Consider the following 56299-nt stretch of genomic DNA (forward strand, 5'->3'; position numbering starts at 1 on the left):
CTGCCGACCGTGCTCGCCAGCACGGTCATCGACGCCTCCAGCAACGCCAAGCTGCGAGCGGAGCTGCTCCCGCGCCCCGCTGCGGGCCCTCACCGCCGGCGCCGCCGCGCTGGTGCTGCTGGCCGGCACCCTCGTGTTCACCGTGGCCGCGCCGGACGGCGAGGCCCCGGCGGCGCCCGCCGCGGGGCAGGTGCGGGTGCTCAGCTACAACATCCACGACGCGGTCAACCAGTCCGGCCGCCTCGACCCGGAGGGCGTCGCCCGCGTCATCGAGGGGCAGCGCGCGCAGGTCGTCCTGCTGCAGGAGGCCGGGCGCGGGTCGCTGCTGTCCGGCACCACCGACGTCGCCGTGTGGCTGTCGCGGCGCCTCGGCATGAAGCTGATCTGGGGGCCCGCCGCCGACGGCCAGTTCGGCAACGCGATCCTGACGTCGCTGCCGGTGCGCAGCTCCGGGACGGGCCGGATGCCGAAGGGCGACTGGTCGCAGATCCGCGGCTACGTGTGGGCGCGGCTGGCCGTCGGCCCGACCACGGTGGACGTGTGGTCGACGCACCTGGAGGGCGGCGACGACCGGGGCGGCGAGCGGGCCCGGGAGATCGCGGCGCTGCTGCGGGCGTGGGGCGGCGCGCCCCGCACGATCATCGGCGGCGACTTCAACGCGGGCCCGGGCAGCCCGGAGCTGACCGCGATGACCGACGGCACCGACCTGCGCAACACCGCGATCGGCGGCGAGCAGTACCCGACCAGGTCCGACGGCACCAGCACCGACTGGGTCTTCGGGTCGGACGGCGTGCTCGTCACCGACTACGACGTGCCCGAGTCCGACGCCTCCGACCACTACCCGGTCGCGGTGACCGTCCGGATCGGCCGGTGAGCGGACGCGGGCGGCGCCTGCCCCTAGGGTCGGGACATGAGTGAAGCGAACCGGGGGGCGCGAGGGGGCGGCTGCCCGCGAGGTGACGGCGCATGAGCGCTGAGACGGTCGCGATCGAGCGGGCGGCCCCTGCGGACGCGGGGGAGATGATGACCGTGCAGCGGGCCGCCTACGTCACGGAGGCCCAGCTGTACGGCGACCCGTTCATCCCCCCGCTGGTGGAGTCGGCCGAGCAGCTGCGCAAGGTGCTGGCCGGGGACGCCGTGGTCCTGAAGGCGGTCATGGACGGCCGCCTCGTCGGCGCCGTCCGCGCCCAGTTCAGCGACCGCACGTGCCTGGTCGGGCGGCTCGTCGTGGCCCCCGACCTGCAGCGCCGCGGCCTCGGGCGGCGCCTGATGACGGAGCTGGAGGACGAGATCGCCGGGCGCGCCGACGCGTGCGTGCTGTTCACCGGCCACCTCAGCGAGGCGAACGTGCGCCTGTACCGGCGGCTCGGCTACTCCGAGACGCACCGGGAGCGCGTCGCCGCGCACCTCACCCTCGTCCACATGCGCAAGACACTCGTCCCCGCCGGGACCGCCTAGCCGCCGGAACCCCTCGCCCGCCGCGCCGCTAGGGTGAGTCCCGTGCTGAAAGTGGGACTCACCGGCGGGATCGGTTCGGGCAAGAGCGAGGTGTCGAGGCGGCTCCGCGGTCACGGCGCGGTCGTCATCGACGCCGACAGGATCGCCCGCGAGGTGGTCGAGCCGGGCACCCCGGGTCTCGCCGCCGTGGTGGCGGAGTTCGGCGAGGACGTGCTGCTCCCGGACGGCGCCCTCGACCGGGAGAAGGTCGGCCGCATCGTGTTCGCCGACCCGGACCGGCTCGCCGCCCTGAACGCGATCGTCCACCCGCTGGTGGGGGAGCGGATGCAGGAGCTGATGGACGCCGCCCCCGCGGACGCGGTCGTCGTCTACGACGTCCCCCTCCTGGCGGAGAACGGCCTGGCCGGCATGTACGACGAGGTCGTCGTCGTGGACGCGCCCGAGGAGGTCCAGCTCGACCGCCTCGTCGCCCGCCGCGGCATGACGGAGGAGGACGCCCGCGCCCGCATGGCCGCGCAGGCGTCCCGCGCCGACCGCCGCGCCGTCGCCACCCACGTCATCGACAACTCCGGCACCCTCGCCGACCTGAAGACCCAGGTCGACGCGCTCTGGGCCTCGCTCACCGGCCGCGCCGCCCCCTAGAACGGGGCGTCGAGGGGGAGGCGGCGGACCTCGGGGAGGTAGGCGTCGAGCTCGCCCGGCTCGAAGCGGCACAGGCCCACGGCGTACCAGAACTCGGCGGTGGCGTTGCCCTCCCACTTGTAGCGTCCGTCGGGGGCCAGGGCGGCCCAGCCCTCGGCCAGGCCGAGGAGGGTGGCGCGGCGCGCGGGGGCGGTGCGGTCGGTGACGTCCCACAGGATGACGGCGCCGTCGTCGCCCGCGGTGGCGAGCAGGGAGCCGTCCGGGCTGAACGCCGCGGACCAGACGCGGCGGGTGTGGCCGGTGAGGGTGTGCAGCAGCCGCCCGTCGGACGGGTCCCAGAGGCGCACGACGAGGTCGTCGCCCGCGCTGGCGAGCATCGCCCCGGACGGGTGGAACGCGGTCGTCCACAGGCGCCCGGTGTGCTCGGTGAGGGTGTGCAGGAGGTCGCCGGTGGACGGGTCCCAGAGGCGGACGGTGCCGTCGTTGCCGGCGCTGGCGAGCGTCTCCCCGGACGGTGAGAACGACACCTGGTACACGCGGTCGCCGTGGCCCCGCAGCGCGGCGGAGAGTTCGCCCGTGCTGGGGCTCCAGAGGCGGACGACGCCGTCGTCGCAGCCGGTGGCGACCAGGGCGCCGCCGGGCTGGAAGTCGATGGAGCGGACGCGGCCCCGGTGGTCGGCGAGGTTGACGATCTCGCGGCCGCTCGTCCAGTACCAGAGCCGGACGGAGTCGTCGTCGTTGGCGGTGGCGAGGACGTCCCCGGACGGCGCGAACGCCTGCGCCCAGACGTGGTCGGTCTCGACGTTCAGTTCGCGTTCGAACGTGCCCGTCCCGGCCTGCCACAGGTGGACGCCGCCGTCGTTGGTGGCGGTGGCGAGCTGCGAGTCGCGGGTGTTGAACGCCGCGGAGGTGAGGTTGTCGGCGACGCCGCGCAGCTCGCGGATCATCCGGCCGGTGCGCGGGTCCCAGAGCCGGACGAGGCCGTCGTTGCCGCTGGCGGCGAGCATGCCGCCGTCGGGGCTGAACGCCACGCCGGTGACGCGGCGGCCGTGGCCGCGCAGCACGACGCGGCACTGGCCGGTCTCGGCGTCCCACAGCCGCGCCGTGCCGTCGTTGCTGCTGGTGGCGAGCTGGGAGCCGTCCGGGCGGAACGCGAACGGCCACACGGCGCCGCGGTGCCCGGCCAGTTCGAGGCGCTGCCGGCCGGTGAGCGGGTCCCACAGGCGGACGGAGCCGGCGCTGTCGGCGGTGGCGAGGCGACCGCCGTCCGGGCTGAAGCCGGCCTGGTAGATCCCTCCGCCGTGGCCGGTGAGGGCGCCGCGCTGCCGTCCGTCCTCCCAGATGCGGACGGACCCGTCGGTGTCGCCGGTGACCAGGAGGGCCCCGTCCGGGTGGAACGCGATGGCGTAGACGCGGCCGGTGTGGCCGAGGAGCTCCTGGCGGATCTCGCCGGTGCGGATGTCCCAGAGCCGGACGACGCCCGCCTCGTCCCCGGCGGCGAGCAGGGAGCCGTCAGGGTGGAACACGGCGCGGAACACCGCGCCGTGGTGGCCGGCCAGCTCCCGGCGCAGCGCGCCGGTGGCGAGGTCCCAGACGCGCAGCGTGCCGCCCGCGTCACCGGTGACCATGAGCGAGCCTGCGGGGTCGAACACGGCGGTGTAGACGGGGGCGGTGTGCCCGGGCAGCTCGTGCAGGAGCCGGCCGGACACGGTGTCCCACACTCTGAGGGTCCCGTCGGCGGCGCCGGCGGCGACGAGGTCGCCGCCCGCGGGGGAGCGTCCCCCGACGACCAGGGGCCACACGCCGTCGGGGTGGACGGCGAAGGTGTGCGCGGTGTGGCCGGTGGCGAGGTCCCACAGGCGGACGGAGCCGTCGGCGGACCCGCTCGCCAGGAGGCCGCCCGCGCCGTCGAAGGCGACCGCGTAGGCGCGGTCGGTGTGGCCCTGGAGGTTGCGCAGCGGCGTGCCCGTGACGGCGTCGCAGACGAGGACGCCGCCGTCCTCGCTGCCGATGGCCAGGACGGAGCCCGCGGGGCTGTAGGCGAGCGGCTGGGGGAGGCGGCTGGTCTGGAAGTGGAAGCCGTAGGGGACGCCCACCGCGGCCGGCGCGACCTGGATGTCGATCGGGCGGCCCGGCGCGATCGCCGCCTCGCGCAGTTCGGGGGCGGCCGCGACGCGGTCGGGGAGCGCGGCGTCGACGAGGGCGGCGCGGGTCCAGCGGCTGCCCTCGACGGCGACGTCCCGCAGGTCGGCGCGGGCGAGGCGGGCCCGGGACAGGTCGGCGCCGCGCAGGTCGGCGCCGGTCAGGGTGGCCTCGTCCAGGCGCGCCCCGGCGAGCGAGGCGTCGCGCAGGACGGCGCGCGAGAGGTTCGCGCCCACGAGCTGGGCGTCGGTGAGGTCGGCGCCGGTGAGGTCGACCTCCTGGAGGTCGCGGTAGGACAGGTCCTCGCCCTGCAGGCGGGCGCCGCGCAGGTCGGTGTGGGCGGGGGTGCGCAGCCGCGTCGTGATGCGGATCGCGTTGGCGCGGGCGATGTCGTCGGCCTCGGGGTCGGCGAGCACCCGGGCCGTCCATTCCTGGCAGGCGCGGGTGTCGGCGAGGTCGCAGAGGAAGTCGACGGCGAGCTGGGTCAGGGCGCGGCGGCCGAGGGCGGCCGGTTCCTCGCCCTTGGCGAACTCGTCCGCGATGTGCCGGGCGACGAGCCACTCCATGACGGACGTGTGGATGAAGCCGAACAGGCCTTCGGGGGTGCGCACGAGCAGGCTTCCGGCGCCGACGGCGTGGGTCACCTGGTGCGGCGACATCCGTCCCCCGGCGAGGCCGGTGAGGGCGTCGGCGACGTCGGCCAGTTCGGCGAGCCGCAGGAACTGCTCGTTGCCCTCCCACAGCCGCAGCGCGAGCGTCCCCACGGCCTGCCACATGTCGTCGACCTCCAGCCCGGACGGGCCGCCCGCGCCGCCGACCCGCTCGGCCTCGTACGCGAGCCAGGACGACAGGATCTCCTGGTAGAGGTCGGCGGGGCTGACGGCGCGGCGCGCCTGCGCGACCGCGCGCAGCCGCTCCTCGGGCAGGTCGGCGATGAACGACAGCATCCGCGGGTTGGACGTCAGCGCCAGCAGCTCCTCGATCCCGGCCAGCAGGGTCAGCCGGTCCTCGGCGGCGTCCTCGTCGCCGTACCGGTTCACCAGGTACGAGCGGACCTGCGGGGGCGTGAACTCCTCCAGGGAGAGGACGCGGCGGTGCGGCAGGACGCCGACCTTCTCGCCGAGGGCGGTGAGCACCTGCGCCTGGGACTTGAAGTGCTGCGTCCGGCTCGCCACGACGATCTTCGCCTTGTCCTGGGCGGCCTGCAGCAGCGTGTCGAGGTGGTCGGCGGCCCGGTCGTAGGTCATCCGCGTCACCAGCTCGTCGAACCCGTCGAAGAGCAGGACGATGCGGCCCTGGCGGAGCATGTAGTGGAACGCCTTGAGGTCGATCAGCTCCTCGCCGTGGTTGGCCAGGTGCGCGGCGACCAGGCCGTCCACGGAGTGCGCCTTGTCGAGCGCCCGCAGCTCGATGAGGATCGGGACGACGTGCGGCAGCTCCTCCGGGATGCGGCGGGCCAGCTCTCGCAGGGCGAAGGTCTTGCCGCGGCCGAAGTCGCCGAGCAGCAGCAGGAACCGCCCGTGGTCGGCGGCCAGCAGCCGCAGCATCTCGCCGACCACGTCGTCGTGGACGTCCGCGCCCGACCGGCGCCCGTCGCCGGGGCCGCTTTCCGGGAGGAACCGGTCGAGTTCCCGGTAGCGCTGGGGGACGTACAGGGCCGGCGGGTAGAGCCCGCCGGCGGACAGCCGCCCCGTCTGGGCCGCGACGTACTCCGACAGGTCGACCAGGCCCTGGAACTCGGTGAGGCTGCGCACCCGGATGCCGCGGCGCAGCGCGTCGTCGCGCAGGGACCGGGCCGGGGCCGGCCCCAGGTACACCAGTTCCGAGCCGTGGTCGGTGCCGTCGGCGTGCACGTGCCGGACGAACGCGTCCACGTCCGCCTCGGTCACCTGCCCCACGTGGGCGCCGATGCGGTACTGGCGGACGAAGCCGTCTTCCAGGTGGGTGAGCAGGAGGTGCGGCGGGTCGGAGCGGCCGTCCTCGCGCGCGGGCGGGACGACGCGCCGGATGGTGGCGCGCTCGAAGCGCGTCTCGCACGCCTCCGTCAGGCGGTCGAGCAGGCGCCCCGTGGGATCGGGGACGGGGTCGGCGGTGCCGTCGCCGCCGGGTCCGAGTTCGGGGGAGGGAGGTGCGGGAGGGGTCTGCGCGAGGGGCGGCGGGAACGTTCCGCCCACGGCCGTCCAGGACCGTTCGAGGCGTTCCGGGCCGCGCCTGGCGGCGTCCTCGGGGATCCAGCGCTCCAGCCCGTCACCGCGCACGACGACGAGCTGGTGCCGGCCGGGGCCCAGCGCCGGGACGCACGGGACGTCGCCGGTGGCCAGCACGGGGACGGCGCCGTACTCCGACTCGGTCCCCTGGAAGAACAGGTTGATGTGGGCGGCGAGGAGCGTCTCCACCGTCTCGGGATCGCGCAGCGCGCCCGGCTCGCCCGTGATGGGCGTGTGCTCGACGGCGCCGAGGCGCAGCCAGCCCTCGTCCTCGAAGTGCCGCAGCCGCTGGTTGAACCAGGCGGCCTGCGCCTGGCCGACGCGCCCGTAGCGGTCCTCCTCGCGGTGGGACTGCGGCAGCGTCGAGTTGAGCCCCGCCACCACGACCTTCAGGTCGGGGACGGGGAACAGCGTCCACGGCTGGGCGCTGTCGAAGATGAGCGCGTCGATGCCCTGGTAGAACTCCTTGAACAGGCCCGCGTAGTGCCGCCACTTGGGCCAGTACGGCGGCTGCGGCTCGATGTCGTCGGCCTCGCAGCTGGAGAAGTACGCCTGGCAGGCCGCGCGGGTGACGTCGTGGGTGCCGGGCACCACCACGACGCGCTGCGCCTCCAGCCCCAGCAGCGCGCGCAGGCTCGTCAGGAACGACAGCGCCTCGGCGAACTCCTTGCGGCTTCCCGAGTGGGTGAGGTTCCCGGTGACGACGAGCAGGTCGGGCCGCGGCACTCCGGCGTCGGCCAGCCGCGTCACGTCGCTCCAGATCCGGTCCTGCAGCTCCACCGCGGTGGTCGGCTCGCCGGGCTCGGCCAGCGTCCGGCCGAAGCGGGGACCGGAGACGTGCAGGACGGTCAGGTGCTCGCGCGGCTCGTGCCCGGTGTCGGCCGTGGGGAACGCGGGCGCGGCGACGGGCGCCCGCCGGGCGGGCCGCTCTCCGGCAGGCCCGGGCCGGCCGCCCCCGCCTCCGGGTCCGTCAGTCTCCTCCAGACGGCCTATCAGCGGTTCCCGGCCACCGGGAAGCGGCCCGGGACGGTTCTGCCCGGCTCCGGGGAAGCCAGGGCCGTCGAGGGGGCGCGCGTGGCCGGCGAGGGCCTGCTGGATCCGGCGCGTCAGCAGCCGCCGCGCCTCGTCCGGGTCGTCCACCCCCACCAGGTCCACGTAGGTGATCGTGGAGAGCAGGCCGTCGATCGGGCAGTCCTCGATGCGGACCGTGACCAGCTTGCGCGCCGGGTCGTCCGGGTCGGCCCGCAGCGCCGCCATCCACTCCATCCGCCCGTACCGCGAGCGCAGGTAGTTGCGCGACAGCACCGCCACCACGACCTTGGCCTCCGACAGGCCCCGGTCCATGTAGTCGATGAAGTTGGTCCCGGGCACGAAGTCCCACGCCTGCATCATCGTGCGGTGCCCGGCGGCCTCCAGCTGCCAGGCGATCCACGACGCCCACCGTTCGTCGGCCGGCGAGTAGCTGATGAAGAAGTCGGTCGGGCGCTCCTGGGGGTGGCCGGGGGTCGTCATGGCGCCAGTATCGCGCGGAGCACGGCCGGAACGCAGTCATCCGGCCGCCTGTGGAATCATGACGCGCGTGCCGCCCCCTCCGACCGAGGCCCTCCGCCGCGCCGCGGGCTCCCTGGGCGTCCTCGACTGGATCCGCATCGCCGTCCTGGGGCTCGGTCTTGTGTTCGTCTCCACCGGCTTGCTGCCCGCCGACACGGCCCGCTCCAGCGTCGGACGGATCGCGCCCCTGCTGCTCTTCCTGTTCAGCGTCATCATCCTGGCGGAGCTGACCAAGGAGGCAGGGGTCTTCGACGCCATCGCGCAGCGGATGGCCCAGGCCGGCCGCGGCAACTACGCCGCGCTGTTCCTGCTGTGCGTGGCGTTCGCGTCGCTCACCACCGTCTTCCTCAACCTGGACACGACCGCGGTACTGCTGACCCCCGTCATGCTGGCCCTTGCGGCGCGCGCGCGGATCGCGACCCTCCCGCTGGCCATGACGACGGTGTGGCTGGCCAACACCGCGAGCCTGCTCCTCCCGGTGTCCAACCTGACCAACCTGCTCGCCGCCGACCGCGTGGCGCTGGAGACCCGGGCGTTCGCCGCGCGCATGTGGGCGCCGCAGCTGGCGGTCCTGGCCGTGACCATGGTCCTGCTGTGGGTCTTCTACTGGCGGCGGCGGATGCGCGGGGAGGAGACCTACGACCCGCCCGCTCCGGCGCCCGTCCAGGACCGGGTGCTGTTCTCCGCCACCGGCGCCGCGTGCCTGCTGTTCATCGGGGCGATCCTCGCCGGCGTGCACACCGGGATCCAGCTCGGCGTCGCCGCGACCGCCGCCGCCGTCGTGGCCGTGGTCGCCTTCGCCGTGCGCGACCGGTCGGCGCTGCGCCCCGCTCTCATCCCCTGGCAGCTCATGGTGTTCGTCACCGGGCTGTTCCTCGTCGTCCCCACTCTGGAGCGTTTCGGGCTGGACGACGCCATGCGCGCACTGATCGGCGAGGACGGCGGAACGGCCGGGGCGGTCCGGGCGGCGTTCTCGGGGGCGGGGCTGTCGAACGTCCTCAACAACCTCCCCGCCTACGTGGCAGGGGAATCGGCCGTGCCCGCCCCGAACAAGGACCAGCTGCTGTCCCTGCTCGTCGGGACGAACGTGGGGCCCGTCATCACGCCCTGGGGGTCGCTGGCCACGCTGCTGTGGTTCGAGTGGTGCCGGCGCTGGGACGTGCGCGTGCCGATGCGCACGTTCGTCCTGGCGGGAACGGTCCTGGCCGTGACGGGCTCGGCCGCCGCCGTCGGAGTCCTCCTGCTGACCGGCTGAGCACGCCCGGGGGAGGGCTCACCGGGCGAGGGAGGCGCGCCCGCCCTGCGGGTCGATCTTCGCCGTGGTCTCCAGGAGCCGGTCGAGCAGTTCGGGACGCGCCGCCACGAAGCCCAGCTCGGACGCCGGGCGGTCGATGCCCAGCTCGTACGGGGCGCCGTCCAGGCGGCGCAGCTCGGCGCCCGCCTCGGCCGCCACCAGCATCCCGGCGGGCAGGTCCACGATCTCGGGCAGGTACCCGACGATGCCGTCGATGTCGCCGCGCGCCAGCATCGTCCACGCCACCAGCGGCGCCCACAGTTGCAGCATGCGCGCGCACCGCAGCTCCAGGGCCGAGCGCATGGCGAACGCCACCGGATCGCCCGCGCCGACCTGGTGGCCCTGCGTCCAGGCCAGCAGCGGGTTCCTCTCCCGCCCCGGCCGGGGGCGGTCGGCCAGCGTCAGGGGCCGCCCCTCCGGGCCCAGGGCGCCCCGCCCGCGCACCGCCGACCACGTCCGGCCGCTCACCGGGTCGTGCACGACGCCCAGGACCGGCTCGGCGCGCGCGCACAACGCGAGCCCGACCGCGTACACCGGCATGCCGATCGCCACGTTGTTGGTGCCGTCCAGCGGGTCGACGAGCCAGACCATCTCCTCGCCGGGCGCGCCGTCGAGGATCCCGGACTCCTCGGCGATGATCCTGTGCCCCGGGTACGCGGCCCGCAGCCGCCCGACGATCAGATCCTCGGCGGCGGTGTCCAGTTCGGTCACCACGTCCCCGCCCGCGCCCTTCGGCCGCACGCCGAGAGGGCCGTCCACACGGGCGCTGAGCAGCGCGCCCGCCGCCTCCGCCGCCTCCACCGCGACGCGGCGGGCCTCGGAGAGATCGACCGGAAGGGCCGCTGACGGGGTCGTGGGTCTCATCGGGCCTCTCCAGTGGGATCCGGCGTCCGGCTACCGGCGCGGTGAGCAGTGGGCTGCGGCGATCCTGCGGGCCGAGCGCCGCAGGGCCCGCAGGGTGTCGGCGTGGGCGGAAAGCGAGCGGCGCACCTTGTGGCTGGGAACGTCCAGAGGGCCGAGCGACAGGTCGCCCCCGCCCGGCGTCAGCCGGCCGAGGGCGACCGTGGCGGCGTCCAGCCCGTCCTCTATGAGCGTGCTGTGGAAGACACCGGCGGGCAGGGTGTACGACTCCCCGGTCCGGTGCGTGCTGGACCTGGCGGGGGCGCAGTGGACGGCCCTCCCGGTCGCCCTCAGCTCGTCCAGGTCGCCCTGGCTCACGACCTCGAAGACCTGCTGCGTCCCCGTTGCGGAAGCCTCGCTGACGTCCATCCGCACGTTCCGGACCGTCCCGTACAGGACGAAGCTGAGCAGGTCCCAGCTGTGGCAGTGGACCGGCGACGTGGTGGACGGCGCCGGACGCACCTCCGGCGTCCAGATGTGCAGGCACACCCCGAAGTCGCCGCTGCGCTCCAGGGGAAGGCACAGGAAGCCCAGGGGATGCCGCACCGCGGGAACGGAGGAGCGGCCCGCCGCGGCGTCCTCCAGGGCTCCGCCGAGGATCCGCCCCGCCCACGCGGGCAGCGTCCGCGCCGCGGTACCGGCGTGGATCTCCTCGCGGATCTCCTCGTACTTCACTCCGGCGGCCTCACCTTTCGCCGACACCCTCCGCACCGGCCGTCCCCCCGGCCCGGGCGGGGTCACTCGTAGGGGTCCTTGGCCCGCAGGGCCTTTCGTATGATCTCGATGACGTCGCGGTCGGTATAGCCCTGCGCGAGGTCGATTCCGATGACCTCGAAGAGCTTGCGCGCTTCCTCCACGGTCGGCTCGTCGTCCAGGGGCGCCAGCCTGGCCTGCTCGACCGGGACGCGCCGCGCCTGGTCGAGGCTGGTCTGCAGTTCCGCGCTCACCCAGCTGTAGTAGAACTTGGCGCTGTCGACGACCAGGGCCTCGCCGCGCGGGTCGTCGCGGGTGACCACCACACGCGAGGACGCGAGGTCGTAGCGCAGGGTCGTCATCGTCTGCGCGAGGCCGATGTCGATGTCGAGCATCGCGAACCGCTGCTTGTGCCAGCACGCCGCCAGGATCGTGGCGTACGCCTCCTTGCGGGTGCGCTCCAGCGTCCACGGCTCGCCCGTGGCGTCCGGTCCGTCCGACACCGAGCGGCGGTGGCGCGCGTACGCCTCGCACACCTCCACGTTCGTGGGGTCGAGGATCTCCAGGCGGAACAGCAGCGTCCGCCGTTCCCGGCGGGCGGCGGCCACGCACTCGGGCAGCGTGCGCGCGCGGATGTAGGTGCCCGTCCCGCCCTTGAAGAACCACCGGTCGGTGTCGCGGCGGGCCTCCGCCAGGACCTGCGCCACCTGCGCCCCGCTGATGACCCGCACGACCGTGGTCTCGTCCAGCGCGCGCTTGGTGTCGGCCAGGACGCCCTCGAACTCCTCGATGTGGGTCAGCTTGGCGTCGAGCTCGCCGAGCGTGGCCGACGAGGCGCGCAGCGTGTCGCGCACCTCCGCCTCGACCGGGATCCTCCGCCCGCGGTCGCGCAGCACCGACGTCGCCAGCAGGCCGATCACCGCGAGGATCCCGCTGTTGGTGATTTCGGTCTCGTTCGGCAGGTTCACCCCGAGGCCGAGCACCGCCACGACGATCGCCAGGACCAGCGCGATCACTGCGTCGGCGTTCTTCCCGAACCAGTCGGCGAATCGGGCCATTGTGCGGTTTCCCCGTCCTTGTCGGCGCCGGGGCGTCGGGGACGCTGAAGGGTCGTCCCCCCCGAACGGCACGACCGGCGCGGTCATCGTAACCACAGCGCCCATTCGCTTTGAAAGCCCTGCAGGTAAGGGCTTCGCTCGCGTGCGAGACAGGCGCCCTTCCGATCGCTATAGGCTCGTCGCCATGCGCGTACGGGGATGGTGGTCGGGGGCATGGCCCACCCGGCGTTCCCGTGCGTTCGACATCGCGATCGCCGTGTCGTTCGCGGTGCTCGACGGCGTCTTCCTGTGGTTCGCCGACCAGAAGTTCTGGCTGCCCCCGCCCGTCGTGTCCGCCTGCAGCGTCGTGCTCGGCCTGGCCCTGATCGTGCGGCGCTCCCACCCGGTCGGGCTGGCCGTGTTCGCGGTGGTCTACGGCACCGTCACGGGCGCCGGAGCGTTCAGCACCCTGATCGTCCTGTACTCGCTCGCCGCCTACACCGCGTCCCGCCGCACGGTGGTGGCGATCGCGCTCGGCGGCTACGTCGCCAGCCTGGTCTTCCCGGCCCCGACCGCGGCGACGGAGTCCTTCCTCGCCCAGTCGATCTTCGGGATCGCGTTCGTCGGGGTCCCCGTCCTGCTGGGCCTCTACATGGGCGCGCGCAAGCAGCTCCTGGCCTCGCTCCAGGAACGCGCGGCGAGGCTCGAACGCGAGCAGCACCTGCTCGCGGAGCGCGCGCGGGGGGAGGAACGCACCCGCATCGCGCGCGAGATGCACGACGTGGTCGCCAACCGCATCAGCGTGATGGTCGTCCACGCGGGCGCGCTGAAGGCGATCGCCGTCCGCGACCCGGCGCGGGCCGCCGAGACCGCCTCGGTCATCGGCGACATGGGGCGCCAGGCGCTGGAGGAGCTCCGCCACGTCGTCGGAGTGCTCCGGCAGGGGGAGGAGGCCCTCCCGCAGCAGGTGGTGACGCTGGCGCACCTCCGCGAGCTGGTCGGCCAGTCCGGCGCCGCGGGCCTGCGCGTGGACCTGACGATCCGCGGCGAGGAGCGCCCCATGCCCGCCGCCGTCGGCCGGACGGTCTACCGGCTCGTGCAGGAGGCCCTCACCAACGTCCACAAGCACGCCGGCGCCGCCGCCACCCGCGTGGAGCTCGGCCTCCTCCCGGAGGCGGTCGAGGTGGAGATCGCCAACGAACCGCCCACGGCCGGGCCCGAGCACCGGCTGCCCTCCGGCGGGAACGGCCTGGTGGGGCTGCGCGAGCGCGTCACCGCCCTCGGCGGCAGCTTCGACGCCGGCCCCCGCGCCGGCGGCTACGCCGTCCGGGCCCGGCTCCCGCTGCCCGCCTCCTGAGCCGGGGCCGCGGCCCCCGCGCGCGGCCGCGGAATGTCGGAGCCCCTGCATACAGTTGGGAGAGCAGGGAGATGGCCGAATCCAGGGGGAGTGTCGATGCGCCCAGTCACGGACCTGCGGCGCCGCGTGGCGCCGTTCGAGGTCGTCACCGAGATGACGCCGTCGGGCGACCAGCCGCAGGCGATCGCCGAGCTCGCCGCCCGCGTCTCGGCCGGTGAGAAGGACAACGTGCTGCTCGGCGCGACCGGCACCGGCAAGACCGCCACGATCGCGTGGCTGGTGGAGAAGCTGCAACGGCCCGTCCTCGTCATGCAGCCGAACAAGACCCTCGCCGCCCAGTTCGCCAACGAGCTGCGCGAGATGCTGCCGAACAACGCCGTCGAGTACTTCGTGTCGTACTACGACTACTACCAGCCCGAGGCGTACATCCCGCAGACCGACACCTACATCGAGAAGGACTCCTCGATCAACGACGAGGTCGACCGGCTGCGGCACTCGGCGACCAACTCGCTGCTCACCCGCCGCGACACCGTCGTCGTCGCGTCCGTGTCCTGCATCTACGGCCTGGGCACGCCGCAGGAGTACGTCGACCGGATGGTCCGGCTGAAGGTCGGCCAGGAGATCGACCGCGACGACCTGCTCCGGCAGCTCGTCGGCATGCAGTACACCCGCAACGACCTCGCCTTCACCCGCGGCACCTTCCGCGTCCGCGGCGACACCGTCGAGATCATCCCGCAGTACGAGGAGCTCGCCGTCAGGATCGAGATGTTCGGCGACGAGATCGAGAAGCTCGCCACCCTGCACCCGCTCACCGGCGAGCTGATCACCGAGGACGAGGAGCTGTACGTCTTCCCCGCCTCCCACTACGTCGCGGGCCCCGAGCGCATGGAGCGGGCCATCGGCCAGATCGAGGCCGAGCTGGAGGAGACCCTCGCCGTGATGGAGCGGCAGGGCAAGATGCTGGAGGCGCAGCGCCTGCGCATGCGCACCACCTACGACATCGAGATGATGCGGCAGGTCGGCACCTGCTCCGGCATCGAGAACTACTCCCGGCACATCGACGGCCGCGGCCCCGGCACCGCCCCGAACACCCTCCTCGACTACTTCCCCGAAGACTTCCTCCTCGTCGTCGACGAGTCCCACCAGACGGTCCCGCAGATCGGCGCCATGTACGAGGGCGACGCGTCCCGCAAGCGGATGCTGGTCGAGCACGGGTTCCGGCTGCCGTCCGCCATGGACAACCGCCCGCTGAAGTGGGAGGAGTTCCTCGGCCGGATCGGCCAGACCGTCTACCTGTCGGCGACGCCCGGCCCCTACGAGATGAACCGCGTCAAGGGCGACGTCGTCGAGCAGGTCATCCGCCCCACCGGCCTGATCGACCCGGAGATCGTCGTCAAGCCCACCAAGGGCCAGATCGACGACCTCATCCACGAGATCCGCGAGCGCACCGAGCGCGACGAGCGCGTCCTCGTCACCACCCTCACCAAGAAGATGGCCGAGGACCTCACCGACTACCTCCTCGAACTCGGCATCCAGGTCCGCTACCTGCACAGCGAGGTCGACACCCTGCGCCGCATCGAGCTGCTGCGCGAGCTGCGCGCCGGCGACTTCGACGTCCTCGTCGGCATCAACCTCCTCCGCGAGGGCCTCGACCTGCCCGAGGTCTCCCTCGTGGCGATCCTCGACGCCGACAAGGAGGGCTTCCTGCGCTCGGAGACGTCGCTCATCCAGACGATCGGCCGCGCGGCCCGCAACGTGTCGGGCCAGGTCCACATGTACGCCGACACCGTCACCCCGTCCATGGAGCGGGCGATCGACGAGACCACCCGGCGCCGCGCCAAGCAGCGCGCCTACAACGAGGAGCACGGCATCGAGCCGCAGGCGCTGCGCAAGCGCATCGCCGACATCCTCGACTCCCTCGCCCGCGAGGACGCCGACACCGAGACCCTGATCGGCGGTGCCGGCCGCCAGCAGAGCCGCGGCAAGGCGCCCGTCCCCGGCCTCGCGTCCCGCACCAGGGAGGCCGGCCGCCACGCCGCCGACCTGGTCGGCGAGCGCCCCCGCGAGGAGCTGGAGGGCCTCATCGAGCAGATGACCGACCAGATGCACCAGGCCGCCACCGACCTGCAGTTCGAACTGGCCGCTCGCCTCCGCGACGAGATCAAGGAACTCAAGCGCGAACTCCGCGACATGAAGGAGGCCGGCGTCAAGTAGCCCCCGGCCGACGACGCCCCGCCGGCAACACCGGCCCACCGACCCCGCGAACCCCAGCCCAGACCGGACGCGCCCACCGGCCCGCCGGGAGCGATCGGCGGGAATGGCCGCTTCAGGGGCGGGTGGGTGACGGGAAGGCGAGGACGAGGCGGTCTTCGACCGGGCGGTAGCCGAGGCGGTGGTAGACGCTGTTGCTGGTCGGGTTGGCGAGGTCGGTGAACAGCACGACCTCCTCGGCGCCGGCGTCCTGGGCGGCGCGGGTGACGGCGGCGGTCACCGCGGCCCCGTAGCCGCGGCGGCGGTGCTCGGCGGGGGTGTAGACGGGCGCCACGCGCGCCGTTCCCGCGATCGCCGGCGTCCGTCCCGCCAGGGCCACCGGGCGTCCGCCCGCCTCCCACAGCACGATGCCGCCCTCCGCGAGCCGCCCGTCGATCATCGCCGTGTTCGGGTCGCCGTGGGCGCCGGCGTCACGGCGGAACGCCGCGTACCAGTCGCGCACCAGATCCTGGTCGCCGACGTCCGCGACGCGCGCGGCGCCTTCCGGCGGCGGGTCCGGCATGTCGAGACCCGCCAGCCGGTGGAGCCGCTCGTGCCGCGCGACGCGGGCCGGGCTTCCGGTCCGGCGGGTCCACGCGTCCGCGAAGTTCTCGGCGGTCTCCTGCGTCCCGTTGACGCCGGGGACCGCCGGCTCGCGTCCGGCCAGAACCTCGGCCAGCTCCGACGCCGCAGGCCCCGGCATCGCGCTCAGCAGGACCGGATACGGCCCCGTCCACACGCAGGTGCCCGCGACGTCGTCACCCGCCGTCCACCAGCCGAACAGCGCCTTCGGGTACAGGCCGGGCCCCAAGGTCCGGATCGCCTTGGTCACCGTCAGCGGCACAGTGTTCGCCACAGGATCGGCGCACAAGAATCCCTCCGCGCGCGCCAGGAACTCTTCGACATCGCCGGTCAGCTTCCACGCCATGCCTCAGCATGCCCCCGGCCACGTCCCGGACGCAGCCCAATTTCAGTGCCCTCAGGTCGTGGCCGGTGGTTCGCTTGGGTAAGGGCGCCCAGCTGACCCGTAACAGCCTGCAAAGGGCCGCGGCGCATCGCTGTGTCACTTCCGGCGCGCACTGGGTGTCCTGCCAGGGACGCGCTCTATGCCCAAAAGCCCGAGGCCGCCACGGGCTAGCTGTCCCAGCGGTGTGGGGAGCTGGCCGGGGCGGCCCTGTTCTGGTGTTGGCTGTTCAGCGCGTGGTCAGGGCGGCGGGGGAGGGGCGCTGTCTGCGGCGGAGGCAGTAGGCGATGGTCGCGGCTGCCAGGAGGGGACCCCAGGCCACGAGAGGGCCGTAGGAGGCGGCGAAGAGGACGAGCCTCCAGCCTTCGAGCCGCACCGCGGTCCCGTCCGGGGCGGTGAAGTCGTTGAAGCCGGGCAGGGCGACGAGCGTTCCCACGGTGAGGAGGGCGGCGCCCGCGCCCGCCGGGACGGCGGCGGCCAGGACCGGCACCCTGCGCCCGCCGAGCCCGGGGACCCGGCGCGGGACGACCTCGCCCCACCGGGAGACGAGGCCGACGGCGAGGAAGGCCAGCGCCTCGCTGAGGACGCTGAGGAAGATCGTGTATCCCCACATCGGGAGCCAGGCGGGGACGTCGCCCCGCGCGTCGCTCGCGTCCCCGCGGAGCGGCCCGATCGGAGCGCCGAAGCCCAGCGCGATCCGCCAGACGCAGGACGGCAGGACCACCAGGCTCGCGGCGTAGGCGGAGACGACCGCCCACCGCGGCGCGTCCTCGACGGTATGGCCGTGCATCCGGCGGACCACCGCCGTTGCGTTCCTCAGCATGTTCGCCCTTCCGGTCGTGCGGTTGCCTGCACGGACAGTGAAGGGCCTGCGCCCGGTGCGGGGCCTCCCTCGTGCGCGTGATCCGGCTCCCCTCCGGGAGGGAGCCGCCACCCTGCCGGCGGAGGGGGGCCGGGGGCCGCCGGTGCGGGTTTCCAGGGCGGTGCGGCGGGACGTGATCGGTAGCGTGTCGGGAATGGCGGACACGGCGGGCGATCGGATGCTGGGGTGCCTGTTCGGAGGGGCGGTCGGTGAGGCGCTCGGACGTCCCGTGGAGGGGATGTCGCTCGCCGAGATCCGCGCGGCCTGCGGACCGGCGGGCGTGACCGGGCTTCCCCGGCGCGCGGAGATCGGGGAGGCGACGCAGCTGAGCCTGCTCACCGCGCAGGCGGGCGTCCAGGCGTCCATCCGGGCCCGGGCGAGGGGGATCGGCGGCGCGTACTTCGGGCTGGCGCAGGCGAACTACCTCGCGTGGCTCCGCGCCCAGGGCGAGCGGATCCCGGAGCAGGACTCGCCGGTGAGCGGTCCGGCGCTGCGCGACCCGGCGGTGACGGCCGGACGCGGCGCCGGCCGCACCACCCTCGCCGCGCTGCGCAGGGCGGCGGAGCGCGGCAAGCCGGGGTGGCCGCTCGGCACGGTGGACGAGCCCGTCAACGACTCCAAGGGCTCCGCCGGGACGGTCCGGGCCGCGCCGTGCGGTTTCGGGCATCCCGATCCGGGGGCCGTCTTCGCCCGGGGGCAGGGCACGGCGGCGCTCACCCACGGCCACCCGTCCGGCCGCCTCCCCGCGGGCACGCTCGCCGTGGCGGTGTCGGCGCTCGTCCACGGCGCCGCCCTCGCCGACGCGCTGAGGGTCGCCATGGCGGAGCTCCGCAAGCACGCCGGGCACGAAGAGACGTCGGCGGCGCTGGAGAAGGCGCTGGCGCTGCCGCTCAGCGGCCCGGCGCCCGAGCGGCTGGAGAGCCTCGGCGGCGGGTTCACCGGTCCGGAGGCCCTCGCCATCGCGGTCCACGCCGCGCTCGCCGCCGAGGCCGCGGGCGGGTACCCGCTGGAGATCGTCCCGCGCGGGATGCTGCTCGCCGTCAACCACTCCGGCGACAGCGACTCCACGGGGGCCGTCTGCGGGAACCTCCTCGGCGCCCGGTACGGTTCGCGGGCCGTCCCCGAGCACTGGCGCGCGGGCGTCGAGGCCGCCGGGACCATCGCCGTCCTCGCCGAGGGCAGCGCCGTCGAGTTCGGCCCGAGCCCGCCCGCCGACTCCTACGGCGAGCCGCCGATGGACTGGCACATGCGCTTCTACGCCTGACCAGGGGCCGGATAATCGGGAGGACGGGGTCCGGGGGAGCGCCTACGATCGCGGCATGGGGCATGAGGTCAGGACGGCGCGGGCCGAGGACCTGCCGGGGCTGGCGGAGATCGAGAACTCGGGGGACGCGATGTTCCGCGAGATCGGGATCGTGTTCCCGCCGGGCCCGACCGTGGTCGAGCAGGTGATCGGGAAGGGCGCGGAGATCGTGGTGGCGGGGGACCCGCCGGTCGGGTTCGCCGCCGTCGAGGAGGTCGACGGGGCCGCGCACCTGGAGCAGATCTCGGTGCGCGGAGACCTGGTGGGGCGCGGGATCGGCGTTCTGCTCCTGGAGGAGGTCAAGGCGCGGGCCGCCGCGGCCGGGGCGCCCGGAGTCAGCCTGCTCACGTTCCGGGACGTCCCGTGGAACGGCCCCTGGTACGCCCGGCACGGGTTCGCGGAACTGCCGCGGGAGCGGTGGGGGCCGGGGATCGCGGCCTACTGGGACGCCGAGGTCGAGGCCGGCCTGCACGAGCTGGGCCCCCGGCTGGTCATGTGGGCGCCGCTCGGGCGTCCCAGTTAAAGATCTACAATGTAAAGGCGGGAACCTGGGGCGCCCGGCGGACGTCTGGCCCATGGACGTCCGGTGCGTGCACGGAGGAGAGCGATGATCAGCCCGGTCGCGTGGGTGCGGGGCCGTCTCGGCGAGCGGGGGGCCGCGCTCGCGCTCCTGGCGCTGCTGCTGGCGCTGGCGGTCGTCCCTCTGGTGGCGATGCCGGCGGCGCGGTGCGAGGTGTTCGGGGCCGGGTGCCACGCTCCGGACCCCGAGCGGCGCGCCGACCCCGTCGTCGCGGGCACCCGGACGATCACCCCGGCCGAGGTGGCGACGCGGGGCGCCTACGTCGCGCTGGGGGACTCGTACTCGGCGGGCGTCGGGGCGGAGGCGACCGTGGGCGACCAGAATCCGCTCGACCGGTGCCACCGGACGTCCAAGGCGTACTTCCACGAGGTCTCACGGGCGTTCCGTTTCGCGAAGGGCGCCGCGTTCTGGGCGTGCTCCGGCGCGACCACCGAGGACGTGCTGGACGGACGGGGCGGCGAACCCCCGCAGATCGGCCGCATCGGACGGGACACCAGCCTGGTCACCCTCAGCATCGGCGGCAACGACGTCGGGTTCTCGCGGGTGCTCGCCGGCTGCGTGGTGAAGCTGCCGTGGGGGCGGGGCTGCTCCGCGCAGGGCGAGGAGATCGCCCGGCGGATGGCCGAGCTCCGGCGGAGCCTGCCCGCCCTGCTGGCCGAGATCACCGCGCGGGCGCCGTACGCGCGGGTGGTCGTGATGTCCTACCCGAAGGCGTTCTCCGAGGTCAGCGGCGTGGACGGGGACAACATCACCGTGCCGGACCAGCGCTGGCTGAACGCGCGGGCCTACGAGCTGGGCGGGGTGATCCGGCAGTCGGTGACGGAGGCCGACGCGCGCAAGGTGGCCGGGCACCGGCACGGCAGCGTCGAGTTCGTGGACGCCTACAGCGCGTTCGCCGGCCACGAGGTCGGCAGCCGCGACGCCTACATGAACGGCCTGACGCTGAACCTCGCGGCGCTCGAAGCGGAGCCGCGCAGCTACCACCCGACGGTCGCCGGGCAGCAGGCGCTCGCCCGGCTCTTCGTCGACCAGATCAAGAAGGGCCCGGGCCGCGCGCTCTCCTGAGGGCGCCGCCCGATCTCGCCGCGACCGGTGAGAGCCGTCCCCGAACAGGGCACGACTGTCCTGGGGGTTCTGCGATGGCCATCACGATCGCTCTCGCGGGGGACACGATGCTCGGACGCGGCGTGGCGGAGGAGATCGCCGCGTCCGGCCCGCACGGCCTGTTCTCCGAGGAGGTGCGCGAGGTCTTCCACGAGGCCGACCTCGCCCTGGTGAACCTGGAGTGCTGCGTGTCCGGGCGCGGGCGGCGGTGGGACGCGCCGGACAAGCCGTTCCACTTCCGCGCGCCGCCGGCCGCGGCCGAAACCCTCGCCGACCTCGGCGTCGACTGCGTGACGCTCGCCAACAACCACGCTCTGGACTACGGGCCGGACGCGCTGGCGGACACGCTCGACATCCTCCGGCGGACGGGCATCCGGACCGTCGGAGCCGGCGAGGACCTCCCGCGGGCGCGGGAGCCCGCCGTCCTGGAGGCGGGGGGAGTGCGGGTCGCGGTCGTCGGCGTCACCGACCATCCGGCCGATTTCGCCGCCGGACCGGACCGGCCGGGCGTCGCCCTCGCCGACCTGGAGGACGGCGTCCCCGGCTCCCTGCTGGAGGAGATCCGGCGGCTCCGCGGCGGCCACGACGCCGTCCTGGTCATGCCGCACTGGGGGCCGAACATGATCCCGGCGCCGCTGCCCTACGTCCGGCGCGCCGCGGGGAGGCTGGTGGACGCGGGCGCGACGCTCGTCGCCGGGAGTTCCGCGCACGTCTTCCACGCCGTGGCGTGGCCGGTCGTGTTCGACATGGGCGACTTCATCGACGACTACGCGGTGGACGCCCTGCTGCGCAACGACCTCGGCCTGCTGTTCCTGGTGACGCTGGACGCCGCCGGGCCGTCCCGGATCGAGGCGGTGCCGATCCGGCTGGACTTCTGCCGCACCCGCCTGGCCGCCGGCGCCGACCGCGCCTGGATCATCGACCGCTTCGCCAAGGCCTGCGCCGCCTTCGACACGCCGGTGACCGTCCGGGACGACCGGATCGTCGTCGAACGGCTGTAGGGGAGGGTCAGCGCAGCGCGGCCGCGACGACCCCGGTGACCGTCCTGCGCACGGCCTCGTCGTCCGGAGGCGCGGCGGTCCGGTCGGCGAACAGCAGGTGGGCGGCGCCGACCAGGGTGGGGGCGAGCAGGTCGACCTCGGCGTCCGCCGCGACGCGGCCGAGTTCGCGCTCGGCGGCGAGGTAGGAGGCGATCATCTCCACGGCCTCGGTGAGCACCGGCACGCCGGCCGGCCAGGTCCGCCGCAGCCGGGCGCGCAGCTCGTCCCGGAAGGTGATGAGGGGGAGGATCGCGACGGCGACCGACGTGAAGACGGCCCTCAGGGCGGCGGAGAGGTTGCCGACGACGGTGCCGGTCCCGGCGGCGTCGCGGAGGGCGGCGGCCTCGGCGTCCATCCGGTCCACGCGGTCCAGCACGAACTCGGCGAGGAAGGCGTCGAAGTCGGCGAAGTGCCGGTGCAGGACGCCCTTGGCGCAGTCCGCCTCGGCGGTGACGGCCCGGCTGGTCAGCGCGCTCGGCCCCTCCCGCAGCAGGACGCGTTCGGCGGCGTCGAACAGCTGCCCGCGCACGTCGCGCATGGCGACCCCTGTCGGCACGGCGGATCCCCCTTGACGAGTGGGCAAGCGCCCATTCATAGTGGGCGCATGCCCATTATAGCGACCGACCCGTCCCCCGAGCCGCATCGCGCCCGCGAGGTGGCGGAGTCCTTCGGCACGGACCCCGAACGCTACGACCGCGCCCGGCCCCGCTATCCCGACGCCCTCGTGGAGCGGATCGCCGCCGCCTGCCCCGGCCCCGACGTCCTCGACGTCGGCTGCGGCACGGGCATCGAGGCCCGCCAGTTCCAGGCGGCGGGCTGCACGGTGCTCGGCGTCGAGCCCGACGCGCGGATGGCCGCCTTCGCGCGGCGCGGCGGCCTGGAGGTCGAGGAGGCCACGTTCGAGTCCTGGGACCCCACGGGCCGGGACTTCGACGCCGTGATCGCCGGGACGGCCTGGCACTGGGTGGACCCGGTCGCCGGAGCGGCCAAGGCGGCGCGGGTGCTGCGCCCGCGCGGCCGGCTGGCGGCGTTCTGGCACGTGTTCCAGCTCCCGCCCGCCGTGGCGGACGCCTTCGCCGCCGTCTACCGGCGGGTCGTGCCCGACTCGCCGTTCACCGTCCACGCGGACAGGCCGGCCATGGAGATCTACCAGATGATGTTCGCCAAGGCCGCCGACGGGATCCGGGCCGCCGGAGGCTTCGGCGCGCCGGAGCAATGGCGGTTCGACTGGGAGCACACCTACACCCGCGACGAGTGGCTGGACCAGATGCCCACCCACGGCACGCTCACCAGGCTCCCGGAGGCCGACCGGGCGCGGGTGCTGGAGGGCGTCGGCGAGGCCGTCGACGCCATGGGGGGCTCCTTCGTCATGCCTTACGCCACCATGGCCGTCACCGCGGTGCGCGACCCCGGCGAGGGGTGACGGGCGGCCTCAGGTCTGCTTCACCGGGTGCACGCGGCGCCGGGTGTCGATCCCGGCGGCGTTGCGCGGGTCGCGGCCCGGCAGGTGAACCTCGTATCCGGTCGCGTCCGCGTGGTAGAGGCGCAGCGGGGCGTCGCCGCTGAGCTCGTCCGGCTGGAAGGCCACCGCGCCCGGACCGGCGTCGGGGAACGCCTCGGCGCAGCGCCGCGGCAGATCATCGTCCGGAACGACGGAGGCCACGGCGTCGACGTAGACGGCGCGGCCCTGCCCGATCTCCACGTTCGAGTCGAAGACGACGAGGGCGACCTCCGGGCGCGCGGCGATGTTGCCGGAGTGTCGCGCGTCCGGGGAGGACACCCAGTAGAACGTGCGGTAGCCGGCGTGCGTGAAGTACACCGGCGACAGGCGGGGCCGGTGATCGGCCTCGCTCGTCCCCAGGGTCATGTACCGGTTCTCGTCGATGACGGCTCGCGCCAACTCGTCCAAATCCTCTGGCAGGCTCATGGAGGAGAAGTCTCGCGGATGGGGCTGACGTCCGCGGACCGGAAGGACGCACATGAACGAGCCGATCGAGGAACCCGGCATCGTCGTCAGGGCCATGCGCCCGGGCGACGCCGGCCGCGTGCTGGCGATCTACCAGGAGGGCCTGGACACCGGCCAGGCCAGCTTCGAGACCACGGCCCCGACCTGGGCGCAGTTCGACGCCGCCAAGCTGGGGCGCCACCGTTACGTGGCCGCCGAGGCGGGCCCGTCGGGCGAGGTCCTCGGCTGGATCGCCGCCGTGCCCGTCTCCGACCGCTGCTGCTACAGCGGGGTGGTGGAGCACAGTGTCTACGTCAGCCTTCGTGCGCAGGGCCGGGGTGTGGGCTCCGCACTGCTGGCCGCCCTGATCGCCTCCACCGAGGAGGAGGGCATCTGGACGATCCAGTCGGGCGTCTTCCCCGAGAACACCTCCAGCCTGCGGCTCCACGCCAAGGCCGGGTTCCGCACGGTGGGCGTCCGCGAACGCCTGGGCCGCCTCAACGGCCGCTGGAGGGACGTCGTCCTCCTCGAACGCCGTAGCCCCCGCGTCCTGTAGCGCGGCTCAGCGGAGCGATCGATCGTCCGGACGGCCGAACCGTACCGGCACGCCCGGCGAGTACAGCACGCTGACCGGTTCCCCGAGCGGCCCCGGCAGGCCCGCCGCGGCCACGAGGTTCTCCTCGCAGCGCAGGAGCGACGCCCGGTGCAGCGGCCACCGCGGATGGACGTTCGGCAGGAACGCGACACGCCCGCGGACGGCGGTGTGCATGCCCCAGCGGGCGGTCAGGAAGTGCTCCAGCTCCGAAGGCTCCTCCACCCGTTCGCCGATCCGCACGGCGATCCGGCTGTAGGCGCCGCGCGGGCCCGGCCAGCGTCGTGAACTGGCGTAACCGATCACGTCGTCCCGGGCTCGGATGGCCATGCGCGCCCACTGGTACGGCAGCCGGACCCCGGCCCTCGCGATCAGCACGGGCAGCAGCCGCGCGGCGTCCAGCGACCGGAAGACCACACCGCGCCGCCCCTGTGCGTCCACCGAGTACAGCCGCACGTTCGTTTCCGGGAACGTCCCGAAGTACGGGACTCCGGGCAGCCTGAACCACCCGACCCGGTCCATCCTGAACGCGATGAGACCGACATAGGTGGCCCCGTGCAGTGTGTCCGGAGCGACGCCCTTCGGTAGCAGCGGCGCCACCCGTCGCGGCTCCACGGCCCAGTGGACGAACGCCAGGTCACGCCACCACTGCGTGATCCACGGCCTGGGGACCACGCCGGGCGGATCGGCCGCGATGGGCTGGGGAACGGGCACCCCGCCATCGTCGCACACGGTCGATCATGTACCTCGCGGTCCGTGCCGGTCCCCCGGAGAACGCCGTCGTCGGCGCCGGTATCCGCGCGGTAACCGGGGGACTCGGAAGTGCCGTCTTCTGATCCCACCGGCAGTGCCGGACGATGTGGCCGGTGGCAAGAGGGAACCGGCCGTCACCTGGGGAACCACCCCGTCCGGTTCCGTCGAAGGAGTGCCGGGCGACGATGTCCGATTCGAGCGAGCGAATGAACGGGCGCGCATGGGGCGTCCTGATGGTGCTGTGCGGCGCGATCTTCCTAGAGGGGATCGACGTCGCGATGCTGAACGTCGCGCTGCCGTCGATCCGCGCCGACCTGGGCCTGTCCACGGGGATGCTCGGCGGCGTGGTGAGCGCGTACGTGCTCGGCTACGGCGGTTTCATGCTGCTGGGCGGCCGGGCCGCCGACCTGCTGGGGCACCGGCGGATGTTCGTCCTGTGGCTGTCGGTCTTCCTGGTCTTCTCCGGCGTCGGCGGATTCGCCACCGGGGGCTGGATGCTGCTGGCCGCGCGTTTCCTCACGGGCGTCGCGGCCGCGTTCATGGCGCCCGCCGGGCTGGCGCTGGTCACCTCCACCTTCCCCGAGGGGCCGGCGCGCACCCGGGCACTGGGCGTCTACGCGGGGACGGCGGCGGGCGGGTTCTCGCTGGGGCTGGTGGCCGGGGGCATGCTCGCGTCCTTCGGCTGGAGGTGGGTGTTCTTCGCGCCGGTCATCATGGCGGCGCTGATCCTGGTGGCGGCGCCGGCCCTGCTCCCCGGCGCGGGCGCGGTGCGGAGCCCGGGCGGTTTCGACATCGCCGGGGCACTGACCGTCACGGGGGCGATGCTGCTGCTGGCGTACGGGGTGGTCCGGCTGGAGGACCTCGGCGCGGGAACGGGCCTGGACGCCCTGCGCACCGCCCTCGCCGTCCCGGTCGCGGCGGCGGTGCTGGGCGCGGTCGTGGTCGCGTTCGGCCTCCGCTCGCCCGCGACCCCGGATGACGCGACCCCGGACTGGAGCCCGCTCGCCGAGCCCGCCGAGACCGCCGCCTGATCGGGAAGGGAGACGCCAGTGGCCACGAAGGTGAAGTCGTTCACCGAGATCAGGGATCAGTTCGACGCCTACATCGGCGACATCGTGTACGCGACCATGACCACCGTCGACGCGAAGGGCCGGCCCCGCGCGCGTGTGCTCATCCCCGTCTGGGAGACCGGCGACGGCCGCCCGCTGGGTTGGCTCGCCACATACCGGACGCCCGTGAAGGCCGCGCATCTGGCCGGCAATCCGCACACCACGTTCTCCTACTGGACGCCGAGGCAGAACGCGGTCAGCATCGACGCCGTCGCCGCCTGGGACGACGACCTGGAGACCAAGCGCCGCGTCTGGGACCTCTACCGGCGGACGAGCCCGCGGGGCGCCGGGTACGACCTGGGCCGGTTCTGGCGCGGCGGGCCGGAGGACCCGGAACTGCACGTCCTGCGGCTGGAGCCCTGGCGCGTCCAGGTGATCAGGGGGACCGACCTCCGCAGCACCATCTGGTACGCCGAAGGGAAGCACTGAGCGGGCGCCGGGGCCGGGGCGTCGCCCTTGCCGGGCCGGACCGGCGGGCCCGGCCCGGTCATCTCGACGCCCTCAGGGCTGAGTGGCCGACTCCTCGCCGGTGATGCGGTTGAGGCGCTCCACCGCGTCGGCGAAGTCCTCGACCATGTCGTAGACGACCTGGCGGGCGGGCTTGACGGTGTTCATCAGGCCGACGCACTGGCCGACGAAGTAGTTCGCCAGGGCGCGGGCGCCCGGATTGCCGGACTCGGCCACCTTGGTGATCTGCCGCATGGCGCCCTCCGCCACGATCATCTGGATCGGCATGCCGAGCGGGCCGGGGCTGTCCGGGCCCTCCCACTCCTGCGTCCACGCGGACCGCAGCTGCCGTGCGGGCTTGCCGGTCCGCGATCGCGACCGGATCGTGTCGCGGGACGTGGCGGCGAGCAGCTTCTCCTTGACCGGCGGGGACGTCTCGGCCTCCTCGGTGGTGAGCCACACCGAGCCGCACCACACGCCGGACGCGCCGAGCGCCAGGGCCGCGGCCATCTGGCGTCCGGTGGCGATCCCGCCCGCGGCGAGGACGGGCACCGGCGCGACCGTGTCGACCACCTCGGGGACGAGCACCATCGTGGAGATCTCGCCGGTGTGCCCGCCGGCCTCCCCGCCCTGCGCGACGACGAGGTCGACGCCGGCGGCGACCTGGCGGCGGGCGTGCTCGGACGTGCCGACCAGCGCGGCGACGGGGATCCCGGCGGCCTTGGCCTTCTCCACCATCAGCGGCGGAGGGGTGCCGAGGGCGCTGGCGATGAGGCCGATCGGGTGGGCGAGCGACACGTCGATCAGCTCGGTGGCGCCCTCCTTGGTGACCTGCGCCCCGCCGCGCGCGTTGGACCGCTTCGCCTTCTCGATGTCGGGCAGCGGGACGTCGTACCTGGCGAACAGTCCGACGAGGAAGTTCCAGTGCTCGTCGGGGACGGCGGCGAGCAGGGCGTCCAGGCCGCCGCCGCCCTCCGCCGCCTTGTCGATCTTGCCGGGGACGAGCACGTCGACGCCGTAGGGGCGGCCGCCCACGTGGTCGTCGATCCAGCGCAGCTCCTCTTCGAGCCGGTCCGGGGTGTACGCGACGGCGCCGAGGACGCCGAACCCGCCGGCGTTGGTGACGGCGGCGACGACGTCGCGGCAGTGGCTGAAGGCGAACAGCGGGAACTCGATGCCGAACCGTGCGCAGACCTCGGTGTTCATGGCCCGACGCTAACGGACCGAACCGCGTTCGGTCCAGGGGCGGAACAGCACGTACGACTCGCCCTCGTCCGGATGCTCGAACGCCGCGCGCAGCGCGAGCCCCTCCCGCAGGTCCGCGCGCTCCACGCCGTCGAGGCGGGCGTGCAGCCACGGCCCCTCGGCCAGCTCGACCAGCGCCAGGAACACGGGTGGCTCCTTGGGCAGGACCGTCCAGGTCACCAGGGTCGCCGCGCCGCTCGCCTCGGCCCAGCCGAGGTCCTCCTCGCCGCATCCGGGGCAGCCGCTCGCGTCCGGCGCGAACCACCGGTCGCACGCCTCGCAGCGCCGGACGACGAGCCGGCCGGCGGCCGTGCCGTCGAAGAACGGGTCGGTCCGCCCGTCCCGCCGCAGAACGCCGACGTCCATGCCTAGGCCCCCTTCTCGTGCGGGCTGACGACCAGCGTGGAGTGGTGGTCGAGGATCCCGCCGTTCCCGCTGACGAGGATCACGTCGGTGGAGGGCGCCTGCCGCTCCCCGCCGTCCCCCCGCGCCTGGATCACGGCCTCCGACAGGGGCGTCATGCCCCACATGTAGTACGCCGACAGCTGCCCGCCGCCGGTGTTGGTCGGCAGCGGCCCGCCGGGCCCGAGCGCGCCGGACGCGGCGAACGCGCCGCCCTCGCCCTTGGCGCAGAACCCGTAGTCCTCCAGCGTCACCAGGACCGTGTAGGTGTAGCAGTCGTACAGCTCGCACACGTCCACGTCGGCGACGGTGACGCCGGCCATCTTCATCGCCGCCGCGCCGGACGCCGCGGCGCCCGTCGTCAGGCCGAAGTCGCTGCCGCGCTCCTTGCGGTGACCCGGGTGCCCCTGCCCCCAGCCCCACAGGTGCACGGGCGGGCGCGCCAGGTCGCGGGCCCGGTCGGCGCTCGTCACGATGACGGCGACGGCGCCGTTGGACACCAGGCAGCAGTCCAGCAGGTGCAGCGGCTCGGACACCCAGCGGGAGCGCTGGTGGTCCTCGATCGTGATCGGCTCGCGCATCTGGGCGAGCGGGTTGCCGGCGGCCCACCGCCGGGTCGCCACGGCGATCGCGCCGAGCTGCTCGCTCGTCGTGCCGTAGCGGGCCATGTGCCGCTGGGCGGCGAGGGCGTAGTGGGAGTTCACGCTGCGCAGACCGAGCGCCGCCGTCATCCCCCCGAACCCGTACCATTCCTTCCCGCGGCCGTCGCGGTTGTAGGCCGAGCCCGCCGACTGCTTCGGCTTCAGCGGCGCGTCCGCGAACACGCACGCGACCGTGGTCGCCGAACCGTTCAGCACCGCCATCGCCGCGTACGAGACCATCGCCCCGGCCGTCGCGCCGAAGGAGTTGACCAGGGCCAGCAGCCGCAGGTCGCGCAGGCCGAGCGTGTCGGCCAGCTCGATCCCGGGCGAGCCGCCCAGGCCGTGACTGACCAGCAGCCCGTCCAGGTCGCCGAGCGCCAGGCCCGCGTCGGCGGCGGCCAGCCGCACCGCGTCGGCGGCGAGCCGCCGCGGGCTGCGCCCGTAGACCCTGCCGAGCTCGGTCATGCCGAGCCCCACGATCGAAGTGCCCATCGCCTCGCTCTCCTCGTCCGTCGGCGCCACGGTACAGAATCGCGTTCGGTAGGGGAGCGGGCGGGGTGATCGCCGGCCCGGACGCCGCCCCGCGCGGGCGGCCCCGCAAAGGGAGTCGCCCGCGTCCCCGGGGCGACGGGGACGCGGGCGACGCGGGGGACGCGGTCACGGCCGGCGGGCCCGGACCGGTCAGGAGGCGAGGACGGCCTGCAGGAAGTCGCGGGTGCGCTGCTCGGACGGCTCGCCGAAGATCTGGTCCGGGGGCCCCTCCTCGACGATCTGGCCCTGGTCGAACATCAGCACCCGGTCGGAGATGTCCTTGGCGAAGGCCATCTCGTGGGTGACGCAGAGCAGGGTCAGGTCGCTCTGCCGCGCGATGTCGCGCAGCAGGTCCTGGACGCCGACCACGAGTTCGGGGTCGAGCGCCGAGGTGACCTCGTCCAGCAGCAGCACCCTCGGCTGCATGGCCAGCGCCCGCGCGATCGCCACCCGCTGCTGCTGGCCGCCCGACAGCTGGGTGGGGTGCGCGTTCTCCTTGTCCGCCAGGCCGACCAGGTCCAGCAGGCCGCGGGCCCGCTCGACCGCCTCGTCCTTGGACACCCCGAGCACGCGCACCGGCCCCTCGGTGAGGTTGCGCAGCACGTTCATGTTCGGGAACAGGTTGAACTGCTGGAACACCATGCCGACCTGCTTGCGCATCTCGTGCAGGTGCTTCTGGTTCGCCGGGACGCGCTTGCCGCCGCGGTCCATGTGCCACAGCGTCTCGTCGCCGATCCAGATCAGCCCGTCGTCGAGCTTCTCCAGCGTCATCAGCAGCCGCAGGATCGTGGTCTTGCCCGACCCGCTCGGCCCGATGAGCGTCACCCGCTCCCCGGGCGCCACGGTGAAGTCGAGCTCGCGGAGCACCACGTTGGAGCCGAACCGCTTCACCACCTTCTCGAAGCGGATGCCCGGCGCCTCGCCGCGCGGCAGCTCCGCGGCCGGCTCGGCCTTCGTGGCGGCGCCCTTCTCCGTGGACACGCCCGCGTCGGCGGCCGCCTCGCCGGGGACGGGATCGTGCGCCGTTGCGGCGCCTTCCGGGGCCGCGCGGTCCGCCGCGCCCCCGGGGTCGACTGCGTCGGTGTCAATTGGTGGCATAACGCCTCTCCAAGCGGCGGACGAGTATCGAGGATATGACGCTGACCACGACGAACAACAGGCCGACCATGGTGATCGGCTCCAGGAACTGCAGGGTCTTGGACCCGACCTGGTACGCGGAGAACAGCAGCTCCGCGACGTTGATCGCCAGCAGCATCGGCGAATCCTTGAACATCGCGATCAGATAGTTGCCGAGCGTCGGGATCACCCGCCGGATCGCCTGCGGCAGGACGACGTCCAGCCACACCCGCGAACGCGGCAGGTTCAGCGCGGTGCACGCCTCCCACTGCCCCTTCGGGACGTCGGCGATGCCGGCCCGGTACACCTCGGCCGTGTAGGTCGAGTAGTGGATCCCGAGCGTGATGGTGCCCGCGGTGAGCGACCCGATGGTCACGCCCCAGGCGGGCAGCACGAAGAACACGAAGTACAGCTGCGGGATCAGCGGCGTGGACCTGATGAACTCGGTGACCCACCGGATCACCTGGTTGAAGATCCGGCTGGGGGAGCGGCGCAGCAGCGTCCACACCAGCCCGAGGACCAGGGCGATCACGTAGCCCAGCAGCGTCGCGGTGAGCGTGTAGCGCAGCCCGTCCAGCAGGTCGGGCAGGATCTCGCCGGAATAGTGCCAGTCCCAGCTCATCAGCCGCTCACCCCCGCCCCGGGCGCGCCGGCCGCGATCGTCTTGAGGGACTGCTCAGGGGGCAGCCTGCGGCCCAGCATCCGGTCCACGCGCCGCTCGGCGTAGCGGACGAACAGCTGCAGGACCTGCGCGATCACGAAGTACAGGACGAGCACGACCGTGAAGGCCGCCACCGTCTGGCCGGTGCTGCCCTGGATGTTCTTGGAGACGCGGGTCAGGTCGACCAGACCCACCAGGGACACGATGGCGGTGCCCTTCATCAGCTCGATGATCAGGTTGCCGAACGGGGGCAGCATCAGCGCGAACGCCTGCGGCAGCAGCACGCGCCGCATGCGCTGGAACGGGGTGAAGTTCAGCGCGATCGTCGCCTCGTACTGCGCCTTCGGGACGGCGTTGATCGATCCGCGCACCACCTCGGCGCCGTAGGCGCCGACGTTCAGGCCGAGGGCCAGCACGGCCGCGAACATCGTGGAGAACCGGAGACCGATCAGGGGGAGGGCGTAGAAGAACCAGTACAGCAGCACCAGCGTGGCGTTGCCGCGGAAGAACTCCACGTACACGCGGTTCAGCCCGCGCGCCCACGCGTGCCGCGACGTGCCCGCCATCCCGAAGACGAGCGCGAGCACGAGCGCCAGCGCGCCGCCGAGGAGGGTGAGCCGGATGGTGACCCACGCCCCGTCCAGCCACTGTGGATAGCTGTCGAGGACCTCGGACACGGGTCAGCCCTGGCAGAACTTGGCGGCGGTGTCCTCCGGCCGGGGCATCTCCGCCTGGGTGAAGCCGAACGGCTGCAGGACCGGCAGCAGCTTGCCGCCCTGCTGGAGCTTGGCGAGCTCGCCGTTCCAGGCGTTCAGCAGGTCCGAGTCGGCCTTGCGGAACGCGAACGCCCCGGCGCCGAGCTGCTCCTTGCCGTCGATGACGGGGGTGAACGCGTCGGTGACCTCGAAGCCCTCGCCCTTGTGCTTGGTCAGCAGGTCGGCGAGCGAGATGCGGGTCAGCCAGATGCAGTCGATGCGCCCGGCCTTCAGGCCCTCGTAGGCGCTCGCCTGGTCGGCGAACGTCTTGATGTCGCCCTTCTTGACGCCGGTCTTCTCGGCGTACCCGGCCTCGACCGCACCGGTGAGCACGCCGACCTTGGCGCCCTTCTTGCCCGGGTCCTCGGCGGCCTTGAGGCCCTTCGGGTTGCCCTGCGGCACCATGAAGGCGCTCTTGGCGACGTACTCGGGGTTGGCGAACGCCGCGGAGGCGCACCGCTCCGGCGTGATGAACATGCCGGCGGCGATCGCGTCGAAGCGCTTGGCGTTGAGCCCGCCGATGAGCCCCCCGAAGTCGACCTGGACGCCCTTGATCTCGTCGATGCCGAGGTTCTTGAAGATGGCGCGCGCGAGCTCGGGGGCCTCGCCCGTCAGCTTCCCGGACTTGTCGGTGAAGCCGTAGGGGGCCTCGTTGGCGAACCCGACCGTGATCGTCCCGGAGTCCTTGGCCTTCTGCAGCGTCCCGCCGCCGGCCTTCTCCTTCGCCGGATCCGTCGTGGAGCAGCCCGCCGCGGCCAGCGGCGCCGCGGCGGACAGCAGGACGGCGGTGCGGAGGAAGTCGCGTCTCGAGGAAGTCATCGTCGAACTCCTGGTGATGGGTGCGCTCCGCGCCCGCAGGGAGGCCGGACGGCCCCCTTGCGGGCGCGGAGCGGGGTGGATCGGGTTATCGAGTTGTGCGGCTCAGGCGCCGGCGGTCCCCTCCGGAGCGGTGTCGCCTCCGACGGGAGTGAAGTCACGGGCGCCGATGAACGAGGGACGGGGCGCGGGGGCGGAGAACGGCTCGACGCACGTGTTCTCCACGCTGTTGAACACGATGAACACGTTGGAGCGCGGGAACGGGGTGATGTTCCCGTTCGAGCCGTGCATGCAGTTGCAGTCGAACATGGTCGCCGAGCCCGCGGGTCCGGTGAACAGTTCGATCCCGTGCTTGTCGGCCAGGATGGACAGGCTGGCGGGGTCGGGCGTACCGATCTCCTGTCCGCGCAGGGACTCCTTGTAGTGGTCGTCCGGGGTCTCCCCGACACACGCCACGAAGGTCTTGTGCGAGCCAGGCATGATCATTAGCCCGCCATTGTGCACGAAATTCTCGGTGAGCGCGATGGATATGCTCACCGCGCGCATCCGGGGCATGCCGTCCTCCGCGTGCCAGGTCTCGAAGTCCGAGTGCCAGTAGAAGTCCTTGCCCGTGAAACCTGGCTTGTAGTTGACCCGGCTCTGGTGCACGTAAACATCCGAGCCGAGGATCTGCCTCGCCCGGCCGACCACGCGGGGATCGCGGACGAGTCCGGCGAACACCTCGCTGATCTTGTGCACCTCGAAGATGGAGCGGACCTCGTCCGAGCCGCGCTCGGTCACCGTGCGCTCGTCGGCCAGGATCTGCGGGTCCGACGACAGCCGGCGCAGCTCGGCCCGGAAGTCCTCGACCTCCTCCGGCGCGAGCAGCTGGTCGACCGACAGGAACCCGTTGGCCTCGAAGGAGTCGAGGGTCGCACCGTCGATGGGCCCGTCCTCCGCCCTGCCGTACACGACCGGGTCCTGGCGGTACAGCAGCGCGGCCTCGGAGGCCTTCCGGGTCGGGTAGGCGTCGTCGATCGTCGGATGGGACTCGATGATGCTCATGCGTCCTCCTCGGTCAGCAGGGGGTAGACACCGTTCTCGTCATGGACCTCCCGGCCGGTGCAGGGCGGGTTGAACACGCAGACGGTGCGCACGTCGGTGTGGGCGCGCAGGGTGTGGTGCTCGTGGCCGTCGAGCAGGTACATCACGCCCGGCTCGATCTTGTGCTTCTCGCCCGTCTCGTCGTTGGTCAGCTCGCCCTGGCCCTCGACGCAGTACACGGCCTCGATGTGGTTGGCGTACCACATCTTCGTCTCGGTCCCCGCGTACAGGATCGTCTCGTGCAGCGAGAACCCGACGCCCTCTTTGGCCAGGACGAAGCGGCGGCTGCACCAGGTCGGCGCCTGCACGTCGCGCTCCGTGCCGATGATCTCTCCGAGGGAACGAACGATCATTGAAACTCCTCTGCTGTGTCGGTGCCGGGCGGGCTCAGGCGGTGACCTTCTGGCGGACGGCCTCCACGGAGTCCGCGATGATCTCCAGGCCGGTGGCCAGGTCGGACTCGGCCGTGGTGAGCGGCGGCAGCAGCTTGACGACCTCGCCCTCGGGGCCGGAGGTCTCCATCAGCAGCCCGCGGGCGAACGCCTCGCCGCACACCTGCGTCGCGGCCTCCGGGTCCTTCATCACCAGGCCCCACGCCAGGCCGCGGCCGCGGACGCAGTCGATGGCGCCGGCGTGCGCGATCGCGATCTCGTTCAGCGCCGCCTGGACCTGCTGGCCCTTGGCGAGGGTCTGCTTCTCGAAGTCGTCGCCGGTCCAGTAGTCCTCCAGCGCGGCGACGGCGGTGATGAACGCCGGGTTGAAGCCGCGGAAGGTGCCGTTGTGCTCGCCCGGCTCCCACACGTCCAGCTCGCGCTTCATCAGCGTGATCGCGAAGGGCAGCCCGTAGCCGCTCAGGGACTTGGACAGGCAGACGATGTCCGGGGTGATCCCGGCCTCCTCGAAGCTGAAGAACGGCCCGGTGCGGCCGCACCCCATCTGCACGTCGTCGACGATGAGCAGGATGTCCTGCCGGTGGCACAGGTCCTGCAGGCCCCGCAGCCACTCGGCGGTGGCCACGTTGATGCCGCCCTCGCCCTGCACGGTCTCCACGATGACGGCGGCGGGCTTGTCCAGGCCGCTGCCGCTGTCGTCCAGCATCGTCTCGAAGAGCAGGAAGTCGGGCGTCCTGCCGTCGAGGTAGTTGTCGTAGGGCATCGCCACGCCGTGCCCGAGCGGCACGCCCGCGCCGGTGCGCTTCATCGAGTTGCCGGTGACGGCGAGCGCGCCGAGCGTCATCCCGTGGAAGGCGTTGGTGAAGCTGACGATGGTCTCCCGGCCGGTGTACTTGCGCGCCAGCTTCAGCGCCGCCTCGACCGAGTTGTTCCCCGCGGGCCCGGGGAACTGGACCTTGTAGTCGAGGTCGCGGGGCGCCAGGACGTACTCGTTGAAGCGTTCCAGGAACTCCCGCTTGGCCGTGGTGTACATGTCGAGCCCGTGCACGACGGCGTCACTGGCGAGGTAGTCCATCAGCCGGCGTTTCAGCCCCGGGTTGTTGTGCCCGTAGTTGAGGGTTCCGGCGCCGGCGAAGAAGTCGAGGTAGCGTTTGCCGTTCTCGTCGGTCATGTGGCTGCCCTGCGCGGTGGCGAACACCGTGGGCCAGCTTCTGCAGTAGCCGCGGACTTCCGATTCCATGCGGTCGAAAACGTCCATGTCTGCCTCCAGGCAGGGTCGGAGAGGAGCGGATGGGGGGCGTGGAGCGTAGGTCAGTTCGCGGCGGCGATCGGGCCGATCCTGAAGAGCACCTCGGGCTCGTGTCCCCCCTCGGGGAAGTGCTCCGCGGCGAACAGCGGGCTGCGGGCGAGCTCGCACCCGCGGGCCCTGGCGAAGGATTCGAACATGGCGGTGGAGGCGGCGTTGTCCGGCGTGACCGTGGCCTCCATGTACCGCAGCCCGCGGGGGCCGAGGCGGTCGGCCAGGCTGTCGAGCATGCGGCGGGCGAGGCCCTGTCCCCGGTGGTCGTGGTCGACGGCGACCTGCCACACGAAGAAGGTGTCCGGACGGGACGGGCGGACGTAACCGGTGATGAAGCCGCACGGGTCCGAGCCGTCACGCGCGACGACGGAAGTGTCCGCGAAATCGCGGCACCAGAGCGCGTAGCTGTACGGCGAGTTGACGTCCAGGACGCGTGAGTCCCGGGCGAGCCGCCAAAGCGCGGGTCCATCGGCGAGGCTCGGCACCTGGAGTTGCACTTCCGCGTTCGTCTCGTTGTTCCCGGGGCGTCGGGTCGGTGATTCCAGGGGTTGCGCTGCCATGTCCAGGCAATTTAGCGAATCTCGCGCGGTGATCGCAGATAGATGTTATCGACGAGATGTTTAGCCCGCTCACCACTGGGTATGGTTAGACGCTTTCCCGATTCGGGTGCAATTTGGGCGGTCTTGCCGCGGGCCGCGATCCGCTTTTCCCCGGGATACGCAGGAGGTACTTCCGGGTGCGCCGGAGATGTTGCCGGCATGCTTCCTGAATGCGACCTTAACGTTTCGTCGCGGGGTCGGGAGGGCTTTTTCGTATCGGTTGTGTGAGGTAAGTCACACAGATGGGGTGTCAACGGGGCGGGTGCGGCGGGCGTCACTCCGCATCGCGGGAGGTCGCGCCGCGCCCGGGCGGGGTGGGGCGGGTGTGGGCCGAAACGCTCCACGGGGCCGTCTGTACTGACCCCTGGGGGCAGGTGCGCTCTCCGGAGGGTAAGGCCGTGCTTGCTAACGAGTTAGGAAATGGGGATTTTGGTCCGCTTCCGGGTGGCGGGGACCGGACGGGCAAACCGGACCCCGACCCGGTTACGGACACACGGAAGCTCGTTGTCGGCGAGACCGATTCAACGACGGCCCCGCGACGTCCGATGACGCGATGTTATCAAGCGATGACGAAGTGTCACATCTTCCCGGCGAAGCGGTCGGTCGCCTCGATCAGGTGGTGCAGGATCCCGGGCTCGCTGTAGGCGTGCCCCGCGTCGTCGACGATGTGGAAGTCCGCCTCGGGCCACGCGCGGTGCAGGTCCCACGCCGTCGCGACCGGCGTGCACATGTCGTACCGGCCCTGCACGATCACGGCCGGGATGTGGCGGATCCGGTCCACGTCCCGGATCAGCTGGTCCTCCTCGAGGAAGCCCTCGTTGGTGAAGTAGTGGTTCTCGATGCGGGCGAACGCGACGGCGTACTCCGGCTCGCCGAAGCCGCCCGCCATCTCCGGGTCCGGCCGCAGCGTCAGCGTCGAGCCTTCCCACGTCGCCCACGCCTTGGCGGCGGTGATCCGCACCTCGGGGTCCGGCGACTCGAGCCGCTCGCGGAACGCCGAGATGAGGTCCTCGCGCTCGTCCTCGGGGATCGGCTCGACGTACTTCTCCCACAGGTCGGGGAAGATCAGCGACGCGCCCTCCTGGTAGAACCAGTACAGCTCGAACGGCCGCAGGGTGAAGATGCCGCGCAGCACCAGCTCGGTCACCCGGTCGGGATGCGTCTGCGCGTACGCCAGCGACAGGGCGCTGCCCCAGCTCCCGCCGAACACCAGCCAGCGCTCGATGCCGAGGTGCTCGCGGAGCCGCTCCATGTCGGCGACCAGGTTCCAGGTGGTGTTGCTCTCCAGCGACACCTCCGGGTCCTTCGCGTGCGGCAGGCTGCGGCCGCAGTTGCGCTGGTCGAACAGGACGATCCGGTACGCCTCCGGGTCGAACTGCCGGCGGTGCGCGGGGCTGCACCCCCCGCCGGGCCCGCCGTGCAGCATCACCGCGGGCTTGCCGTCCGGGTTCCCGCAGACCTCCCAGTAGATACGGTTTCCGTCGCCGACGTCGAGCAGCCCGGAGTCGTAGGGCTCGATCGGCGGGTACAGCGTGCGAAGCTCCATGGGGCGCGATTGTTCCATCCGGCCGGCGCCGGGGTCGGATGTGACCCACGGCACCTCCCGGACGGGTCGCGCGGAGGGTGATCAGGCGTCCTGCGTGCGCGAACGCCGGACCGGCGTGGAGAGGGCAAACCCCAAACTGGGCAAACGTTCCGCTGGTCGGGACTAGAGTGCTCCTAGTGAGCGAAGCGAGGAGCCACAGGGCCGGCAGCGGAGCGAGCGAGATGTGCACAACGACCCCCGCGAACGCGGCCGTGCGCCGCCGGGCGAGGAGACACGTGAGCGAAGTGACGAGCCGTCGGGCCGGGAACGCTGCGAGCAGGGCGAGCGGCGTGCCGCCGGTCGGTCCGCTCCCGTCCGGGAGGCGAGGAGACCGGTGAGCGAGCTGAACGGATCCGGCGGTTCCCGAGGAGTCCCCGACGCGGCGACTCCCTGGCCCGCCATGGGACGCGACCCGGGCGGCGCGCAGCAGTCGCTGCCGTCCGCCCAGCAGCCCATCCAGATGGCCAAGCCCGGACAGCCCGCCCAGGCGGGCCGGCACGGGCAGACGGGGGAGATCGTGCGCCCCGACGTCGAGCAGGCCGAGGCCCAGCCCTGGGACATCGTCGAGCGGCTCCGCCAGATGGCCGACCTCATCGGCGACGCGCTCGCCGCCGGGGAGCGCAAGGTCAACGAGGCGCAGACCGAGACCGCGGCGCAGATCGCGGCCGTCCAGGCGGAGAAGGAGTCGGCGCAGCGCGACGCGGCCGCCGCCTGGGGCGAGGTGCAGCGCGCCCGCGGCCAGGCCGAGCAGGCGGAGCGGCGCGCCGTGGAGGCCGAGCGCCAGGTCGCCGACGCCGAGCGCCGCGCGGCCGAGGTGCAGAACGAAGCCGTCACGCAGATCGCGGCGCTCCAGACGGAGAAGGAGAACGCCCAGCGCGACGCTGCAGCTGCCTGGAACCAGGCCCAGCAGGGCCGCGTCCAGGCCGACCAGGCCCGCGGTCAGGCCGAGCAGGCGCGCGTCCAGGCCGACCAGGCCCGCGCGCAGGCCGACCAGGCCCGCGCGCAGATGGAGCAGTTCCAGGCGCAGGCCGAGCAGGCCGAGCGGCGCGTCGCCGAGGCCGAGGCGACCGTCCGGCAGGCGATCCAGCAGCGCGACGCCATGAGCGAGGCCCGCGACGACGCCCTGCGCGCCGTCGAGGACGCCGTCGGCGGCCGCCGCTCCGCCGAGGCCGAGCGCGACCGCGTCGCCGAGCAGGCCGGGGAGCTGTCCCGCGCGCTGGAGACCGCGCACGCCGAGCTGGCGGGGCTCCGCGCCAAGGTCACCGACGCCGAGATGACCGCGCAGAACCTCCAGCATGCCGTCGTCGCGGCGGGCAAGGAGGCCGACGAGTCCCGGCGCCGCGCCGAGGTCGCCGAGCGCCGCGCGCAGGAGAACGAGCGCCGCGCGCAGGACGCCGAACGCCGCGTGCAGGACGCCGAGCGCCGGATGCAGGACGCCGAGCGCCGCGCCCAGGAGGCGGCCGGACGCGCCGACGCCGCCGAGGGCGAGCGGCAGCAGGCCCTCGACACGGCCGCCCAGTCTCTGGAGGCCGCCAAGAAGGCCGAGCGGGAGCGCGACGGCAACGCCAAGGCACGCGAGGCGGCCGAGCGTGCCCGGGAGGGGGCCGTCCAGGCGCAGGCGCGTGCCGAGTCCGAGCTGACCCTGGCCCGCGGCCGGGCCGACCAGGCCGGGCGCGAGCGCGACCAGACCGTCGCGGCGATGCGGCAGCTGGCCGCCGAGCGCGACGCCGTCGCCGAGAAGCTCGCCGAGCGCGACCAGTGGGTCGACCAGCTGGCGCAGGCCGTCACGGAGCAGCGCGCCCAGATCGCCGAGCTCTCCCAGGAACGCGACGCCGCCCGCCAGGCCGCCGACCAGGCCCGCTCCCTGATCGACGAACTGACCCGCCAGCTCCGCACCATCATGCCCACCGCCGCCACCCCCCGCCTGTAGGGACGGCCCACACCCCCGGACGAGGCAGGGTCTCAGCGGACAAGGGGGCGCCCCGGACACGACGGCCGCCTTCCTGCCACTGCGGCAGCCCTGCCAGCGGGTGAGGCGTCAGCGCGCCCATGGGTGTCACGAGGCGCCAGCGGATGGAGGTTGCCCCCGAACAGGGCGGTCGAGATCCGTCCGCCGCGCCGGCCACGCAAGCGGAAGGCGATCGCGCTCTTGGACGGGTGGGTCTCAGCGGACGTGGGGTCGCCACCAGACGCGACGGCCGCGTTCTTGCCGCTGCGGCGGCATACAAGGGGGAGGCGGCCGCGCGCACGCGGGGGTTGCGAGTCTTGTGTGGCTGGGGGTGCCGTCGGACGCGCTGGCCGGTGGGGCCGTCGCGCTGACATCAGGTGGCGGCGCAACCACGCGACGACCGGAAGGTGGCGATCGCGTCCGAAGGCAGGTTCGAGCGAAGCGAGAACCTGATCGCGCAGCGAGCCGCCAGGCGAGCCGGAGCGATGCCAGCGATCGCCGCGTTTATCGACGATGGAGGGCCGCCAGGCCCGAAGGAGGAGAGAAGCGCAGTAGGAACGAGGCCCCCCGGGCCGAAGGAGGAGAGAAATGCAATAAGCTAGAACCCCGTGGACAGTGCGGTACCGTCCGCCTCGTAACGACCACGGGAGCGCCTTCTTGCCTTCGGCTACCACTGGTAGGTCACGTCCTACCAAGCATCTCTTCGTCACCGGCGGTGTCGCCTCAAGCCTCGGCAAGGGTCTGACGGCGTCCAGCCTCGGGCGGCTTCTCGCCCTCCGCGGCCTCCGGGTCACCATGCAGAAGCTCGACCCCTACCTCAACGTCGACCCCGGAACGATGAACCCGTTCCAGCACGGCGAGGTCTTCGTCACCGACGACGGCGCCGAGACCGATCTGGACATCGGGCACTACGAGCGGTTCCTCGACACGGAGCTGCACGGGTCGGCGAACGTCACCACCGGCCAGGTGTACTCCAACGTGATCGCCAAGGAGCGGCGCGGGGAGTACCTCGGCGACACCGTGCAGGTGATCCCGCACATCACCAACGAGATCAAGGACCGGATCCGGGGGATGGCCGACGACGGCGACGTCGACATCGTCATCACCGAGGTCGGGGGGACGGTCGGCGACATCGAGTCGCTGCCGTTCCTGGAGTCGGTGCGGCAGATCCGGCACGAGATCGGCCGGGAGAACTGCTTCTTCCTGCACGTGTCGCTGCTGCCCTACATCGGGCCGTCCGGCGAGCTGAAGACCAAGCCGACGCAGCACTCGGTCGCCGCGCTGCGCTCCATCGGCATCCAGCCCGACGCGATCGTGTGCCGGTCGGACCGGCCGATCACCGACGGGCTCAAGCAGAAGATCAGCCTGATGTGCGACGTCGACCGCGAGGCCGTGGTGTCCGCGGTGGACGCCGCCAGCATCTACGACATCCCGAAGGTGCTGCACTCGGAGGGCCTGGACGCCTACGTGGTGCGCCGCCTGGACCTGCCGTTCCGCGACGTCGACTGGGGCGCGTGGGACGAGCTGCTGCGCCGCGTCCACAAGCCCGCCCGCGAGGTCACGATCGCGCTGGTCGGCAAGTACATCGACCTGCCCGACGCGTACCTGTCGGTCACCGAGGCGCTGCGGCACGGCGGGTTCGGCAACGACGCCAAGGTGCACATCCGCTGGGTGAAGAGCGACGACTGCGAGACGCCTGAGGGCGCCAAGCGGGAGCTGGACGGCGTCGACGGCGTCCTGGTCCCGGGCGGGTTCGGCGTCCGGGGCATCGAGGGCAAGCTCGGCGCCATCCGGCACGCCCGCGAGAACCGGGTTCCGCTGCTCGGCATCTGCCTCGGGCTCCAGTGCATGGTCATCGAGGCGGCGCGGACCCTCGGCGGGCTCGCCGACGCCGGCAGCTCCGAGTTCGACGCCACGACCGCGCATCCCGTCGTCGCCACCATGGCCGACCAGCTCGACGTCGTGGCGGGGGAGCGCGACATGGGCGGCACGATGCGGCTCGGCCTCTACCCGGCCGACCTGGCCGACGGGTCGGTCGTGCGGGAGCTGTACGGGGAGGCGAAGGTGTCCGAGCGGCACCGGCACCGCTACGAGGTCAACAACTCCTACCGCGAGCGGCTGGAGCAGGCGGGGCTGCGGTTCTCGGGCCTGTCGCCCGACGGCCGCCTGGTGGAGTACGTCGAGCTGCCCCGCGAGCAGCACCCGTTCTTCGTCGGGACCCAGGCGCACCCGGAGTTCCGGTCCCGTCCGACCCGCCCGCATCCGCTGTTCACCGGCCTCGTGTCCGCCGCCCTCGGTTACGCCGAGGCCCGCGCGGACGGGGACGCCTCGTGAGCGGCGGCGAGGAGCTGGGCCCGGGCGACGTCCGCGACCGTCCCGACCGCTGGAAGGTCGTGGAGTCCTCCACGCCCTTCCGGGGGCGCGTCTTCAGCGTCCGCAGCGACCGGGTGGAGATGCCGCGCGGCGAGGGCACCGAGGCCGTGACGCGGGACGTCATCGAGCACACCGGCTCGGTCGGCGTCATCGCCGTCGACGACCGCGACCGGGTGCTGCTGCTGCGGCAGTACCGGCACCCGGTGGCGCGGCAGTTGTGGGAGGCGCCCGCCGGGCTCCGGGACGTGGAGGGCGAGCCCCTGCACAAGCTCGCCGAGCGGGAGCTGCTGGAGGAGGCCGGGTACCGCGCCGAGCGCTGGGACACCCTGATCGACGTCTTCCCGTCGCCCGGCATGGCCGACGAGCGCATCCGGATCTTCCTTGCGCGCGGTCTCACCGAGGTCCCGGCCGACGAGATCGACTTCGAGCGCGTCCACGAGGAGGCCGACATGCCGGTCGTGTGGGTGCCGCTGGAGGAGGCGGTCCGCAAGGTGTTCGCCGGTGAGCTGCACAACATGATCGCGTGCATGGGGGTCCTCGCGGTGCGCGCCGCACGCGACTCGGGTTTCGCGGACCTGCGCCCCGTCGACGCGCCGGAGGACTGAGCCGGATGAGGTCCCCCTCCGGTCGCCGGAGGGGGCATGATGGGCGGGTCCCCGGAGCCCACGGCCGGAAGAGGTGCCGTCCTGTCCCCGAGCCCGTCCTCCCGGAGCACCGCGCGGCGCCCCGAACGCGACGCCGGCGCTGGGTCCGCGCTCGATTCGGCCGTGCGCGCCTACCTGGGGCACCTGGCCGTCGAGCGCGGTCTCGCCGCCAACACGCTCAGCTCCTACCGCCGCGACCTGCGCCGCTACGCGCAGGTGCAGGCGGGGCGGGGCCGGGAGGCCGTCGGGGAGATCGCGGAGGAGGACGTCCGCGCGTTCCTGGCGGGGCTGCGCGAGGGCGACGGGGAGCATCCGCCGCTGTCGGCGGGCTCGGCGGCGCGGGCGCTGGTGGCGGTCCGGGGGCTGCACCGGTTCGCGCTGCGCGAGGGGCTCGCCGCCGGCGACCCCGCCCATGACGTCAAGCCGCCCACGCCGCCGCGCCGGCTGCCGAAGGCGATCTCGCTGGAGGACGTCGAGCGCCTGCTGGCGGCGGCGGCCGGCCCGTCCGGCGACCCCGGCACCGCGCGCGGCCTGCGCGACCGGGCGCTGCTGGAGCTGCTCTACGGGTCGGGCGCGCGCATCTCCGAGGCCGTCGGCCTGGACGTCGACGACCTCGACCTGCGGGACGGGTTCGCCCGCGTGGCCGGCAAGGGCGGCAAGGCGCGGGTCGTGCCCATCGGCGACTACGCCCGCGAGGCCGTGGACGCCTACCTGGTGCGGGCCCGCCCCGAGCTGGCCGGGGCCGGGCGGGGCGGCCCGGCGCTGTTCCTGAACGCGCGCGGCGGACGGCTGTCGCGGCAGGGCGCCTGGATGGTGCTGCGCGCCGCCGCCGACCGGGCGCAGCTGTCGGAGGTGTCCCCGCACACGCTGCGGCACTCGTTCGCCACGCACCTGCTGGACGGCGGGGCCGACGTCCGCGTCGTCCAGGAACTGCTGGGGCACGCCTCGGTCACCACCACGCAGGTCTACACTCTCGTCACCGTCCAGCTGCTGCGCGAGGTGTACGCGACCTCGCACCCGAGGGCGCGGAACTGACCCGCTCCGCGGGCGCGGCGGACAGGCACTAAGGGACGAATCGGGCCATCCGGCACATCGACAAATCGCGACGTTCGTTGCGCGTCGGCTTGAGCGACGGGGTGGACGGGCCTAGAGTCCCCGTTCTGGATGGCATTTCCAGGCCGCCGGGGAGGGATCTGGTGACCAGCACTAACAGTGCGGATGGAGTCCTCTCCTCCGCCACCATAGAGACCGACCCGAGTCGCGCCCTCGGGCCCACTCAGCGACCCGTGCCGGTGTTCCCGGAGCCGGAGCCGCTGGCCGAGCACGGGCCCGCGCGGATCGTGGCCGTGTGCAACCAGAAGGGCGGCGTCGGCAAGACCACCACGACGATCAACCTGGGCGCCGCGCTCGCCGAGTACGGCCGCCGCGTCCTGCTCGTCGACTTCGACCCGCAGGGCGCCCTGTCGGTGGGCCTCGGCAAGGGCGACCCCCGCCAGCTCGAGGTGACGATCCACAACCTGCTGCTCGAACGCGACACCGAGTGGGAGGACGTCGTCATCGAGACCGGCGTCGACGGGATGGACCTGCTGCCGAGCAACATCGACCTGTCCGGCGCCGAGGTCCAGCTCGTCCACGAGGTCGGCCGCGAGTACATCCTGCAGGGCGCGCTGAAGTCGGCGGTCGACCACTACGACTACATCCTCATCGACTGCCAGCCCTCGCTCGGCCTGCTCACCGTGAACGCGCTGGCCGCCAGCGAGGGCGTGCTGATCCCGCTGGAGTGCGAGTACTTCGCGATGCGCGGCGTCGCGCTGCTGATGGAGACGATCGAGAAGGTGCAGGGCCGGATCAACCCGGGCCTGGTCATCGACGGCGTCCTCGGCACCATGTACGACTCGCGGACGCTGCACACCCGGGAGGTCCTCGGGCGCATCGTCGAGGCGTTCGGCGACAAGGTGTTCCACACCGTGATCAACCGTACGGTGCGGTTCCCCGACGCGACCGTCGCGGGGGAGCCGATCACTTTCTTCGACCCCAGCTCGATGGGCGCGAACGCCTACCGCAGCCTCGCCCGCGAGGTCCTCATCCGGTGGGCCGAGTTCGAGTGAGGCCGCCCGGCCGCCGCTGATCCCGAGGGAGCGCACCATGGGCCACCCCCCGCCCGCGCCGTACGGCCCGCCGCCCGGCGCCCTCCCGCCGCCCTCGCCGACCCGGGGGCGGGGCCCGCTGGTCATCGTGCTGGTCGCGGTGACCGCCGTGGTGCTGGTCGCGGTCTGCGGCCTCGGGGCCTATCTGGTCCTGCGCGAGGACGGCGGCTCCTCGGCCGCCGCCTCGTCCGGCCCGGTCGACCTGCGCGTGCCGTTGACGTTCCAGCTCGTGGCGAGCGTGTCCGCCCCGCCGTGCGCGGGCGGCGCCGTCACCGTCACGGGCGCCTCCGAGTGCTACACGCTGGGTCCGGACGCCTTGGCGGTGCGCCGGCTGGAAAAGGTCGAGGCCGTCCCGCCCGACCCGGCGCGCGGCAGCCCCGGATGGTCCGTCGCGCTGACGCTGACCTCGGCGGACGCGCCCCGCTTCGCCGAACTGACCCGCGGGGCCGCCGCGGCCTTCGCCGCCCGGGAGCCCGGCGGGCGGATGGCGATGCTCGTCGGCGGGGCCCTCGTGTCGGAGCCCGCGCAGGTGATGCAGGCCATCACCGGCGGCGAAGTGGAGATCAACGGACCCGCCGCCACCTTCACCCGCGCCTACGCGGAAGGCCTCGTCCGGCGGATGACGGGGCGGTAGCGCCCGCCCGCGGCGGCGTCACCGCCGGTGATCGCGGCTGGTGCGAGCGCGCGCCGGGGCATGGGACGATGGGGCCGGTGAGCACAGGGCACGAGGAGCTCTCCGCTACCGTGAGCGACGTGGACGCGACGTCGCCCGAGCCGGGGCGCGAGACCGACGAGGAGCAGGGGTTCCGCGTCCGCCTGGACAACTTCGAGGGCCCCTTCGACCTGCTGCTCGGCCTGATCTCCAAGCACAAGCTCGACATCACCGAGGTGTCGCTGCACAAGGTCACCGACGACTTCATCGCCCACATCCGCTCGCACGGCGCGGAGTGGGACCTCGACCAGGCCAGCCACTTCCTGCTGGTCGCCGCGACCCTGCTGGACCTCAAGGCCGCCCGGCTGCTGCCGTCCGGCGAGGTCGACGACGAGGAGGACCTGGCGCTGCTGGAGGCCCGCGACCTGCTGTTCGCGCGGCTGCTGCAGTACCGGGCGTACAAGGAGGTCGCGCGGGTGATCGCGGCGCGCGTCGCCGACGCGAGCCGCCGGTTCCCGCGCCTGGTCCCGATGGAGCCGAAGTTCGCCAACCTCCTGCCGGAGGTGCTGCTCGGCCTCGGCCCGCAGGAGTTCGCGCGGCTCGCCGCCAAGGCGCTCGCCCCGAAGACGCCGCCGTCGGTCTCGGTCGAGCACATGTACCAGCCGAAGGCCAGCGTCAAGGAGCAGGCCGCGATCGTCGTGGAGCTGCTCCGCCGGCTGCGCCGGACCACCTTCCGCGTCCTGGCGGCCGACGCCGAGGGCACCTACGAGGTGGTCGCCCGGTTCCTGGCCCTGCTGGAGCTGTACCGGGAGCAGGCGGTCACGTTCGAGCAGGACGAGCCCCTCGGCGAGCTCCACGTCACCTGGACCGGAACCGACGACGGCGACGTCGAGGTCGGCGACGACTACGAGGGCGCCGCGAAGAAGGACCCCGCGGAGGGCGCCGCCGGGGACGCCGCCGGACCCGACGAGAAGAGCCGGAAGGACGAGGAAGACGATGAGTGAGGAACCCGGCGCGGACGCGCCGGAGCTTCCGGGGCTGCGCGCCTCGATCGAGGCGATCCTGCTCGTGGTGGACGAGCCGGTCACCGAGATGACGCTCGCGCAGCTGCTGGAGCGGCCCCGCGGCGAGGTCGCCGCGACGCTGCGGGAGCTGGCCGCGGAATACACCGAGCAGGGCCGGGGGTTCGATCTCAGGGAGGTCGCCGGCGGCTGGCGGTTCTACACCCGGGACGTCTGCGCCCCGGTGGTGGAGCGGTTCGTCACCGACGGGCAGCAGGCGCGGCTCACCCAGGCCGCACTTGAGACGCTCGCCGTCGTCGCCTACCGGCAGCCGGTGAGCCGGGCCCGCGTGTCGGCGATCCGCGGCGTCAACAGCGACGGCGTCATGCGGACGCTGACCCTGCGCGGCCTGATCGAGGACGCCGGGCAGGACCCGGAGTCGCAGGCCCACCTCTACCGGACCACCGGGTACTTCCTGGAGCGGCTGGGGCTGCGCGATCTCGACGAGCTTCCCGAGCTCGCCCCCTACCTTCCCGATGACCTTCCAGAAGAGATAGTTGAGGACGCGTGAGCGAGAACGAGGGCGTACGCCTGCAGAAGGTCCTGGCCGAGGCCGGGATCGGCAGCCGCCGCCACTGCGAGGAGCTGATCGGCGAGGGCCGCGTCACCGTCAACGGGCACAAGGTGTTCCGCTTCGGTGAGCGCGTCGACCCGCGGAGCGCCGTCATCCATGTGGACGGCAAGCGGGTCGAGACCAGGTCCGAGATGCGCTATTACGCCATCAACAAGCCGCGCGGCGTGGTGTCGACCATGGCGGACGAGCGGGGCCGCAAGTCCCTGGCCGACTACGTGGAGGTGCCCGAGCGGCTGTTCCACGTGGGGCGGCTGGACACCGACACCGAGGGCCTGATCCTGCTCACCAACGACGGTGAGCTGTCGCACCGGCTGACCCACCCGTCCTACGGGGTGTTCAAGACCTATCTGGCGGAGATCCACGGTCCGATCCCGCGCGACCTCGGCAAGCGGCTCAGGGCCGGAGTCACCCTGGACGACGGCCCCGCCAAGGCCGACAAGTTCCGCATCTTCGACCAGGTCGGCCGGCGCGTGCTGGTCGAGATCACCCTGCACGAGGGGCGCAAGCACATCGTCCGGCGGCTGCTGAAGGAGGTCGGCTTCCCCGTCCAGCAGCTCGCCCGCGTCGAGTTCGGGCCGATCAAGCTGGGCCAGCTGAAGCCGGGCGGGATGCGGGCGCTCACCGTCCAGGAGATCGGCGAGCTGTACAAGGCCGTGGGCCTGTAGAGGCACCGGACACGACGACGACACCGGACACACGACGACACCGGACACGACGAGGGGAAACGACTGTGACGGTACGCGCGGTCCGCGGCGCGACGCAGATCGACGCCGACGACCGGGACCAGATCCTGGAGGCGACGACCGAGCTCGTCTCGGAGGTGATGGCCCGCAACGGGCTGACCACCGACGACGTCATCAGCGTCATCTTCACGGTGACGCCGGACCTGACGGCCGAGTTCCCGGCGCTCGCCGCCCGCAAGCTCGGGTTCCACGAGGTGCCGCTGCTGTGCGCCACCGAGATCGGCGTCCCCGGCGCGCTGCCGCGGGTCATCCGGCTGATGGCGCACATCGCGACGGACCGTCCCCGCTCCGACGTCCAGCACGTGTACCTGCGCGGCGCCACGGCGCTCCGGCTGGACATCGCACAGTAGGGTTTCCGACGTGAGCGAGGACGTGGTGGCGCGGCGGATCGTCGTGGTCGGGACGGGCCTGATCGGGACGTCGATCGCCCTGGCGATGCGGGAGCGCGGCTCCGAGGTGCTGCTGACCGACCGGGACCCGGCGGCGCTGGCCCTGGCCGTGGAGCTGGGCGCGGGCGAGGCGCTGCCGGACGGGGCGCGGGGGGAGCCCGCCGACCTGGCGGTGCTCGCGGTGCCGCCGGCGGCGGTGGCGGTGACGCTGCTGGACGCGCAGAAGCGCGGCCTGGCGACCGCCTACACCGACGTGGCCAGCGTGAAGGCGCTGCCGCTGGCCCAGGCGGCCGAGCTCGGCTGCGACCTGACCACGTTCGTGGCGGGCCACCCCCTGGCCGGGAGCGAGCGGTCCGGGCCGAGCGCGGCGCGGCCCGACCTGTTCCTCGGCCGCCCGTGGGCGCTGTGCGCGCCCCCGGAGGCGACGCCGGAGACGGTCGAGGTCGTGACGGGCCTGGCGCAGGCGTGCGGCGCGATGCCGGTCCAGGTGGACGCCGCCGAGCACGACCGGGCCGTCGCGCTGGTCTCGCACGCCCCGCACGTGGTGTCGGCGGCGGTCGCCGCCCGCCTGACCGGCGCCGACGACGTGGCGCTCGGCCTGTCCGGGCAGGGCGTGCGCGACGTCACCCGGATCGCGGCGAGCGATCCCCGGCTGTGGATCGGCATCCTGTCGGCCAACTCGGCGCCCGTCGCCGACGTGCTGGAGGCCGTCGCCACCGATCTCGCGGTGGCGGCGTCGCTGCTGCGCGACGGCAGCGAGGAGGCCGCGACGCACGTCGCCGACCTGCTGCTGCGCGGGAACGCGGGCCGGTCCCGCATCCCCGGCAAGCACGGCGGCGACCAGCCCGCCTACGCGACGGTGCAGGTGGTCATCCCCGACCGGCCGGGCGAGCTGGCGATGATCTTCCAGGCGGCGGGGATCGCGGGGGTCAACATCGAGGACGTGACCATCGAGCACTCCCCGGGCCGCCCGCTCGGCGTGCTGGAGCTGTCGGTCGTCCCGGCGGCGGCCGAGCGGCTGGCGGAGGAACTGCGCGCCCGCGGCTGGTCGGTGCCCGGCTAGGCCGCAGTGGTGCCGGGAGGCCGGTAACCTGGGGCGCCGAAGACTTGCTCCGGGGGCTTCCGCACGCCGGCGCGGCGACGAGCGCCGCCCGCTTCACGACGACAGAGAAGGAGCGATCGTGCCGCTCGTCATCGCCATGGACGGTCCGTCCGGGTCGGGGAAGTCCAGCGCGTCCAAGGGCGTCGCCCGGGCGCTCGGGCTGCGCTACCTGGACACGGGCGCCATGTACCGCGCCATGACGTGGTGGATGCTGGAGAACGGCGTGCCGGTCGAGGACGGCGCCGCGGTCGCGGCCCGCGCGCAGGACCCGGTGATCGAGTCCGGCACCGACCCGGCGGCGCCGACGATCACGGTGGACGGGACGGACGTGTCCGGCCCGATCCGCACCCGCGCGGTGACGAACGCGGTCAGCGCCGTCAGCTCCGTCCCGGCGGTGCGCGCCCGGCTCGTGGAGCTCCAGCGCGAGATCATCGGAGCCGGCGGGATCGTGGTGGAGGGGCGCGACATCGGGACGGCCGTCGCGCCGGAGGCCCCGGTCAAGGTGTTCCTGACGGCGAGCGCCGAGGTCCGCGCGGCGCGCCGCGCGAAGGACCTGGCCGCCGACCCGGGCGCGTCGGTGACGGTCACGCAGGCCGAGCAGGAGCGGCGGGACCGGCTGGACTCGACGCGCAAGGCCTCGCCGCTGGCCAAGGCGGCGGGCGCGCACGAGATCGACTCGACCGGGCTGAGCCTGGACGAGGTCATCGAGGCGGTCGTCCGCCTCGCCAAAGAGCATGAGTGAGCGGGCGGCCTGACGGCTCCCGCCGGGGAATGTGACAGTGAGCGATTTCGAGATCGAAACGGTGGACGCCGTCGAGGACGCCGTCGAGGACGTCGACCAGGACGCGGGCCCGGCGCCGGTCGTGGCCGTGGTGGGGCGGCCGAACGTCGGCAAGTCCACCCTGGTCAACCGGATCATCGGCCGGCGTGAGGCCGTCGTGGAGGACGTCCCGGGCGTGACCCGCGACCGGGTCGCCTACGACGCGGCGTGGAGCGGGCGCCGGTTCACCGTCGTCGACACCGGCGGCTGGCTGCCGGACTCCTCCGGCCTGGCGGCGGCGATCGCCGAGCAGGCGCGGCTGGCGGTCGAGCTGGCCGACGTGGTGATGTTCGTGGTGGACGCGACCGTGGGCGCCACGGACGTGGACGAGGCCGTGGTGGAGATCCTGCGCCGGTCCGGCAAGCCGGTGGTGCTGGTCGCCAACAAGGTCGACGACGTGGGCGCCGAGTCCGACGCGGCGCTGCTGTGGTCGCTCGGCATCGGCGAGCCGCACCCGGTCAGCGCCCTGCACGGGCGCGGCAGCGGCGACCTGCTCGACGCGGTGCTGGACGCGCTGCCCGAGGAGCCCCCGGCGGAGACGTTCGGCGAGGCCGGCGGGCCGCGCCGCGTCGCGCTGCTCGGCCGCCCGAACGTCGGCAAGTCGAGCCTGCTGAACAAGCTGGCGGGGGAGAACCGCGCCGTCGTGGACTCGGTGGCGGGCACGACCCGCGACCCGGTCGACGAGCTGATCGAGCTGGGCGGCAAGACGTGGCGGTTCATCGACACCGCCGGGATCCGGCGCCGGCACCGCGAGAACCAGGGCGCCGACTTCTACGCGACGCTGCGGACGCGGTCGGCGCTGGAGCGCGCCGAGGTCGCGGTCGTGCTGGTGGACGCCGACCAGCCGCTCGCCGAGCAGGACCTGCGGATCATCTCCATGGTGATCGAGTCGGGCCGGTCGCTGGTCATCGCCTACAACAAGTGGGACCTGCTCGACGAGGAGCGCCGCCACTACCTCGAACGCGAGATCGACCGGCAGCTGCACACCGCGCGGTGGGCGCCGCGGGCGAACATCTCCGCCAAGACCGGGCGGCACATGGAGAAGCTGGTGCCGGCCATCGAGACGGCGCTGGAGGGCTGGGGCACCCGCGTCCCGACGTCCAAGCTGAACCAGTTCTTCGCCGACCTGGTGAACTCGCATCCGCACCCGGTGCGGGGCGGCAAGCAGCCGCGCGTGCTGTTCGCTACGCAGGCGGGGGTGCGGCCGCCGCGGTTCGTGCTGTTCACGTCGGGCTTCCTCGAGGAGGGCTACCGGCGGTTCATCGAGCGGCGGCTGCGGGAGGAGTTCGGGTTCGACGGGACGCCCCTCGACATCACGATGAAGATCCGCGAGAAGCGCGGCAAGGGCAAGAAGTAGCCGAAATGTCACGCGCGGCCCGCCGGGGAGCTTCCCCCGCCGGGCCGCCTCGTGGCAGGATGCACCTGCGGGGCGAGTAAGTCTTCCATTACTCGCTGGTCCCGCGACGGACGCGTTCGCACGTCCGGGCGGCCGGGTCTCCCCGGCGCCGGGACGCGGTCGAGGGGTGTGACGTGAAGCTCTTGCTGCTCATCGCCGTCGCCGTCGCCTGCGTGGCGCTCAGCTTCGCATGGCGGGAGCCCTGGATCGGCGGCGTCGGCCTGCTGGTCGCCTTCGTCGCCATGTTCACCGACCGCGACGATGTGCGGCTCGACGACGAGCGCGGCAGCTACGAGACCACCAAGTCGGTCCGCAACATGCGCGGCCGGGGCCGCTAGCGTTCCCAGCGCGTGTCGCCCGCGACGTGCTGGTCGCCGGTGGGCGGCTGGGCCTGGCCGGGCTGGTTCTCCCGCGCGTAGCGCCCGTACACGAGCGGTTGGGTGGTGTTGGACCCGGGCGGTTGTTCGGGCTCCTCCAGCCGCCGCTCGCGGACGCCGACCACCGCGAACCTGCCGAGCGCGAGCGCGGCGAGGAACACGATCACGACGCCGAGGCCGGTGAAGCCGGCGAGCTGCTCGGCGACGCGCCGCCCCTCGCTCGCGCCGAGGGGGGCGCCGACGCCCGGGACGTTCCACAGCGTGGCGAGGGTCGGCCCGACGGCGAACCAGGCGCCGGCGAGAGCGGCCAGCCAGCCGCCGAACATCCCGACGGCGCGGTTGGCGCTGAACAGCAGGATCAGCCCGCCCAGAACCGTGGCGGCTCCGGGGGCGATGCTGAGCTGAAGGCGGTCGGCGGTGTAGACCCAGGTGTCGTCCGGCGTGAATCCGAAGTGGAAGTAGGGGCCGACGAGGGGCAGCAGCGCGCCCCACAGCCCCAGCAGGATCAGCAGGATGCCGCTGAGGACGCCTCGGGTGCGCGGAACTCGCATGGTCCCAGCCATGATCGATTCCTCCTGACCGGGAGTGTGATTCTCTTATCAGCAGCGTTTACCCGTTGGTAAGCGGTCCACACGGCCAGAAAGGAGGCGCCGCATGGACGACGGCGTCACCCTCGTCCACGCGCGGGAGGAGCCGCCGGACCGCTGGGACGCGGCCGTCTTCCTCGCGGGCCCCACGCCCCGGGCGCCCGGGGTCGCCTCGTGGCGGCCCGGCGCCCACGCCGAGCTGCGGGACCGCTGGCGCGGCGGACGGCTCGTGGTGTTCGACCCCGAGCACCGGAAGGGCCGCTACGACGACTACGACGGCCAGATCGAGTGGGAGGAGCGCTGCCTGCACCTGGCCGACGAGGTCGTCTTCTGGGTGCCGCGCGACCTCGCGACCATGCCCGCCTTCACCACGAACGTGGAGTGGGGGATGTGGCACGACAGCGGCCGGGCGGTGTTCGGCGCGCCGCCGGAGGCGCCGAGGAACGGCTACCTGCGGCACTACGCGGAGAAGTCCGCGGTGCCGACGGCCTCCAGCCTGCCGGAGACGGTCGCGGCGGCGCTGCGCCGGATCGGCGCCGGCGCGCCCCGGGCCGGAGGGGAGCGCGAGGTCCCGCTGCTGCTGTGGCGGGACGCGGCGTTCCAGCGCTGGTACGCGGGCCAGCGGGGCGCGGGCAACGCGCTGCTCGGGGCGCGGGTGGTGTTCCGGTTCGGGGTGTGCTGGGGCCTGCGCGTCCGGGTCCGCGTGGCCGCGGAGGACCGGGTGAAGGACAACGAGATCGTCATCGGGCGGCCGGACATCTCGGCGGTCGTGCTGTACCGGCCCGGCGCGACGCTCGACGAGGCGCAGGTCGTGCTCGTGCGGGAGTTCCGGAGCGCGGGCGCGGACGGGGCCGTCCACGAGCTGCCGGGCGGTTCCGGGCCGGGCGGCCCCCGCGAGGTGGCGCTCGCGGAGGTCGCCGAGGAGACGGGGCTTGCGCTGGAGCCCGGCCGGCTGCGCGAGCACCGCTCCCGCCAGGTGAACGCGACCCTCTCGGCGCACCGCGCGCACCTGTTCTCCGCCGAGGTCACCGCCGAGGAGCTGGAGCGGCTCCGGGGCTCGGGCCCGCACGGGGCGGCGGCCGCCGGCGAGCGCACCTATGTCGTGGTGGCCGCGTTCGGGCGGATCAGGCGGGAGGGGCTCGTGGACGCCGCCAACCTCGGGATGATCGCCGAGGCGCTGCTGGAGGCGCGCTGACTCAGCCGTCCAGGGCGTCGCGGACGAACGCGCCGAGCGCGGCGATCGCGGCGCGCGACTCGGGCAGGTACGGCCCGAACATCTGGAACACGTGCAGCTGCCGGTCCCACACCTGGAGCGTGACCGGCACCCCGGCCTCGGCGAGGCGCCGCGCCATCAGCTCGGAGTCGCAGTACAGCAGCTCGGTGGACCCGGCGGTGAGCAGGACGGGCGGCAGCCCCGCGAGGTCGGCGCGGACGGGGGAGATCGCCGGGTCGGTGAGGTCGAGGTGGCCGAGGAACCCCTCGACGAGGCGTTCCAGCAGCGCCCCGGGGTCGGAGGGGTCGAGGCCCATGTTGGCGTGGGCGAGCTTCCCGGTCAGGTCCATGTCGAGCATGGGGGACAGGGCCGCGAGCGCCGCGGGCATGGGCAGCCCCTCCTCGCGGGCGCGCAGCGCCGTGGCGAACGTGAGGTGCCCGCCCGCCGAGTCGCCCATGATCACAATGCGCCCGGGGTCGATGTCGCGCTCCTCCAGCAGCCACCGGTAGGCGGTGACGCAGTCCTCGACCTCCCGCTCGAACGGGACCGCGGGGATCATCCGGTAGTCCACCGACAGCGCCGTGGCGCCGGACGCGGCCGCGAACGAGGCGACCATCCGGCGGTGCGTGTTGAGGCCGCAGGAGATCCAGCCGCCGCCGTGCAGGTAGAGGATCGCCTTGTCGCGCGGCGGCGCGGCGCCGGGCGCGGACACCCACTCGGCGCCGAAGCCGTCGAGGCGGACCTTCTCCACGCGGACGCGCCGCGGCGTCCCGGCCCGCGCCGCGAGCCGGTCGATGAGCGCGGCGCGGCGCAGCGCCAGTTCGTCGAACGGCCGGCCCGCGAACCGGGCGAGGCCGGGGCGCACCAGCCGCCGGACGCCCGCCGAGACCGCCCGGGAGCGCAGGCTCGCCGTCCCGTGCCGTTCGATCACCAGGGTCGCGGGGCCTTGTGCCGTCACGGGTCCTCCTCGCCTCGGGGGATGTAAGTAGATGGTGACATCCGGGGCGAGCGCGAGGGAAGACGGGGTGCCGTCCGCCGTGCGTGCGAGGCCGATCAGGACAGAAGTGCCGCTATATCGAGTGACTTGTCGCTCTTCCCCTTGCATTTGCGACTCTCTAGGATTTGCGGGGTGACGACGTTCAGGATCAGCGAGGCCGCCGCGCTCCTCGGGGTCAGCGCCGACACCGTCCGCCGCTGGGTGGACGGCGGCCGGCTCCCGGCGTCCCGGGACGAGCACGGGCACCGGCGGGTGCCGGGGGCCGCGCTGGCCGCCTTCGTGCGCGACCAGGCGCGCGGCAGCGGACCCTCCGACCAGGCCGAACGCTTCTCCTCGGCGCGCAACCGCCTGCGCGGGATCGTCACCGAGGTCATCCGGGACGGGGTGATGGCGCAGGTCGAGATCCAGGCGGGGCCGTTCCGCGTCGTGTCGCTGATGAGCCGCGAGGCGGCCGACGACCTCGGCCTGGAGGCGGGCGTGGTCGCCGACGCCGTCGTCAAGTCCACGAACGTCGTCGTCGAGGTCCCGGACCAGGGCTGAGGAGGCACCGTGTTCAAGCGAACGGCGTCGGCGGCGGTGCTGGCGCTCACCCTCCTGGCCGGCTGCGGCGACGTGGGGGGCGAGGGCTCCTCCGGGAGCGGGAAGCCGGGCGGCGCGACCCTGACGGTGTTCGCGGCGGCCTCGCTCACCGAGGCGTTCACCGCGCTCGGGAAGACGTTCGAGGACGCGCATCCGGGAGTGAGGGTCAGGTTCCAGTTCGGCGGCAGCTCGACGCTGGCCCAGCAGATCACGCAGGGCGCCCCGGCGGACGTGTTCGCGGCCGCGAGCCCCGCCACCATGAGGACGGTGACCGGCGCCGGGGACGCGTCGGGGCAGCCGCGGGTGTTCGCCCGCAACCGCCTGGTCATCGCGGTCCCGAAGGGGGACCCCGGCAAGGTCGCGAAGGTGGGCGACCTCGGCAGGCCGGGGCTGAAGGTCGTGCTGTGCGCGGTGCAGGTGCCGTGCGGCGCCGCGGCCGGGACCGCCCTGGCCGCGGCCGGGGTCGAGGTCGAGCCGGTGTCGCGGGAGAAGGACGTCAAGGCCGTCCTGACGAAGGTGGGGCTGGGGGAGGCCGACGCCGGGCTCGTCTACCGCACCGACGTGAAGGCCGCCGGCGGCGAGGTCGCGGGCATCGAGTTCCCGGAGGCCGCCAGGGCGATCAACGACTACCCGATCGTCGAGGTCGCCAGGGCGCCGCACGGCGCGCTCGCCAAGGAGTTCATCCAGCTGGTGGTCGGTGAGCAGGGCAGGTCGGTGCTGAGCCGGGCGGGCTTCGAGGGGCCGTGACCCGACCGGGGAGAGCGCCGCGGGAGGCGGACCGGCTGCCGGGGAGGCCGCCCTGGGTGCTGCTCGCGCCCGCGCTGCTCGGGCTCGCCTTCCTGGTGCTGCCGCTGGCCGGCCTGCTCGTCCGGGCGCCGTGGTCGACGCTCGGCACGCGCCTCCTGCAGGCACAGGTCCTGGAGGCGCTCCGGCTCTCGCTGCTCACCGCGACCCTGGCCACCTGCCTGTGCCTTCTGCTCGGCGTCCCGCTCGCCTGGACGCTCGCCCGGGTCCGCTTCCCCGGCGTCCGGCTCGTCCGGGCCCTGGTGACCGTGCCGCTGGTGCTGCCGCCGGTGGTCGGCGGCGTCGCGCTGCTGCTCGTGCTCGGACGGCGCGGGCTGGTCGGCGGGTGGCTGGACCGCGCCTTCGGCCTCACGTTCCCCTTCACCACGGCCGGCGTCGTGCTCGCCGAGGCGTTCGTGGCGATGCCGTTCCTGGTGATCAGCGTGGAGGGCGCGCTGCGCGCCGCCGACCTGCGCTACGAGGAGGCGGCCGCCACGCTCGGCGCCGGCCGCTGGACGGTCTTCCGGCGGGTCACGCTGCCGCTGGTCGCACCGGGCG

The 56299-nt window shown here is 73.3% G+C and carries 55 protein-coding genes (1 of these 55 cut by a window edge); 32 read left to right on the forward strand and 23 right to left on the reverse strand.

Annotated elements, in window-relative coordinates:
• The 3 genes from ABWI04_RS08830 to coaE form a co-directional block, all read left to right on the forward strand.
• Positions 1-874, forward strand: an 874-nt coding sequence (locus ABWI04_RS08830) for an endonuclease/exonuclease/phosphatase family protein (protein ID WP_353832044.1), incomplete at its 5' end; no start/stop codon positions are given.
• A 92-nt stretch (positions 875-966) separates the two neighbouring features.
• Positions 967-1458 (forward strand): GNAT family N-acetyltransferase, encoded by a 492-nt coding sequence (locus ABWI04_RS08835; protein WP_345175358.1) that lies wholly within the window; start codon positions 967-969, stop codon positions 1456-1458.
• A gap of 42 nt (positions 1459-1500) precedes the next feature.
• Entirely contained in the window at positions 1501-2100 is a 600-nt protein-coding gene (gene coaE / locus ABWI04_RS08840; protein WP_345175357.1) for a dephospho-CoA kinase, read from the forward strand.
• On the opposite strand, the gene ABWI04_RS08845 is transcribed toward coaE, so the two are convergent.
• Complete coding sequence (locus ABWI04_RS08845; RefSeq protein ID WP_353832045.1) at positions 2097-7961, reverse strand: WD40 domain-containing protein; 5865 nt, start codon at positions 7959-7961, stop codon at positions 2097-2099. The two genes, coaE and ABWI04_RS08845, sit on opposite strands and share 4 nt — an antisense overlap.
• 67 nt (positions 7962-8028) lie before the next feature.
• Between ABWI04_RS08845 and ABWI04_RS08850 the strand changes: the two genes are divergently transcribed.
• Positions 8029-9255 carry an ArsB/NhaD family transporter gene (locus ABWI04_RS08850; protein ID WP_353832046.1) on the forward strand — a complete coding sequence of 409 codons (1227 nt, stop codon included), beginning with the start codon at positions 8029-8031 and terminating at the stop codon, positions 9253-9255.
• Positions 9256-9273: 18 nt separating this feature from the next.
• Here the strand turns inward: ABWI04_RS08850 and ABWI04_RS08855 are convergent, their stop codons facing one another.
• The 3 genes from ABWI04_RS08855 to ABWI04_RS08865 are packed head-to-tail and all read right to left on the reverse strand — an operon-like array spanning position 9274 to position 11945.
• Complete coding sequence (locus tag ABWI04_RS08855) at positions 9274-10158, reverse strand: inositol monophosphatase family protein (protein ID WP_345175350.1); 885 nt, start codon at positions 10156-10158, stop codon at positions 9274-9276.
• A 30-nt stretch (positions 10159-10188) separates the two neighbouring features.
• Complete coding sequence (locus ABWI04_RS08860; protein ID WP_353832047.1) at positions 10189-10896, reverse strand: hypothetical protein; 708 nt, start codon at positions 10894-10896, stop codon at positions 10189-10191.
• A gap of 35 nt (positions 10897-10931) precedes the next feature.
• Entirely contained in the window at positions 10932-11945 is a 1014-nt protein-coding gene (locus tag ABWI04_RS08865) for a hypothetical protein (RefSeq protein ID WP_345175345.1), read from the reverse strand.
• 184 nt (positions 11946-12129) lie between these two features.
• On the opposite strand from ABWI04_RS08865, the gene ABWI04_RS08870 reads away from it, so the two are divergent.
• Together ABWI04_RS08870 and uvrB are read left to right on the forward strand one after the other, a co-directional pair.
• Entirely contained in the window at positions 12130-13281 is a 1152-nt protein-coding gene (locus tag ABWI04_RS08870; RefSeq protein ID WP_345175344.1) for a sensor histidine kinase, read from the forward strand.
• A 96-nt stretch (positions 13282-13377) separates the two neighbouring features.
• Positions 13378-15495 carry an excinuclease ABC subunit UvrB gene (gene uvrB / locus ABWI04_RS08875; protein ID WP_353832048.1) on the forward strand — a complete coding sequence of 706 codons (2118 nt, stop codon included), beginning with the start codon at positions 13378-13380 and terminating at the stop codon, positions 15493-15495.
• 112 nt (positions 15496-15607) lie between these two features.
• On the opposite strand, the gene ABWI04_RS08880 is transcribed toward uvrB, so the two are convergent.
• Both ABWI04_RS08880 and ABWI04_RS08885 read right to left on the reverse strand, forming a co-directional pair.
• Positions 15608-16363, reverse strand: coding sequence for a GNAT family N-acetyltransferase (locus ABWI04_RS08880; protein ID WP_353832049.1), 756 nt, complete (start codon positions 16361-16363; stop codon positions 15608-15610).
• 361 nt (positions 16364-16724) lie between these two features.
• Positions 16725-17318: a hypothetical protein gene (locus tag ABWI04_RS08885; RefSeq protein ID WP_353832051.1), complete on the reverse strand. Its 594-nt coding sequence runs from the start codon at positions 17316-17318 to the stop codon at positions 16725-16727.
• 193 nt (positions 17319-17511) lie between these two features.
• On the opposite strand from ABWI04_RS08885, the gene ABWI04_RS08890 reads away from it, so the two are divergent.
• From ABWI04_RS08890 to ABWI04_RS08905, 4 genes are all read left to right on the forward strand, one after another.
• Positions 17512-18621, forward strand: a complete 1110-nt coding sequence (locus ABWI04_RS08890; RefSeq protein WP_353832052.1) for an ADP-ribosylglycohydrolase family protein — start codon at positions 17512-17514, stop codon at positions 18619-18621.
• A gap of 55 nt (positions 18622-18676) precedes the next feature.
• Positions 18677-19183 carry a GNAT family N-acetyltransferase gene (locus ABWI04_RS08895; RefSeq protein ID WP_345175336.1) on the forward strand — a complete coding sequence of 169 codons (507 nt, stop codon included), beginning with the start codon at positions 18677-18679 and terminating at the stop codon, positions 19181-19183.
• Between the two features lie 84 nt (positions 19184-19267).
• On the forward strand, positions 19268-20305 hold the full coding sequence (locus ABWI04_RS08900; RefSeq protein ID WP_353832053.1) for an SGNH/GDSL hydrolase family protein: 1038 nt from the start codon (positions 19268-19270) through the stop codon (positions 20303-20305).
• Between the two features lie 74 nt (positions 20306-20379).
• Complete coding sequence (locus tag ABWI04_RS08905) at positions 20380-21345, forward strand: CapA family protein (RefSeq protein ID WP_345175332.1); 966 nt, start codon at positions 20380-20382, stop codon at positions 21343-21345.
• Between the two features lie 7 nt (positions 21346-21352).
• Here the strand turns inward: ABWI04_RS08905 and ABWI04_RS08910 are convergent, their stop codons facing one another.
• Positions 21353-21940 carry a TetR/AcrR family transcriptional regulator gene (locus tag ABWI04_RS08910; protein ID WP_353832054.1) on the reverse strand — a complete coding sequence of 196 codons (588 nt, stop codon included), beginning with the start codon at positions 21938-21940 and terminating at the stop codon, positions 21353-21355.
• Positions 21941-21988: 48 nt separating this feature from the next.
• Between ABWI04_RS08910 and ABWI04_RS08915 the strand changes: the two genes are divergently transcribed.
• Positions 21989-22807: a class I SAM-dependent methyltransferase gene (locus tag ABWI04_RS08915; protein WP_353832055.1), complete on the forward strand. Its 819-nt coding sequence runs from the start codon at positions 21989-21991 to the stop codon at positions 22805-22807.
• Between the two features lie 9 nt (positions 22808-22816).
• Here the strand turns inward: ABWI04_RS08915 and ABWI04_RS08920 are convergent, their stop codons facing one another.
• Complete coding sequence (locus ABWI04_RS08920; protein ID WP_353832056.1) at positions 22817-23311, reverse strand: pyridoxamine 5'-phosphate oxidase family protein; 495 nt, start codon at positions 23309-23311, stop codon at positions 22817-22819.
• A 52-nt stretch (positions 23312-23363) separates the two neighbouring features.
• Between ABWI04_RS08920 and ABWI04_RS08925 the strand changes: the two genes are divergently transcribed.
• Complete coding sequence (locus ABWI04_RS08925) at positions 23364-23885, forward strand: GNAT family N-acetyltransferase (protein ID WP_353832057.1); 522 nt, start codon at positions 23364-23366, stop codon at positions 23883-23885.
• A gap of 6 nt (positions 23886-23891) precedes the next feature.
• Here ABWI04_RS08925 and ABWI04_RS08930 read toward each other — a convergent pair whose 3' ends face one another.
• On the reverse strand, positions 23892-24635 hold the full coding sequence (locus ABWI04_RS08930; RefSeq protein WP_345175325.1) for a YqjF family protein: 744 nt from the start codon (positions 24633-24635) through the stop codon (positions 23892-23894).
• 224 nt (positions 24636-24859) lie between these two features.
• Between ABWI04_RS08930 and ABWI04_RS08935 the strand changes: the two genes are divergently transcribed.
• Together ABWI04_RS08935 and ABWI04_RS08940 are read left to right on the forward strand one after the other, a co-directional pair.
• Positions 24860-25705 (forward strand): MFS transporter, encoded by an 846-nt coding sequence (locus ABWI04_RS08935; protein WP_353832058.1) that lies wholly within the window; start codon positions 24860-24862, stop codon positions 25703-25705.
• Positions 25706-25723: 18 nt separating this feature from the next.
• Positions 25724-26212 (forward strand): pyridoxamine 5'-phosphate oxidase family protein, encoded by a 489-nt coding sequence (locus tag ABWI04_RS08940; RefSeq protein WP_345175321.1) that lies wholly within the window; start codon positions 25724-25726, stop codon positions 26210-26212.
• Positions 26213-26284: 72 nt separating this feature from the next.
• On the opposite strand, the gene ABWI04_RS08945 is transcribed toward ABWI04_RS08940, so the two are convergent.
• The 12 genes from ABWI04_RS08945 to pip all read right to left on the reverse strand — a co-directional run bounded on the left by ABWI04_RS08945 (position 26285) and on the right by pip (position 37317).
• Entirely contained in the window at positions 26285-27436 is a 1152-nt protein-coding gene (locus ABWI04_RS08945; RefSeq protein ID WP_353832059.1) for an NAD(P)H-dependent flavin oxidoreductase, read from the reverse strand.
• 9 nt (positions 27437-27445) lie between these two features.
• Complete coding sequence (locus ABWI04_RS08950; RefSeq protein ID WP_345175316.1) at positions 27446-27841, reverse strand: Zn-ribbon domain-containing OB-fold protein; 396 nt, start codon at positions 27839-27841, stop codon at positions 27446-27448.
• A gap of 2 nt (positions 27842-27843) precedes the next feature.
• Complete coding sequence (locus ABWI04_RS08955) at positions 27844-29010, reverse strand: thiolase family protein (protein ID WP_345175314.1); 1167 nt, start codon at positions 29008-29010, stop codon at positions 27844-27846.
• Positions 29011-29199: 189 nt separating this feature from the next.
• Entirely contained in the window at positions 29200-30147 is a 948-nt protein-coding gene (gene ehuA / locus ABWI04_RS08960; protein WP_345175312.1) for an ectoine/hydroxyectoine ABC transporter ATP-binding protein EhuA, read from the reverse strand.
• Positions 30134-30787 carry an ectoine/hydroxyectoine ABC transporter permease subunit EhuD gene (gene ehuD / locus ABWI04_RS08965; protein ID WP_345175310.1) on the reverse strand — a complete coding sequence of 218 codons (654 nt, stop codon included), beginning with the start codon at positions 30785-30787 and terminating at the stop codon, positions 30134-30136. The genes ehuA and ehuD overlap by 14 nt, the downstream gene beginning before the upstream one ends.
• On the reverse strand, positions 30787-31503 hold the full coding sequence (ehuC, locus tag ABWI04_RS08970; RefSeq protein WP_353832060.1) for an ectoine/hydroxyectoine ABC transporter permease subunit EhuC: 717 nt from the start codon (positions 31501-31503) through the stop codon (positions 30787-30789). The genes ehuD and ehuC overlap by 1 nt, the downstream gene beginning before the upstream one ends.
• 3 nt (positions 31504-31506) lie before the next feature.
• Positions 31507-32400: an ectoine/hydroxyectoine ABC transporter substrate-binding protein EhuB gene (gene ehuB / locus ABWI04_RS08975; protein ID WP_345175306.1), complete on the reverse strand. Its 894-nt coding sequence runs from the start codon at positions 32398-32400 to the stop codon at positions 31507-31509.
• 102 nt (positions 32401-32502) lie between these two features.
• The gene (gene thpD / locus ABWI04_RS08980) at positions 32503-33441 is read right to left on the reverse strand and encodes an ectoine hydroxylase (RefSeq protein ID WP_345175304.1); all 939 of its coding nucleotides are present in this window, start codon (positions 33439-33441) and stop codon (positions 32503-32505) included.
• The gene (locus tag ABWI04_RS08985; RefSeq protein ID WP_089312209.1) at positions 33438-33833 is read right to left on the reverse strand and encodes an ectoine synthase; all 396 of its coding nucleotides are present in this window, start codon (positions 33831-33833) and stop codon (positions 33438-33440) included. Before ABWI04_RS08985 ends, thpD begins: the two co-directional genes overlap by 4 nt.
• Positions 33834-33867: 34 nt before the next feature.
• A complete protein-coding gene (gene ectB, locus ABWI04_RS08990) occupies positions 33868-35130 on the reverse strand; it encodes a diaminobutyrate--2-oxoglutarate transaminase (RefSeq protein ID WP_345175302.1) in 1263 nt (420 codons plus the stop codon).
• 53 nt (positions 35131-35183) lie between these two features.
• Complete coding sequence (gene ectA / locus ABWI04_RS08995) at positions 35184-35732, reverse strand: diaminobutyrate acetyltransferase (protein WP_345175300.1); 549 nt, start codon at positions 35730-35732, stop codon at positions 35184-35186.
• Positions 35733-36348: 616 nt separating this feature from the next.
• A complete protein-coding gene (gene pip, locus ABWI04_RS09000; protein ID WP_345175298.1) occupies positions 36349-37317 on the reverse strand; it encodes a prolyl aminopeptidase in 969 nt (322 codons plus the stop codon).
• Positions 37318-37690: 373 nt separating this feature from the next.
• Between pip and ABWI04_RS09005 the strand changes: the two genes are divergently transcribed.
• The 14 genes from ABWI04_RS09005 (at position 37691) to ABWI04_RS09070 (ending at position 51543) form a co-directional block, all read left to right on the forward strand.
• On the forward strand, positions 37691-39286 hold the full coding sequence (locus ABWI04_RS09005) for a coiled-coil domain-containing protein (RefSeq protein WP_353832061.1): 1596 nt from the start codon (positions 37691-37693) through the stop codon (positions 39284-39286).
• A 675-nt stretch (positions 39287-39961) separates the two neighbouring features.
• Positions 39962-41638: a CTP synthase gene (pyrG, locus tag ABWI04_RS09010; RefSeq protein WP_345175294.1), complete on the forward strand. Its 1677-nt coding sequence runs from the start codon at positions 39962-39964 to the stop codon at positions 41636-41638.
• Entirely contained in the window at positions 41635-42282 is a 648-nt protein-coding gene (locus ABWI04_RS09015) for an NUDIX domain-containing protein (RefSeq protein ID WP_345175292.1), read from the forward strand. Before pyrG ends, ABWI04_RS09015 begins: the two co-directional genes overlap by 4 nt.
• 162 nt (positions 42283-42444) lie before the next feature.
• Entirely contained in the window at positions 42445-43356 is a 912-nt protein-coding gene (locus ABWI04_RS09020; RefSeq protein WP_353832062.1) for a site-specific tyrosine recombinase XerD, read from the forward strand.
• Positions 43357-43562: 206 nt separating this feature from the next.
• Positions 43563-44429: a ParA family protein gene (locus ABWI04_RS09025; RefSeq protein ID WP_345175615.1), complete on the forward strand. Its 867-nt coding sequence runs from the start codon at positions 43563-43565 to the stop codon at positions 44427-44429.
• 37 nt (positions 44430-44466) lie between these two features.
• A complete protein-coding gene (locus tag ABWI04_RS09030; RefSeq protein WP_353832063.1) occupies positions 44467-45102 on the forward strand; it encodes a SecDF P1 head subdomain-containing protein in 636 nt (211 codons plus the stop codon).
• Between the two features lie 68 nt (positions 45103-45170).
• On the forward strand, positions 45171-46124 hold the full coding sequence (locus ABWI04_RS09035) for a segregation and condensation protein A (RefSeq protein ID WP_378189089.1): 954 nt from the start codon (positions 45171-45173) through the stop codon (positions 46122-46124).
• Positions 46117-46692 (forward strand): SMC-Scp complex subunit ScpB, encoded by a 576-nt coding sequence (gene scpB / locus ABWI04_RS09040; protein ID WP_345175285.1) that lies wholly within the window; start codon positions 46117-46119, stop codon positions 46690-46692. The genes ABWI04_RS09035 and scpB overlap by 8 nt, the downstream gene beginning before the upstream one ends.
• Positions 46689-47420 (forward strand): pseudouridine synthase, encoded by a 732-nt coding sequence (locus ABWI04_RS09045; RefSeq protein WP_345175282.1) that lies wholly within the window; start codon positions 46689-46691, stop codon positions 47418-47420. Before scpB ends, ABWI04_RS09045 begins: the two co-directional genes overlap by 4 nt.
• Before the next feature lie 65 nt (positions 47421-47485).
• Positions 47486-47848: a chorismate mutase gene (aroH, locus tag ABWI04_RS09050; RefSeq protein WP_345175280.1), complete on the forward strand. Its 363-nt coding sequence runs from the start codon at positions 47486-47488 to the stop codon at positions 47846-47848.
• Between the two features lie 10 nt (positions 47849-47858).
• A complete protein-coding gene (locus ABWI04_RS09055; protein WP_353832064.1) occupies positions 47859-48950 on the forward strand; it encodes a prephenate dehydrogenase in 1092 nt (363 codons plus the stop codon).
• A 118-nt stretch (positions 48951-49068) separates the two neighbouring features.
• Positions 49069-49731 carry a (d)CMP kinase gene (cmk, locus tag ABWI04_RS09060; RefSeq protein ID WP_345175277.1) on the forward strand — a complete coding sequence of 221 codons (663 nt, stop codon included), beginning with the start codon at positions 49069-49071 and terminating at the stop codon, positions 49729-49731.
• 37 nt (positions 49732-49768) lie between these two features.
• Positions 49769-51166, forward strand: coding sequence for a ribosome biogenesis GTPase Der (gene der / locus ABWI04_RS09065; RefSeq protein WP_502913125.1), 1398 nt, complete (start codon positions 49769-49771; stop codon positions 51164-51166).
• Positions 51167-51339: 173 nt separating this feature from the next.
• Positions 51340-51543 (forward strand): hypothetical protein, encoded by a 204-nt coding sequence (locus tag ABWI04_RS09070; RefSeq protein WP_345175273.1) that lies wholly within the window; start codon positions 51340-51342, stop codon positions 51541-51543.
• On the opposite strand, the gene ABWI04_RS09075 is transcribed toward ABWI04_RS09070, so the two are convergent.
• Positions 51540-52145 (reverse strand): hypothetical protein, encoded by a 606-nt coding sequence (locus tag ABWI04_RS09075; protein WP_345175272.1) that lies wholly within the window; start codon positions 52143-52145, stop codon positions 51540-51542. The genes ABWI04_RS09070 and ABWI04_RS09075 overlap by 4 nt on opposite strands.
• A gap of 91 nt (positions 52146-52236) precedes the next feature.
• Between ABWI04_RS09075 and ABWI04_RS09080 the strand changes: the two genes are divergently transcribed.
• Positions 52237-53364 (forward strand): nucleoside 2-deoxyribosyltransferase domain-containing protein, encoded by a 1128-nt coding sequence (locus ABWI04_RS09080; RefSeq protein WP_345175270.1) that lies wholly within the window; start codon positions 52237-52239, stop codon positions 53362-53364.
• Position 53365: 1 nt separating this feature from the next.
• Here ABWI04_RS09080 and ABWI04_RS09085 read toward each other — a convergent pair whose 3' ends face one another.
• Positions 53366-54340, reverse strand: coding sequence for an alpha/beta hydrolase (locus ABWI04_RS09085; protein ID WP_353832065.1), 975 nt, complete (start codon positions 54338-54340; stop codon positions 53366-53368).
• 171 nt (positions 54341-54511) lie between these two features.
• Here ABWI04_RS09085 and ABWI04_RS09090 point away from each other — a divergent pair, with 171 nt between their 5' ends.
• The 3 genes in view from ABWI04_RS09090 to modB are tightly spaced (at most 9 nt apart) and all read left to right on the forward strand, a layout consistent with a single transcriptional unit that may run on beyond the window.
• The gene (locus tag ABWI04_RS09090) at positions 54512-54919 is read left to right on the forward strand and encodes a TOBE domain-containing protein (RefSeq protein ID WP_345175267.1); all 408 of its coding nucleotides are present in this window, start codon (positions 54512-54514) and stop codon (positions 54917-54919) included.
• A 9-nt stretch (positions 54920-54928) separates the two neighbouring features.
• On the forward strand, positions 54929-55705 hold the full coding sequence (gene modA, locus ABWI04_RS09095; protein WP_353832066.1) for a molybdate ABC transporter substrate-binding protein: 777 nt from the start codon (positions 54929-54931) through the stop codon (positions 55703-55705).
• Positions 55702-56299, forward strand: partial view of a molybdate ABC transporter permease subunit gene (modB, locus tag ABWI04_RS09100; protein WP_353832067.1) — the 5' portion only. Its footprint extends 227 nt past the window's final position; 598 of the gene's 825 nt are visible here — the first part of the coding sequence; the start codon lies at positions 55702-55704; its stop codon lies off the right edge, out of view. Before modA ends, modB begins: the two co-directional genes overlap by 4 nt.

This window comes from Actinomadura sp. NPDC000929, from assembly GCF_040492065.1.
Taxonomy (GTDB): Bacteria; Actinomycetota; Actinomycetes; order Streptosporangiales; family Streptosporangiaceae; genus Spirillospora; species Spirillospora verrucosospora.

What these genes read in the sequence shown, in the direction of transcription:
- ABWI04_RS08835 (WP_345175358.1), top strand. Translation starts at nt 967, where the DNA reads ATGAGCGCTGAGACGGTCGCGATCGAGCGGGCGGCCCCTGCGGACGCG.
- ABWI04_RS08845 (WP_353832045.1), bottom strand. Translation starts at nt 7,961, where the DNA reads ATGACGACCCCCGGCCACCCCCAGGAGCGCCCGACCGACTTCTTCATC.
- ABWI04_RS08855 (WP_345175350.1), bottom strand. Translation starts at nt 10,158, where the DNA reads ATGAGACCCACGACCCCGTCAGCGGCCCTTCCGGTCGATCTCTCCGAG.
- ABWI04_RS08865 (WP_345175345.1), bottom strand. Translation starts at nt 11,945, where the DNA reads ATGGCCCGATTCGCCGACTGGTTCGGGAAGAACGCCGACGCAGTGATC.
- ABWI04_RS08870 (WP_345175344.1), top strand. Translation starts at nt 12,130, where the DNA reads ATGCGCGTACGGGGATGGTGGTCGGGGGCATGGCCCACCCGGCGTTCC.
- uvrB (WP_353832048.1), top strand. Translation starts at nt 13,378, where the DNA reads ATGCGCCCAGTCACGGACCTGCGGCGCCGCGTGGCGCCGTTCGAGGTC.
- ABWI04_RS08885 (WP_353832051.1), bottom strand. Translation starts at nt 17,318, where the DNA reads ATGCTGAGGAACGCAACGGCGGTGGTCCGCCGGATGCACGGCCATACC.
- ABWI04_RS08890 (WP_353832052.1), top strand. Translation starts at nt 17,512, where the DNA reads ATGGCGGACACGGCGGGCGATCGGATGCTGGGGTGCCTGTTCGGAGGG.
- ABWI04_RS08895 (WP_345175336.1), top strand. Translation starts at nt 18,677, where the DNA reads ATGGGGCATGAGGTCAGGACGGCGCGGGCCGAGGACCTGCCGGGGCTG.
- ABWI04_RS08900 (WP_353832053.1), top strand. Translation starts at nt 19,268, where the DNA reads ATGATCAGCCCGGTCGCGTGGGTGCGGGGCCGTCTCGGCGAGCGGGGG.
- ABWI04_RS08905 (WP_345175332.1), top strand. Translation starts at nt 20,380, where the DNA reads ATGGCCATCACGATCGCTCTCGCGGGGGACACGATGCTCGGACGCGGC.
- ABWI04_RS08915 (WP_353832055.1), top strand. Translation starts at nt 21,989, where the DNA reads ATGCCCATTATAGCGACCGACCCGTCCCCCGAGCCGCATCGCGCCCGC.
- ABWI04_RS08920 (WP_353832056.1), bottom strand. Translation starts at nt 23,311, where the DNA reads ATGAGCCTGCCAGAGGATTTGGACGAGTTGGCGCGAGCCGTCATCGAC.
- ABWI04_RS08925 (WP_353832057.1), top strand. Translation starts at nt 23,364, where the DNA reads ATGAACGAGCCGATCGAGGAACCCGGCATCGTCGTCAGGGCCATGCGC.
- ABWI04_RS08935 (WP_353832058.1), top strand. Translation starts at nt 24,860, where the DNA reads ATGTCCGATTCGAGCGAGCGAATGAACGGGCGCGCATGGGGCGTCCTG.
- ABWI04_RS08945 (WP_353832059.1), bottom strand. Translation starts at nt 27,436, where the DNA reads ATGAACACCGAGGTCTGCGCACGGTTCGGCATCGAGTTCCCGCTGTTC.
- ABWI04_RS08950 (WP_345175316.1), bottom strand. Translation starts at nt 27,841, where the DNA reads ATGGACGTCGGCGTTCTGCGGCGGGACGGGCGGACCGACCCGTTCTTC.
- ABWI04_RS08955 (WP_345175314.1), bottom strand. Translation starts at nt 29,010, where the DNA reads ATGGGCACTTCGATCGTGGGGCTCGGCATGACCGAGCTCGGCAGGGTC.
- ehuA (WP_345175312.1), bottom strand. Translation starts at nt 30,147, where the DNA reads ATGCCACCAATTGACACCGACGCAGTCGACCCCGGGGGCGCGGCGGAC.
- ehuD (WP_345175310.1), bottom strand. Translation starts at nt 30,787, where the DNA reads ATGAGCTGGGACTGGCACTATTCCGGCGAGATCCTGCCCGACCTGCTG.
- ehuB (WP_345175306.1), bottom strand. Translation starts at nt 32,400, where the DNA reads ATGACTTCCTCGAGACGCGACTTCCTCCGCACCGCCGTCCTGCTGTCC.
- thpD (WP_345175304.1), bottom strand. Translation starts at nt 33,441, where the DNA reads ATGAGCATCATCGAGTCCCATCCGACGATCGACGACGCCTACCCGACC.
- ABWI04_RS08985 (WP_089312209.1), bottom strand. Translation starts at nt 33,833, where the DNA reads ATGATCGTTCGTTCCCTCGGAGAGATCATCGGCACGGAGCGCGACGTG.
- ectB (WP_345175302.1), bottom strand. Translation starts at nt 35,130, where the DNA reads ATGGACGTTTTCGACCGCATGGAATCGGAAGTCCGCGGCTACTGCAGA.
- ectA (WP_345175300.1), bottom strand. Translation starts at nt 35,732, where the DNA reads ATGGCAGCGCAACCCCTGGAATCACCGACCCGACGCCCCGGGAACAAC.
- pip (WP_345175298.1), bottom strand. Translation starts at nt 37,317, where the DNA reads ATGGAGCTTCGCACGCTGTACCCGCCGATCGAGCCCTACGACTCCGGG.
- ABWI04_RS09030 (WP_353832063.1), top strand. Translation starts at nt 44,467, where the DNA reads ATGGGCCACCCCCCGCCCGCGCCGTACGGCCCGCCGCCCGGCGCCCTC.
- ABWI04_RS09035 (WP_378189089.1), top strand. Translation starts at nt 45,171, where the DNA reads ATGGGGCCGGTGAGCACAGGGCACGAGGAGCTCTCCGCTACCGTGAGC.
- scpB (WP_345175285.1), top strand. Translation starts at nt 46,117, where the DNA reads ATGAGTGAGGAACCCGGCGCGGACGCGCCGGAGCTTCCGGGGCTGCGC.
- ABWI04_RS09075 (WP_345175272.1), bottom strand. Translation starts at nt 52,145, where the DNA reads ATGGCTGGGACCATGCGAGTTCCGCGCACCCGAGGCGTCCTCAGCGGC.
- ABWI04_RS09080 (WP_345175270.1), top strand. Translation starts at nt 52,237, where the DNA reads ATGGACGACGGCGTCACCCTCGTCCACGCGCGGGAGGAGCCGCCGGAC.